The sequence below is a fragment of the Nonomuraea sp. PA05 genome, assembly GCF_008086045.1.
GTDB lineage: Bacteria > Actinomycetota > Actinomycetes > Streptosporangiales > Streptosporangiaceae > Nonomuraea > Nonomuraea monospora.
The window spans coordinates 1-56984 of record NZ_VSEY01000041.1 but is presented as its reverse complement, the minus strand read 5'-3'; the positions used below and the strand labels follow the sequence as shown (position 1 = coordinate 56984).

General features: G+C 70.8%; 52 protein-coding genes. 15 read left to right on the top strand and 37 right to left on the bottom strand.

Annotated elements, in window-relative coordinates:
- Positions 1–234: 234 nt before the first annotated feature.
- The 5 genes from FXF51_RS46200 to FXF51_RS46180 are packed head-to-tail and all read right to left on the bottom strand — an operon-like array spanning position 235 to position 6883.
- Complete coding sequence (locus FXF51_RS46200; protein WP_148441169.1) at positions 235–1458, bottom strand: acyl-CoA dehydrogenase family protein; 1224 nt, start codon at positions 1456–1458, stop codon at positions 235–237.
- Positions 1459–1467: 9 nt separating this feature from the next.
- Positions 1468–2445 (bottom strand): ABC transporter ATP-binding protein, encoded by a 978-nt coding sequence (locus FXF51_RS46195; protein ID WP_148441168.1) that lies wholly within the window; start codon positions 2443–2445, stop codon positions 1468–1470.
- Positions 2435–4330 carry a dipeptide/oligopeptide/nickel ABC transporter permease/ATP-binding protein gene (locus FXF51_RS46190; protein ID WP_148441167.1) on the bottom strand — a complete coding sequence of 632 codons (1896 nt, stop codon included), beginning with the start codon at positions 4328–4330 and terminating at the stop codon, positions 2435–2437. Before FXF51_RS46190 ends, FXF51_RS46195 begins: the two co-directional genes overlap by 11 nt.
- Positions 4323–5261 carry an ABC transporter permease gene (locus tag FXF51_RS46185; RefSeq protein ID WP_148441166.1) on the bottom strand — a complete coding sequence of 313 codons (939 nt, stop codon included), beginning with the start codon at positions 5259–5261 and terminating at the stop codon, positions 4323–4325. The genes FXF51_RS46190 and FXF51_RS46185 overlap by 8 nt, the downstream gene beginning before the upstream one ends.
- Complete coding sequence (locus FXF51_RS46180; RefSeq protein WP_148441165.1) at positions 5258–6883, bottom strand: ABC transporter substrate-binding protein; 1626 nt, start codon at positions 6881–6883, stop codon at positions 5258–5260. The genes FXF51_RS46185 and FXF51_RS46180 overlap by 4 nt, the downstream gene beginning before the upstream one ends.
- A 107-nt stretch (positions 6884–6990) precedes the next feature.
- On the opposite strand from FXF51_RS46180, the gene FXF51_RS46175 reads away from it, so the two are divergent.
- The gene (locus tag FXF51_RS46175) at positions 6991–7689 is read left to right on the top strand and encodes a TetR family transcriptional regulator (protein ID WP_148441164.1); all 699 of its coding nucleotides are present in this window, start codon (positions 6991–6993) and stop codon (positions 7687–7689) included.
- A 79-nt stretch (positions 7690–7768) separates the two neighbouring features.
- Here the strand turns inward: FXF51_RS46175 and FXF51_RS46170 are convergent, their stop codons facing one another.
- The 6 genes from FXF51_RS46170 to FXF51_RS46145 all read right to left on the bottom strand — a co-directional run bounded on the left by FXF51_RS46170 (position 7769) and on the right by FXF51_RS46145 (position 16374).
- Positions 7769–9637, bottom strand: a complete 1869-nt coding sequence (locus tag FXF51_RS46170) for an ATP-binding cassette domain-containing protein (RefSeq protein ID WP_148441163.1) — start codon at positions 9635–9637, stop codon at positions 7769–7771.
- Positions 9634–11496: an ABC transporter ATP-binding protein gene (locus tag FXF51_RS46165; RefSeq protein ID WP_148441162.1), complete on the bottom strand. Its 1863-nt coding sequence runs from the start codon at positions 11494–11496 to the stop codon at positions 9634–9636. Before FXF51_RS46165 ends, FXF51_RS46170 begins: the two co-directional genes overlap by 4 nt.
- A 117-nt stretch (positions 11497–11613) precedes the next feature.
- On the bottom strand, positions 11614–13563 hold the full coding sequence (locus tag FXF51_RS46160; RefSeq protein ID WP_148441161.1) for a DUF6807 family protein: 1950 nt from the start codon (positions 13561–13563) through the stop codon (positions 11614–11616).
- Positions 13563–14615 carry a mandelate racemase/muconate lactonizing enzyme family protein gene (locus FXF51_RS46155; RefSeq protein WP_148441160.1) on the bottom strand — a complete coding sequence of 351 codons (1053 nt, stop codon included), beginning with the start codon at positions 14613–14615 and terminating at the stop codon, positions 13563–13565. The genes FXF51_RS46160 and FXF51_RS46155 overlap by 1 nt, the downstream gene beginning before the upstream one ends.
- The gene (locus tag FXF51_RS46150; RefSeq protein WP_148441159.1) at positions 14612–15484 is read right to left on the bottom strand and encodes a 5-dehydro-4-deoxyglucarate dehydratase; all 873 of its coding nucleotides are present in this window, start codon (positions 15482–15484) and stop codon (positions 14612–14614) included. The genes FXF51_RS46155 and FXF51_RS46150 overlap by 4 nt, the downstream gene beginning before the upstream one ends.
- Positions 15481–16374 carry an NAD-dependent epimerase/dehydratase family protein gene (locus tag FXF51_RS46145; RefSeq protein ID WP_148441158.1) on the bottom strand — a complete coding sequence of 298 codons (894 nt, stop codon included), beginning with the start codon at positions 16372–16374 and terminating at the stop codon, positions 15481–15483. Before FXF51_RS46145 ends, FXF51_RS46150 begins: the two co-directional genes overlap by 4 nt.
- A 192-nt stretch (positions 16375–16566) precedes the next feature.
- On the opposite strand from FXF51_RS46145, the gene FXF51_RS46140 reads away from it, so the two are divergent.
- The 6 genes from FXF51_RS46140 (at position 16567) to FXF51_RS46115 (ending at position 23325) form a co-directional block, all read left to right on the top strand.
- Positions 16567–17520 (top strand): LacI family DNA-binding transcriptional regulator, encoded by a 954-nt coding sequence (locus tag FXF51_RS46140; protein WP_148441157.1) that lies wholly within the window; start codon positions 16567–16569, stop codon positions 17518–17520.
- Positions 17521–17725: 205 nt separating this feature from the next.
- Positions 17726–18688, top strand: coding sequence for a carbohydrate ABC transporter permease (locus tag FXF51_RS46135; protein ID WP_148441156.1), 963 nt, complete (start codon positions 17726–17728; stop codon positions 18686–18688).
- Positions 18672–19538 (top strand): carbohydrate ABC transporter permease, encoded by an 867-nt coding sequence (locus FXF51_RS46130; protein ID WP_148441155.1) that lies wholly within the window; start codon positions 18672–18674, stop codon positions 19536–19538. Before FXF51_RS46135 ends, FXF51_RS46130 begins: the two co-directional genes overlap by 17 nt.
- Before the next feature lie 43 nt (positions 19539–19581).
- On the top strand, positions 19582–20868 hold the full coding sequence (locus FXF51_RS46125) for an extracellular solute-binding protein (protein WP_148441154.1): 1287 nt from the start codon (positions 19582–19584) through the stop codon (positions 20866–20868).
- Between the two features lie 20 nt (positions 20869–20888).
- On the top strand, positions 20889–22169 hold the full coding sequence (locus FXF51_RS46120) for a Gfo/Idh/MocA family protein (protein ID WP_148441153.1): 1281 nt from the start codon (positions 20889–20891) through the stop codon (positions 22167–22169).
- On the top strand, positions 22159–23325 hold the full coding sequence (locus FXF51_RS46115) for an acetylesterase (RefSeq protein ID WP_148441152.1): 1167 nt from the start codon (positions 22159–22161) through the stop codon (positions 23323–23325). Before FXF51_RS46120 ends, FXF51_RS46115 begins: the two co-directional genes overlap by 11 nt.
- Here FXF51_RS46115 and FXF51_RS46110 read toward each other — a convergent pair.
- The 7 genes from FXF51_RS46110 to FXF51_RS46080 form a co-directional block, all read right to left on the bottom strand.
- Positions 23322–25106, bottom strand: a complete 1785-nt coding sequence (locus tag FXF51_RS46110; RefSeq protein ID WP_148441151.1) for an ABC transporter substrate-binding protein — start codon at positions 25104–25106, stop codon at positions 23322–23324. The two genes, FXF51_RS46115 and FXF51_RS46110, sit on opposite strands and share 4 nt — an antisense overlap.
- A gap of 18 nt (positions 25107–25124) precedes the next feature.
- Positions 25125–25400 (bottom strand): DUF2160 domain-containing protein, encoded by a 276-nt coding sequence (locus FXF51_RS46105; protein WP_148441150.1) that lies wholly within the window; start codon positions 25398–25400, stop codon positions 25125–25127.
- A 2-nt stretch (positions 25401–25402) separates the two neighbouring features.
- Positions 25403–26155, bottom strand: a complete 753-nt coding sequence (locus tag FXF51_RS46100; protein ID WP_411268430.1) for a carbohydrate ABC transporter permease — start codon at positions 26153–26155, stop codon at positions 25403–25405.
- 62 nt (positions 26156–26217) lie between these two features.
- Positions 26218–27159 carry a carbohydrate ABC transporter permease gene (locus tag FXF51_RS46095; RefSeq protein WP_222871775.1) on the bottom strand — a complete coding sequence of 314 codons (942 nt, stop codon included), beginning with the start codon at positions 27157–27159 and terminating at the stop codon, positions 26218–26220.
- Entirely contained in the window at positions 27156–28250 is a 1095-nt protein-coding gene (locus tag FXF51_RS46090) for an ABC transporter ATP-binding protein (protein WP_148441148.1), read from the bottom strand. The genes FXF51_RS46095 and FXF51_RS46090 overlap by 4 nt, the downstream gene beginning before the upstream one ends.
- Positions 28243–29328 carry an ABC transporter ATP-binding protein gene (locus FXF51_RS46085; RefSeq protein ID WP_262380285.1) on the bottom strand — a complete coding sequence of 362 codons (1086 nt, stop codon included), beginning with the start codon at positions 29326–29328 and terminating at the stop codon, positions 28243–28245. The genes FXF51_RS46090 and FXF51_RS46085 overlap by 8 nt, the downstream gene beginning before the upstream one ends.
- Before the next feature lie 128 nt (positions 29329–29456).
- Positions 29457–30311, bottom strand: coding sequence for an SDR family NAD(P)-dependent oxidoreductase (locus FXF51_RS46080; protein WP_148441146.1), 855 nt, complete (start codon positions 30309–30311; stop codon positions 29457–29459).
- Between the two features lie 68 nt (positions 30312–30379).
- Between FXF51_RS46080 and FXF51_RS46075 the strand changes: the two genes are divergently transcribed.
- The 3 genes from FXF51_RS46075 to FXF51_RS46065 all read left to right on the top strand — a co-directional run bounded on the left by FXF51_RS46075 (position 30380) and on the right by FXF51_RS46065 (position 33785).
- Positions 30380–31960 (top strand): DUF4434 domain-containing protein, encoded by a 1581-nt coding sequence (locus FXF51_RS46075; protein WP_148441145.1) that lies wholly within the window; start codon positions 30380–30382, stop codon positions 31958–31960.
- 170 nt (positions 31961–32130) lie between these two features.
- Complete coding sequence (locus tag FXF51_RS46070; protein ID WP_148441144.1) at positions 32131–32427, top strand: hypothetical protein; 297 nt, start codon at positions 32131–32133, stop codon at positions 32425–32427.
- Entirely contained in the window at positions 32427–33785 is a 1359-nt protein-coding gene (locus FXF51_RS46065; RefSeq protein WP_222871774.1) for a DUF6745 domain-containing protein, read from the top strand. Before FXF51_RS46070 ends, FXF51_RS46065 begins: the two co-directional genes overlap by 1 nt.
- Before the next feature lie 2 nt (positions 33786–33787).
- On the opposite strand, the gene FXF51_RS46060 is transcribed toward FXF51_RS46065, so the two are convergent.
- From FXF51_RS46060 to FXF51_RS45985, 16 genes are all read right to left on the bottom strand, one after another.
- Positions 33788–34978, bottom strand: a complete 1191-nt coding sequence (locus FXF51_RS46060; RefSeq protein ID WP_148441143.1) for a hypothetical protein — start codon at positions 34976–34978, stop codon at positions 33788–33790.
- Complete coding sequence (locus FXF51_RS46055; RefSeq protein ID WP_148441142.1) at positions 34975–35505, bottom strand: SigE family RNA polymerase sigma factor; 531 nt, start codon at positions 35503–35505, stop codon at positions 34975–34977. The genes FXF51_RS46060 and FXF51_RS46055 overlap by 4 nt, the downstream gene beginning before the upstream one ends.
- 57 nt (positions 35506–35562) lie before the next feature.
- On the bottom strand, positions 35563–36390 hold the full coding sequence (locus FXF51_RS46050) for an STM4011 family radical SAM protein (protein ID WP_148441141.1): 828 nt from the start codon (positions 36388–36390) through the stop codon (positions 35563–35565).
- A complete protein-coding gene (locus FXF51_RS46045) occupies positions 36384–37652 on the bottom strand; it encodes an STM4012 family radical SAM protein (protein WP_148441140.1) in 1269 nt (422 codons plus the stop codon). Before FXF51_RS46045 ends, FXF51_RS46050 begins: the two co-directional genes overlap by 7 nt.
- On the bottom strand, positions 37639–38430 hold the full coding sequence (locus FXF51_RS46040) for an STM4013/SEN3800 family hydrolase (protein ID WP_148441139.1): 792 nt from the start codon (positions 38428–38430) through the stop codon (positions 37639–37641). Before FXF51_RS46040 ends, FXF51_RS46045 begins: the two co-directional genes overlap by 14 nt.
- A complete protein-coding gene (locus FXF51_RS46035; protein ID WP_316247671.1) occupies positions 38427–39476 on the bottom strand; it encodes an STM4014 family protein in 1050 nt (349 codons plus the stop codon). The genes FXF51_RS46040 and FXF51_RS46035 overlap by 4 nt, the downstream gene beginning before the upstream one ends.
- Positions 39473–40486: an STM4015 family protein gene (locus FXF51_RS46030; RefSeq protein ID WP_148441138.1), complete on the bottom strand. Its 1014-nt coding sequence runs from the start codon at positions 40484–40486 to the stop codon at positions 39473–39475. The genes FXF51_RS46035 and FXF51_RS46030 overlap by 4 nt, the downstream gene beginning before the upstream one ends.
- A gap of 1 nt (position 40487) precedes the next feature.
- Entirely contained in the window at positions 40488–41429 is a 942-nt protein-coding gene (locus FXF51_RS46025; RefSeq protein WP_148441137.1) for an STM4015 family protein, read from the bottom strand.
- Positions 41426–42376: an STM4015 family protein gene (locus FXF51_RS46020; protein WP_262380280.1), complete on the bottom strand. Its 951-nt coding sequence runs from the start codon at positions 42374–42376 to the stop codon at positions 41426–41428. The genes FXF51_RS46025 and FXF51_RS46020 overlap by 4 nt, the downstream gene beginning before the upstream one ends.
- 67 nt (positions 42377–42443) lie before the next feature.
- A complete protein-coding gene (efeB, locus tag FXF51_RS46015; RefSeq protein WP_148441136.1) occupies positions 42444–43691 on the bottom strand; it encodes an iron uptake transporter deferrochelatase/peroxidase subunit in 1248 nt (415 codons plus the stop codon).
- Between the two features lie 11 nt (positions 43692–43702).
- Complete coding sequence (efeO, locus tag FXF51_RS46010; RefSeq protein WP_148441135.1) at positions 43703–44815, bottom strand: iron uptake system protein EfeO; 1113 nt, start codon at positions 44813–44815, stop codon at positions 43703–43705.
- Positions 44816–44827: 12 nt separating this feature from the next.
- On the bottom strand, positions 44828–45646 hold the full coding sequence (gene efeU / locus FXF51_RS46005; RefSeq protein ID WP_148441134.1) for an iron uptake transporter permease EfeU: 819 nt from the start codon (positions 45644–45646) through the stop codon (positions 44828–44830).
- A gap of 86 nt (positions 45647–45732) precedes the next feature.
- Positions 45733–47100 (bottom strand): glycoside hydrolase family 5 protein, encoded by a 1368-nt coding sequence (locus FXF51_RS46000; protein WP_148441133.1) that lies wholly within the window; start codon positions 47098–47100, stop codon positions 45733–45735.
- A 4-nt stretch (positions 47101–47104) separates the two neighbouring features.
- The gene (locus FXF51_RS45995; protein ID WP_148441132.1) at positions 47105–47947 is read right to left on the bottom strand and encodes a carbohydrate ABC transporter permease; all 843 of its coding nucleotides are present in this window, start codon (positions 47945–47947) and stop codon (positions 47105–47107) included.
- A complete protein-coding gene (locus FXF51_RS45990; protein ID WP_148441131.1) occupies positions 47944–48903 on the bottom strand; it encodes a carbohydrate ABC transporter permease in 960 nt (319 codons plus the stop codon). The genes FXF51_RS45995 and FXF51_RS45990 overlap by 4 nt, the downstream gene beginning before the upstream one ends.
- Entirely contained in the window at positions 48900–50189 is a 1290-nt protein-coding gene (locus tag FXF51_RS45985) for an extracellular solute-binding protein (RefSeq protein ID WP_148441130.1), read from the bottom strand. The genes FXF51_RS45990 and FXF51_RS45985 overlap by 4 nt, the downstream gene beginning before the upstream one ends.
- A 143-nt stretch (positions 50190–50332) precedes the next feature.
- Between FXF51_RS45985 and FXF51_RS45980 the strand changes: the two genes are divergently transcribed.
- From FXF51_RS45980 to FXF51_RS45965, 4 genes are all read left to right on the top strand, one after another.
- Complete coding sequence (locus FXF51_RS45980; protein ID WP_148441129.1) at positions 50333–51343, top strand: LacI family DNA-binding transcriptional regulator; 1011 nt, start codon at positions 50333–50335, stop codon at positions 51341–51343.
- 248 nt (positions 51344–51591) lie between these two features.
- Complete coding sequence (locus FXF51_RS45975; RefSeq protein WP_148441128.1) at positions 51592–51852, top strand: type II toxin-antitoxin system Phd/YefM family antitoxin; 261 nt, start codon at positions 51592–51594, stop codon at positions 51850–51852.
- The gene (locus FXF51_RS45970; protein WP_148441127.1) at positions 51837–52244 is read left to right on the top strand and encodes a PIN domain-containing protein; all 408 of its coding nucleotides are present in this window, start codon (positions 51837–51839) and stop codon (positions 52242–52244) included. The genes FXF51_RS45975 and FXF51_RS45970 overlap by 16 nt, the downstream gene beginning before the upstream one ends.
- A gap of 117 nt (positions 52245–52361) precedes the next feature.
- Entirely contained in the window at positions 52362–53933 is a 1572-nt protein-coding gene (locus FXF51_RS45965; protein WP_148441126.1) for a BCD family MFS transporter, read from the top strand.
- A gap of 17 nt (positions 53934–53950) precedes the next feature.
- On the opposite strand, the gene FXF51_RS45960 is transcribed toward FXF51_RS45965, so the two are convergent.
- Positions 53951–54814 carry an aldo/keto reductase family oxidoreductase gene (locus tag FXF51_RS45960; protein ID WP_148441125.1) on the bottom strand — a complete coding sequence of 288 codons (864 nt, stop codon included), beginning with the start codon at positions 54812–54814 and terminating at the stop codon, positions 53951–53953.
- 131 nt (positions 54815–54945) lie between these two features.
- Here FXF51_RS45960 and FXF51_RS45955 point away from each other — a divergent pair, with 131 nt between their 5' ends.
- A complete protein-coding gene (locus FXF51_RS45955; RefSeq protein WP_148441124.1) occupies positions 54946–55380 on the top strand; it encodes a winged helix-turn-helix transcriptional regulator in 435 nt (144 codons plus the stop codon).
- An 18-nt stretch (positions 55381–55398) separates the two neighbouring features.
- On the opposite strand, the gene FXF51_RS45950 is transcribed toward FXF51_RS45955, so the two are convergent.
- Positions 55399–56019, bottom strand: coding sequence for a DUF5753 domain-containing protein (locus FXF51_RS45950; protein WP_262380284.1), 621 nt, complete (start codon positions 56017–56019; stop codon positions 55399–55401).
- Positions 56020–56038: 19 nt separating this feature from the next.
- Positions 56039–56614 carry a hypothetical protein gene (locus tag FXF51_RS45945; protein ID WP_148441122.1) on the bottom strand — a complete coding sequence of 192 codons (576 nt, stop codon included), beginning with the start codon at positions 56612–56614 and terminating at the stop codon, positions 56039–56041.
- Between the last annotated feature and the right edge of the window lie 370 nt (positions 56615–56984).

Genomic DNA, 56984 nt, shown 5'->3' with positions numbered 1-56984 from the left:
TGAGTGCCAGGAGGGCGCCGGTGATGTCGCGTTCGAAGGCGGGGCGGCGGGGGCCGAGGAGGTTGTGCGGGCTTGGGCTGGGCTGCGGGCCGAGGTAGTGGTGCTGGACGTCTTCGATGGCGGGCCTGTGGTCACCAGCCGAAGCGTCCGAGATCGGGCCGGTTGCCTGGGTGACGTGCCGTGCGCGTAGGAGCCGATCTCCGCCGCTCCTACGCGCAGAACAAGCCCCTCACCTCACAGCGGAAGCCCTCCGGTGGCAGAGCTGGTGGAACCGGTCGCCTGGTAGGCGGCGATCGTCCGCTCAGCGATCCGCATCTGATGAATCTCATCGGCCCCATCAGCGAACCGAGCCCACCGAGCATGCTGGAACATGTTCGCCAGCGGCGTGTCCGTCGAGTAGCCAAGGGCCCCGTGCACCTGAATGGCCCGGTCCACGATCCGGTTGAGGCTGTTGGCCACGAAGTGCTTGGCCATCGACACCTCCGTACGGAAGTCCTCGCCCTTGTCGATCTTGGACGCGGCGTGCAGCACCATCAGCTTGCACTGGTACAACTCCATGGCCGAGTCGGCGATCAGCCACTGGATCCCCTGCTTCTCCGCCAGCACGGACCCATGGCTGTACCGGTTGAGCGCGCGATCGACCATCATGTCCAGCGCCGTCTCCGCCTGTGAGATCCACCGCATGCAGTGGGCGAGCCGGGCGGGCCCGAGGCGGTACTGGCCGAGGCGGTGGCCGTTGCCGCGGCCGCCGAGGATGGCGCTGGAGGGGACGCGCAGGTCCTTGATGACGATCTCGCTGTGGCCGGTGGAGCCGTGCATGGTCTCCACCTCGCGCACGTCGTTCCAGCCCGGGTTGGGCAGGTCGACGAGGAAGGCGGTGTTGGCGCCGCGTGAGCCCTCGGGGACGTCCGGTTCGGTGCGGGCGATGAGGATGGCGAAGTTGGCGCGGCGGGCGTTGGAGATGAACCATTTGTGGCCGTTGATGACCCACTCGTCGCCGTCCTGGACGGCTTCCGTGCGGATGAGGGTGGGGTCGGAACCGGCGACCTCGGGTTCGGTCATGGCGAAGCAGGACATCTTGGCGCCGTCGAGGAGCGGGCGGAGGTACTTCTCCTTCTGCTCGTCGGTGGCCCAGTGCAGGAGGGTGTGCATGTTGCCCTCGTCCGGGGCCTGGCAGTTGAGTACCCAGGGCCCGATGCGGGTCTTGGCGGCCTCCGACTGCACCATCGCCAGCTCCACGTGGCCCAGGCCCATGCCGCCCCACTCCTTCGGCATGTGGGGCAGCCACAATCCCTCCGCCTTGGCCTGGGAGCGCAGCTGGAAGATCGTGCGGAGGTACTGGTCGCGGTCGCCCTCCTGCACCTCCTCCATGGCGGGCATGACGGTGCCCTGGATGAAGGAACGGATCCGCTTGCGGATCTCCTCGTGCTCGGGGGCGAGGGTGAAATCGATTGCCATGTCGGGCTTCTACTCCTTAATGGGGAAATGACAGGCGAGCCAGTGGTCGTCGCCGATTTGCTGGATTTGCGGCTCCTCCTCCGCGCACTTCGCCGCCGCACGCGGGCACCGCGTGCGGAAGCGGCAGCCGGAGGGAGGATCTACCGGCGACGGGGGTTCGCCGCTGATCAGGGTGTCGGCGGGCGGCAGGTCGAGGCCGCCGCCCGGGATGGAGGCGATCAGGGCCCTGGTGTACGGGTGCGCGGGCCGGCTGATCAGGTCGGCGCTCGGCGCCAGCTCGCACACCTTGCCCAGGTACATGACCATGATGCGGTCGCTGACGTTCTTCACCACGGCCAGGTCGTGGGCGATGAAGACGAGCGTGAGCCGGTAGCGGGCCTTGAGGTCCTCCAGCAGGCCGAGGATCTGCGCCTGCACGGAGACGTCCAGCGCCGACACCGGCTCGTCGCAGATCACCACCTCGGGGTCGAGGATGAGCGCCCTGGCGATGGAGATGCGCTGGCACTGCCCGCCGGAGAACTCGTGCGGCCTGCGCTCGGCCGCCGTCGCCGGGTCGAGGCCGACCGCTTCGAGCACCTCGTCCACGCGGTCGCCCGGCTGGTGCCACACGCGGGGGCCCTCGCCGACGATGTCGCGGACGCGGCGGCGGGGGTTCAGGGACGAGATGGGGTCCTGGAAGATCATCTGGAGGCGCTGGCGGGTCATGCGCAGGGGCTCGCCGCGCAGGGCGGTGAGCTCCAGGCCGTCCAGCTTGACCGAGCCCGAGCGGGGCGGCGGGAGCTGGACGAGCGCGCGGGCCGCGCTGGACTTGCCGCAGCCCGACTCGCCGACGATGCCGAGCGTCTCGCCACGCGCCACGTCGAAGCTCACGCCGGCGACCGCGCTCACGGTGCGGCCGCGTCCCGCGGGGAACTCCACGACCAGATCCTCCACCCGCAGCAGCACCTCGTCACGGGGGCGAAGGTGTGCGTTTCCGCTACCTGCCACGGCTCTCAACTCCTGACTCGACATCGGCGGGGTCGCCGGCGCGCGCGTCCCGGGGGTACCAGCAGGCGTACTGGTGGGGGTGCGGGCCGTCCTCGAAGAGAGGCGGCGCCTCCAGCTCGCACCGCTCCTGCGCGTACGGGCACCGCGCCCGGAACGCGCATCCCGCCGGCAGGTGCGCCAGGTCCGGCGGCCTGCCGGGGATGACGCGGAGCCGGTGGTGCACCGGGTCGGTGAGCCGGGGCGCGGCCTGGAGCAGGGATTCGGTGTATGGCATCCGCGGACGCGCGAACACCTCCCTGGCGGGCCCACGCTCCACCACCTTGCCCGCGTACATGACGATCACCTCGTCCGCCCATTCGGCGACCACCGACAGGTCGTGGCTGACCAGCACCACCGCCATGTCGCGTTCCTCGCGCAGCCGGTGCAGCAGCCGCAGCACCTGGTCCTGGATGGTGACGTCGAGCGCGGTGGTGGGCTCGTCGGCGAACAGCACGTCGGGACGGCACGACAGCGCCATCGCGATCGTCACCCGCTGCCGCATCCCGCCGGAGAGCTGGTGCGGGTAGCGGCGCAGCATGCGTACCGGATCGGGGATGCCGACCGAGGCGAGCAACTGGACGGCCTCGGCGCGAGCCTGTCTGCGGGACATGCGCAGATGCACCCGCAGCGGCTCCATCACCTGCGTGCCGATGGTGCGGACGGGGTTGAGCGCGGTCATCGGGTCCTGGAAGACGGTCCCGAGCCGCCGGCCGAGCACGGAGCGCATCTCGGCCGGGCTGTAGGTGGTCAGGTCGTCGCCCGACAGGTACACGTGGCCGCCCCTGACCGAGGTGCCGGGCAGCAGCCCGAGGATGGAGCGGATCAGCATGGACTTGCCGGACCCCGACTCGCCGACGATGGCCAGGGTGCGGCCCCGGTCGAGGGTGAAGGAGACGCCGTCCACGGCCTTGACGACGCCGCGCGGCGTGACGAAGTGCGTGCGCAGCTCCTCGGCCTGCAGCAGCGTGTCGCGGATGGCGTGGGTGGCGGTGGGCATCGGGGCGGCGGCGGCCTGGCGTACCGGCTCCAGGCCGATCTCGCGCACGTCGGTCATGGCCCGCAGCCGGTCGCCGACCAGGTTGAAGGAGAGCACGGTCAGGAACATGACGATCGAGGGCGCCAGCACGACGTGCGGCGCCGTCTCCATGATCGTGCGGCCCTCGTTGATCAGGCCGCCCCAGGTGGGGGTGGGCGCCTGGACGGACAGGCCGAGGAAGGCCAGGCTGCCCTCGGCGACGACGACCACGGCCATCCCGATGAAGGCGTAGGAGGCCGCGGGGACGGCCACGTTCGGCATGATCTCGCGCCACAGGATGCGCCGGTCGCGGGTGCCGAGCACGCGCGCGGCCAGCACGAACTCGCGCTCGGCGAAGGTGAGGGTGGCGCCCCGGATGAGGCGCACCCAGGAGGGCACCCCGAGCACGCCGAGGACGATGAGCACGTTGCGCAGGTTCGCGCCGGCGAACGCCACCACGGCCAGCGCGAACACCAGCGCGGGGAACGCCTGCGCCACGTCGTTGACCGCCATGATGACCGCGTCGGCGGTCCGCCGCCGGTAACCGGCCAGGATGCCGAGCGGCGCGCCGATGCCCAGGCCGAGCAGCACCGCGCCGATGCCGACGCCGAGCGAGACGCGGGCCCCGTACACGACGCGGCTGAGCACGTCGCGGCCGAGCCCGTCGGTGCCGAACGGGTGCTCGGCGCTGGGCCCTGTCTGCGGCGGCCCGGCGAGCGTCTCGTCGTAGCGGGCGAACGGCAGGAAGTCGGCCAGCAGCGCGGCGAGCAGCACCAGCCCGATCCAGCCGGCGGCCAGCCAGATCCCGAAGCCCAGCCGCCGCCTACGCACGACGGATCCGCGGATCGACGGCGGCGTACACCAGGTCCACCGCGAAGTTGACGACCACGTAGCCGACCGAGATCAGCACGACGCCTCCCTGAACCGTCAGGTAGTCGCGGGAAAAGATGGAGTCGACGATGAGCCGCCCGATGCCGGGCAGGCCGAAGAGGGTCTCGATGATCACGGTGCCGCCGATGAGCGCGCCCAGGTTCAGGCCGATGGCGGTGATCAGGGTGATCGCGGAGGGGCGCAGCGCGTGCCGCCACAGGATGCGGCGCGGTGACAGGCCGCGGGCGCGCGCGAGCGTGATGTAGTCCTCCTGGAGGGTGGCGATCAGGTCGGTACGCAGCAGCCGCGCGTACACCGCGAACTGCCCGCAGCCCAGCGTGATCGCCGGCAGGATCACGGACGTGAGGTTCCATCCGATGTCGACGGAGATGGACGTCCAGCCGGTCGCGGGCAGCACTTGCAGGTTGACGGCGAAGACGAGGATCAGCAGCACCCCGAGCACGAACACGGGCGTGGACAGCAGCGCGAAGCTGAGCGTCGTGAGCACCTGGTCGAGGGCGCGCCCGGCGCGGCGGGCGGCGGCCACGCCGACAGGGATCGCCAGGCCGAGCGCCACGATCTGCGCGGCGACCAGCAGCTCCAGCGTCACGGGCAGCCGCTCGGCCAGCTCGGTGCCGACGGGCATCCTGCTGATGTAGGAGTTGCCGAAGTCGCCGACGCCCAGGCCGGCCAGCCAGTCCAGGTAGCGCACCAGCAGCGGCTCGTCGAGCCCGAGCTCCTGGCGGAGCTGCGCGCGGGACTCCTCCGTCGCCGACAGGCCCAGGATCTGCGTGACCGGGTCACCGGGCAGCAGGTTGAGCAGGGCGAACGACAGGAAGGTCACCACGATCAGCACCACCAGGAGCCGGACCAGCCGGTGGAGGACGATCACTGGCCGCTGACCCAGAGCTGGCCGAACGGGTGGTACGGGATGGGTGAGCCGGTCAGTGGCAGCCCCTTCTCGCCGTCGGGCAGCAGGTGCTCGCCGATGCCGCGCACCTTGGTCTTGGCGATGATCGCGCCGGTGTCGAGGTGGTCGACGAACACGTACGGCACCTGGTCGCGCAGCCGTTCCTGCACGGTCGCGTACGCCTGCTTGCGGGTGGCCTCGTCAGGGCTCATCCGGCCGGCGTCCAGGGCGGCGCTCAGCTTGTCGTCCTTGAGCCTGGTCATGTTGAGCGATATGGCGCCGACGGGCTTGGCGTAGGCCTGGTGCATCCAGACGTACTCGCCGTCGGGGTCCTGCGCGGAGAACTGGGTCCACACGGTGGCCGAGAAGTTGCCGGTGATGGCCCGGTTGATCAGGTCGGGCTGGTCGGCCTGCTTGATCGACACCTCGATGCCGGCCTTGCGCCACATGTCCTGGGCCAGCTCCACGCCCTGCATGGTGTTCGGGTCGGGGGTGGAGATCAGCTCGAAGCGGATCGGGCCCTTCTCCGCCTCGACCTCCTTGACCAGGGCGGTGGCCTTGGCCAGGTCGTAGGTGGGGTAGCCGCCGGGGGCGTACCAGGGGGAGTCCTTGGACCAGGGGCCGTCGGCGGGCTGGGTCATGCCGCCGCGCAGGGTCTTGATCACGGTCTCGCGGTCCATGGCGTGGGCCATCGCCCTGCGCACCCGTACGTCGTCGAGCGGGGCCACGGCGGTGTTGAGCAGGAACATGTACTCGGCCACGGCCATGCCCTGCGCCCGGTGCACGGAGTAGGCGTCCTTCATGGCGCCGAACTTGGTCAGGTCCTCGTCGCGGGAGGTGCCGATGGCGTCCACGCCGCCCGCTTCGAGCGTCTGGGCGCGGGTCTGGGTATCGGGCAGGATCCTGAACTCGACCTCGTCCAGGTAGGGCAGGCCCGCCCGCCAGTAGCGCGGGTTGCGGGTGACGACCATGCGGTTGTCCGGCACGTACTCCTTGAAGATGAACGGCCCGGTGCCGACCGGTTTGAGGCTGGCCGTCTTGGGGTCGTTGAGCGAGGCCGGCGGGATGATCATGCCGGTCTGCACGGTGAGCAGGTACGGGAAGGCCACCCACGGCTGGTGCAGGAGCACCTTGACCGTCATCGGGTCCGGCAGCTCGAACGACTTGATCGGCATCATCGCCGCGGCGGTCAGCGGGGAGCGCTTCTGCGCTTCGAGGTTGGCCTTGACGATGTCACCGGTCAGCGAGATGCCGTCGGAGAAGGAGATGCCCGACCTGACCTTGATCGTCCATTCGTCGTACTTCTTGTTGGGGGTGAGCGACTCGGCCAGATTCGGCTTCCACGCGCCTTCCGCGTCCACGCTCACCAGGGTCTCGATGATCGTGCCAGTCATGCTGTAGCTCTGCGCCGCGAACTGGTCTGTGACCGGGTTGAACCCGTTGGCGTCCGCGCTGAGCGCGTAGACCAGGCGCCCGCCCTGCGCGGGGCCTGTCGCGGCCGGCGCGCTGGACTGGGACTGTGGTTCGACCGGTCGCTGGCCGCTGCACGCCAGCAACACCATCGCGGCAAGCGCCAGCGTGGCCGGCGTCCTCCAGCGTTTCATCCACGCCTCCTCCCGGCAGTTCCCCCGAGAGCAATTTCACCGATAGTACTATCGGTGAAATTCCGCACAAGTGGCGCGAGACAATCGTTACGGGAGGGGAGGGACTCATGACGAGCACGCCGCTCACGAGGAGCGAGGCGAAGGATCTGACCAGGCGCAAGCTCATCCGCGCCGCGCTGGAGATCCTCGACGAGGAGGGTGAGGCGGGGCTCAGCACGGTCAAGGTGGCCAAGGCCGCCGGCATCGCGCAGTCCAGTTTCTACGTGCACTTCAAGGACATGCAGGAGCTGCTGCGGGAGCTCGCGGAGGAGGGCGGGCAGCGGCTGCGCGACTCGATGCGCGAGGCGCGGCGCAGGGCCCGCGAGCACCCCGGCGACCTCGACCTGCACCGCGAGACGTTCCGCATCCCCCTGGAGTCCATCTGCCGGCACCCCGAGCTGCTGCGGATCCAGCTCAGGGCGCGGCACGACCCCTCCTCGTCGCTGCGCGACTTCGCCGTGGAGACGGCTGCGGCCTATCGCGAGCATCACGCCGCCGACCTGGCCGCGCTCGGGTACACGGCCGACAACGAACGTGACCGGCGGCGGCTGGAGATGATCGCCGATGGGATCAACGCGGCCACCAACGCGCTGGCCATGGGGCATCTGGAGGGGCGCTATCCCGATCTGGATGAGGCCGCCGACATACTGACGGCCCTGTCGCGGGGGGCGTTGCGGCTGCTCAGGGCGACGTCGGGCGGCAAATCGGGCGCGGGCCGGCCGGCCGACGAGTCCGCCAAGCCGGACGCGGCCGAGGCGGGCGGCTGAGGCGGGCGGTTGAGGCGGGTGGCTGAGGCGGGTGGCTGAGGCGGGGCGGTTGAGGCGGGGCGCGGGGCGGTGAGGTGGGTCAGCGGTAGGCGAGGGCCTGCGTCCGGTAGAGGTCGGCGTAGTCGCCGCCCGCCGCCAGCAGCTCGTCGTGGCTGCCCTGCTCGGCCACCCGGCCGCGGGACAGCACGACGATGTGGTCGGCCATGTGCACGGTCGAGAACCGGTGCGAGACCAGCACGGTGATCGCCCCCCGCTCCGCCGAGTCGCGGGTCTGCCGCCCGAACAGCTCGAACAGGTCGTGCTCCGCCTGCGGGTCGAGCGCCGCCGTGGGCTCGTCCAGGAGCAGCAGCAGCGCGGCCTCGCGCATGAGGCCGCGGGCCAGGGCGATGCGCTGCCACTGGCCGTGCGAGAGCTCGGCGCCGCCGAACGTGCGCCCGAGCTGGGTCCGCAGCCCCGAGGGCAGGAGGTCCACGATGCCGTCCGCGCCCGCCCGCGACAGTGCCCGCTCGATGCGGGCGGTGTCGCCGATCCTGGGCAGGTCGCCGGCGCCGACCGACTCGGACACCGGGGTCTGGAGCTTCAGGAAGTCCTGCAAGGTGCCGGTGCACACGGCGGACCAGGCGGCCGGGTCGAGGTCGCGCAGGTCCACGCCGTCCACCAGGATCGCGCCGGACGTGGGCCGGTGCACGCCGGTGAGCAGCTTGATCAGGGTGGACTTGCCCGCGCCGTTGATGCCGACCAGGCCGAGCGAGGCGCCCGCCGGGATGGTGAGGTCGACGTGGTCGAGCACCGGTGTGTCCGTGCCGGGGTAGGCGAAGCAGACGTCCCGCAGCTCGATTCCGGCGGTCAGGCGAGTCGGGACGGGTGAGGTCGCCACGGGGAGGCGGGTCGGGGCGGGGGAGACCCGCGCAGGGGAGGCCGCCGCGGGGGAGGCCGCCACAGGGGAGGCCGTCGCGGGGAGGCGGGCACCGTTCTCCGCCGCGTAGCCGAGCAGCCAATGATGGTGCTCGGCCACCCGGCCGCCGTCCGCGACCAGCGCGATGGCGGAGATCGCGCTCTGCTGCTGCGCCCGTAGCTGGCCGGCCAGCGAGATGATCAGCACCACGTCGCCGAGCGTGGCCTGCCCGCGGGCCAGGAGCAGGCCTGTGAGCAGCAGCGCCCCGCCCAGCATGAGGTAGTAGAACGCCCAGGCGCCGATCTCGCCGCCGATCCCGCGCAGCCGCGCCCTGGCCTCGAGGTCGGCCGCCTCCTTCCACAACGCGCGCGCGTGCCGGTCCAGCTCGGCCCCGTTGCCGGAGATCCAGATCTCCTTGGCGGGGTCGGGGTTCAGGCACAGGTCGTGCAGCAGGCCCTCGCGGCGCAGCGGCTCGACCGTGGCGTCGAGCGCCTCGCGTTGCAGGCGCGTGGCCCGGTTGGCCAGGGGCAGGATCGGCAGCGCCGCCAGCGCCAGAAGCGCGAGCGCGGGATGCACGCCGATGAGCAGCCACAGGCTCAGCCCGATCCCGACGAGGGTGGAGGCCGCGTGCGCCGCCGCCCAGCCGGTCTTCGACAGCGCCAGCGTGCCGCGCCGCAACATGGTGATGCGGTTGAGGAAGTCGGCCCGCTCCAGGTGGGTGACGGTCGGGATGCTCGCCGCGGTCTCGGTGATCTCCTGCTCCAGCGCCATCTGGACGCGGTCGCGCAGGTCGTTGCGGAGGTTGTGGGAGAAGCGCCAGCCGATGATCTGCAGCGCGTGGGAGAGCATCCCCAGCGCGACCGCGGCCAGCAGACCGGCGAGGAGGTGGGTGCCGGCCGCGTCGACCACGTGCCGCTGGGCGTAGGCGGTGCCGGCCGCCAGCCCGGCCTGCAACATCACGAGGGCGCCCACCGCGAAGGTCACGCGGCGGTCCGCGCGCAGGCTCAGCGCCAGGGTGTGCCGGGCCATCCGGGTGCTGTTCCGCAGCGTCATCGCGCCTCCCTGGAGTGGAACCTGGACGACTGAAGGCGGAAGAGCCGGGCGTACTCGCCGCCGAGCCTCATCAGCTCGTCGTGCGAGCCCTCCTCGGCGATCCGGCCGTCCTGGAGCAGGACGATGCGGTCGGCGGGCCGTACGGTGGAGAGCCGGTGCGAGATCAGCACGACGGACGCGCCCCCGACCGACCCGATCACCTGCTCGTGGAAGCGGGCCTCGGCCTTGACGTCCAGGTGCGCGGTGGGCTCGTCCAGGACGACGAGGCGCCGCCCGTGCGCCACGGCGTACAGCGCCCGGATCGCGGCGAGCTTCTGCCACTGCCCGCCCGACAGGTCGCGGCCGTCGCCGCCGGTCCGCCACAGCTCGGTGTCGAGCCCGGACTCCAGCCGGTCGAGCACCGGCTGGGCGCCGCCCGCCCGGACGAGCCGCATGAGGCTGTCGTCCCCTGGCACGGGGGCCTCGGGCGCGGCCAGCGTGATGTTGTCGCGCGCGGTGAGCGGATAGTGCACGAAGTCCTGGAACAACGCCGTCATCGAGCGCCGCCACGCCCCGGCGTCCAGTGAGCGCAGGTCGGTCCCGTCGGCGGTGATGCGGCCCGTGGTGGGCCGGTACAGGCCGGACAGGAGCTTGACCAGCGTGGTCTTGCCCGCGCCGCTGCCTCCGACGATGGCCAGCCGCTCGCCGGGCCGGATGGTCAGGTTCAGCCGGTCCAGCACGGGCCTGGACGCGCCGGGGTAGGTGAACGACACGTCCTCGAACCGCACCAGCGGCGGAAGGCCGGGGGAAGCGCTTTCCGCGCCGGCGTGCGAAGGGCCGCCGACGGCCATGCCCTCCAGCCTCCGCAGCGCCGTCACGGCGGTCTTGCCGTAGTCGATGTCGTACGACTCCCCGCCCATCACGGAGATCTCGAAGATCCCCCAGGCCGCCACCAGGCACTGCGACAGCCCGGCGATGCTCAGCTCCCCGGCCCGCGCGGCCAGCCCCGGCACCAGCAGCCCGAGCCCGGCGCTCAGCATCGAGAGCAGGAAGGTGGCCTTCTGGCTGCGCAGCACCCGCCGGCGGGTGCTCCAATGGCGGGCCTCCCACGCGCGGTGGGCGTCCAGCCGCCGCTCGCTCACCCATCCGGCGAGCCCGAACAGCCGGACCTCCTTGCCCGCGTCGGGGCTGGCGGCCAGGTCGGCCCAGAAGTCGACCTTGCGCCGTTCTGGGGTGGCGGCGTCCTTGACCGCCTCCAGGTGCGTCCACTGCCGCCGGGTGATCGACCGGGTCAGCACCGACAGCGCCAGCAGCACCACCGCCAGCACGGGGAAGAACGCGGCCAGCACCACCGCCATGGCCGCCGCCGACGCCATCCGCGCGGTGATCTCCAACTGCCCGATACTGGCGGCGCCGGGCGAGCGCACCCGCCAGGTGATGCCCTGGTCGCCGGCGCGCACGGCCACGTCGTGGAACTCGGGGTCCTCCAGGTGGCCGATGTCGTCCGGACGCAGGGCGATCCGGCGTACGCGGGAGCGCACCACGCCGTCGATCCGCTTGCTCGCCGACGCCTTCAGCGCCCGGGCGAGGATGCCGGCGGCCTCCTTGGCCAGCATCGCGGCCGCGAACCCGGCCACCGGCCACACCAGGGCCGCAGGATCGAAGCCCGCGGAGGACATGGCGGCCACCGCGTCGTGGGCGAACAGGGCGGTCAGGGGCGCGGCGGCGACGGACACGACGACGGTCGTGCCCAGCGCGGCCAGCGTGCGGGGGCGGCCGAAGCGTAACAACGCAAGCAGGCGTGCGCGCTCGTCGAAGGTGTCGCGGACGGCGGTCCAGCTCAGATCACGCCAGGAGAACCTGGGGTACGTGTCGGTCACGGGTCTCGCTGCCTCCAAGATCGACAGCCAGATCGTCACACGGGGCACCCGGCCAGGTCAAGAAAATATTCACCTGCTGTTAGATATGCGAAGGGCCGCCGGGCAGCGGCCCTTCGCTCATCGCAGCAGCTCAGCGGCGACGGCTGACGCGGCGTCCGCGTCCAGCCGGCCGTCCAGCACGGCCGTGACCACCCGCCTCGTCAGCGTGGTCCCGAACGTGAGCGGCCGGTCCCACGCCAGCGCCTGCCCCACCCCGGGATACTCCTCCACGCGGACGAACCACGGGTCCCCGTCCGCCTGGGCGAACACGAGCGTCCAGTCCCGGCCCTCAGGCGTGGTGCCCTCCATGGCGAGCCACGGGGACACGCTGCCGTGCACGGCCTGCTCGTCCCCCGGAAGGGTGACACGGTCCACGGAGGTGCCGGGCGCGCGCCAGAAGAAGCCGCCGTAGCCCGCGCCCGCGCGGCCCTTGGTGGCCGAGCTGTTGACCTCCAGCGGCGCGCCGGTCAGGTTCGTCAGGGTGAACGCGAAGTCCAGCGCCCAGCCGTGGGCGAGGGGCCGCGCGGTGACGGTGCGCTCCTCGCGCGCCACCAGCCGGTCGCCAGGCCCGATCCACTCCAACTGCTCGGTGAAGCCGCCGTCGTCCAGACGGGTGAAGGACACGTGTCGTTGCGTGCCGTGGTCGTCCAGCCAGGTCGGCCCCTGGTCCTTGACGTAGGTGCGGCCGCCCCAGAAGTTCACCCCGCCGAGGTCGGAGATCGCGACCCCGACGCCCAGGTGGTGCACGTGGTCCTCGGGCCGGACCTGGGTGACCTGCACGCCGCCGAGGGTGCGCACCGCGTGCAGGTACGGGCGCGGCGAGTCGGTGGCGGGCAGGTCGGGACGCACCTCGTAGGCGGCCACCGGCTCGTCCGCCACCAGGAGCTCCACCCGCGTCCACGGCACGTCCAGCTCGGAGAAGAGCGCCAGCTCGGTCGCGCTGCGCCGGGTCAGCTCGGTGACGCCGGGCAGCAGCCGGCCGACCACCTCGCCCTCGGCGTCCCGCTGCACGACCTGGTGCCGCTCGGGGATGGGCGTCGGCTCGGGGGCGAGCCGGATCGCGTCCAGCACCTGCGTGAACCGCTCGGTGCTCGCCAGCGGCACCAGCAGCTCGGCGCCGGTGCGGACGTGGTCGATGAGGTTCTCCAGCAGCCCCGCCCTGTCGTGCACCGTCGTCGTGACCGAGCCGTCGGGCAGCTCCACCTTGAGCCGGTCGTGCGTGTACGTGAGCGTGGCCACGCCCGCGTCGCCCCGCACGACCAGGTGCGCCTCGCCGCGCACGCTCTTGCCGGGCGGCGGCTCCACGTAGGGCGCGCACAACGTCGCCGCCATGGTGATCGTGAACCCGTCCGCCAGCCGGACGCGCACGCAGGAGGTGTCGTCCGACTCGATGGGATGGGCGCGGTACAGCTCGGTCTCGATCTCCGCGATCGGGCTGTCGTGCAGGGCCAGCGCGGTGGCGATGGCATGCGCGAACGGGTTCGTCAGCGCGCCGTCCATCACGTCCACGCCGTTCATGCGGCGCCGGCCCGCCCAGGGGGCGCGGGTGAAGTAGGCGGACGGGCGGTGCCAGGCGCCCCAGCCGCCGATGCCGCGCACCTGGCCGAGCCGCCCGCTCGCGATCAGCCCGCGTAGCGCGGGGACGGCCGCGGAGCCGAGCGACTGGAACCCGACCTGGCAGGCCAGCCCGGTCTCCGCGACGACCTCGGCGATCCTGCGCTGCTCGGCGGGGCTGGGCGCGGGCGGCTTCTCCAGCAGCACGTGCGAGCCGGCGCGCAGCGCGGCGATGGCGAGGTCGGCGTGCGTGTTGATCGGCGTGCAGACGATCGTGAACTCCGCGCCGGTCTTGGCGATCAGCGCGCCCAGGTCGGACGACTGCGCGGGCGCGCAGAAGTCCACCTCGACGGGCCGCAGGTCGCAGACGCCGACCAGCTCGACCACGCCGCGGCCGGCCAGCTCGCGCAGGATGCCCAGATGGTGCCTGCCGTGGCCCGTGGCACCTGCCAGGACCACCTTCGCGGGCGCCATCACGACCACCTCAGCCCGAGCCCCGGGTGGCCGCCCGCGCGCAGCACCCCGCCGGACACCTCCACCGGGTACGGCTCCGCCAGCAGCCCCAGCGTGGCGAACGAGGCGTCCTCGACGTCCTCGGCCATGACCGGCAGCGGCAGGGACAGCGCGAGCTGTCCGGACACCTCGCTCAGCAGGTGCGGGTAGACCGGCACGTCGTAAGCCCTGGCCAGCTCCGCGATCCGCAGGAACGGCGTGATGCCGCCGACCCGCACCACGTTCGGCTGCACCACGTCGCACGCCCCGGCCGCCAGCAGGTCGCGGAAGCCGTAGGTGGTGTAGACGTTCTCGCCGACGGCGACCGGCACGTCGGTGGAGCGGCGCAGCTCCACGTGCGCGGCCACGTCGTCGGCGGGCAGCGGCTCCTCGATCCAGTGCAGGTCGAACTCGCGCAGCGCGGCGAGCGCCCGCCTGGCCCTGTGCAGGTCCCAGCGCTGGTTGGCGTCGATCATCAGCAGCCGGTCGGGGCCGATCACCTCGCGGACGGCGGCCACCCGCGCCACGTCCTCGGCCAGGTCGGGGCGGCCCACCTTGATCTTGACGCCGCGGTATCCGGCCGCGACCCAGCGCCCGGCCTGCGCCATCAGCTCGTCGAGCGGGTAGTGCAGGTTGACGCCGCTGCCGTAGACGGGCACTTCGTCGCGCCGCCTGCCGAGCACGTCGGGCAGCGACTCGCCGCCGCAGCGCAGGTCCCACAGCGCCAGGTCGATCCCGGCCAGCGCGACCGTGGTGATCCCGCCGGGGCCGGCCTCGCGCAGGTGCCGCCACAGCCGGTCCCAGACGACCTCGGGGTGCGCGGGCAGCCCGACGAGCGCTTCGCGCAGGTCGTGGTCGAGCAGCGCCTTGACGGCGTGCGCGCCGATCTGCGGCGTCCAGGAGAACCCGGTGCCGGTGCGGCCGTCCTTCAACGTGACGTGGGTGACGATCACGTGGTTGTACGGCACGTCCTCGCCCCACGGACGCGGCAGCGGCGCGGAGCGCAGCTCCGTCCTGAGATCGGCGATGGTCATGACGCGGCCAGGTCGAGACCGGTCTTGATCAGCTCGTCCAGCTCGGCGAGGTGCTCGTCGGTCACCTCGACCAGCGGCGGGCGGACGGCGCCGACGTCCAGGCCGCGCAGCCGCACACCGGCCTTGACCAGGGCGACGGGGTAGCCGGGCACCTTGCCGCGCAGGCGGACGAGCGGCGCGTAGAACTTGGTGAGCAGCCGCTCGTCGCCGTTCAGGTAGGCCAGCGCGATCTCGGGCGCGAACGCGAACACGGCGCTGGAGTACAGCTCCACGCCGATGCCCCGGTAGGCGGGCATGGTCAGCTCGGCCGTCGGCAGCCCGTTGAAGAACAGGAAGTCCGGGTACTTCTCGCGCACCGCCAGCACGGTCCGCTGCATGCGGTCGATGTCGCCGAGGCCGTCCTTGAGGCCGATCACGCCGGGGATGCCGGCCAGCGACACCACGGCGTCCGGCTCCAGCACGACCGAGCCGCGCTGGTAGACGATCACCGGCAGCACCTCGGCGACCGCCCGCACGTACGCCTCGAAGCCGTGCCCGGGCCCCTGTGCCAGGTACGGCGGCATGAGCAGCAGCCCGTCGGCGCCCGCCTCGCGGGCGGCGCGCGCCTGGTTCAGCGCCGTGCCGAGCGGCCCGCCGGCGCCGGCGAACAGCGGCACCCGGCCGTCCACGACCTGCGCCGCGATCCGCGTGGCCCGCGCGTGCTCGGACTCCGACAGGGCCGAGAACTCGCCGGTGCCGCACGCCACGAAGACGCCGCCGGGCCCGTGCTCCATGCCCTGCCTGACGTGCTCGGCCAGCACCTGCTCGGCCAGCGTGCCGTCGGCGTCGAACGGGGTCACGGGAAAGAACAGCACACCGCTGAGGTTCATTCGGTTTCTTCCTTGAGTTCGGTACGCCAGCTTCGCTTGGGCTGCCAGCCGAGCAGGCGGGCCGCCTTGGCGGTCGAGAAGGCGGGGGTGGTGCCGGTGAGGCCGGCGGCGAGCGCCTCGGTGCCGGGCAGGACCTGGGGGAGCAGATCGGCCAGCGGCTTCCTGGCCAGCGCGTCGGCGGCGCCGGCGAAGAAGACCTCGCCGTTGGGCAGATCGGGCAGCGCGTCGGAGAGCACCGCGATCATCTCGGCCGCGTCGCGGGAGTCGATGTAGTTGAACAGCGACACCCCGCCCAGCTCCGGCCGGTCGAGCCGCTCGCGCACCGTGTGGCCGGACTGCGTGGGCGCGCCCGCCCACTCCTCCGGCGGGATCACGAAGCACGGCCGGACGGCGACCAGCTTCGTGCCGCCCGCCCTGGCGTACGCCTTCATCGTCTCCTCGGCCGCCACCTTGGACAGGTTGTAGGCGTTCCACGGGCGCACCGGGTGCTCCTCGTCGATGGGCAGGTACGCGGGCGTCCAGCCGCCCGGCACGCCGTACCCCATGACGGTGGGGCTGCTGGCCACCACCACGCCCGGCACGCCCAGGGCCACCGACGCGGAGCACACGTTGTACGCGAGCTGCGTGTTGACCTTGAAGATGACCGATTCTGGAACGCTGAACGGGGTCGCGATCGCGGCCAGGTGGATCACCGACTCGGGCCGGAACCTGGCCAGGACCTCGAACGTCTCACCGGTGTCGGTGAGGTCGGCCGGCAAGGTGACGGCGGCCTCCGGTGGGGTGCCTGGGGCGCGGTCGACGCCGATGACCTCGTGCCCGGCCGCCGCGAGCGTGCTGACCACGCTGCGGCCGAGGCGTCCTGCGCTTCCGGTGACGAGGACTCTGCTCACCGTGTGGGACTCCTTCAAGACTGCAAACAGTTGCACTAAACCTTCATGTCCGGAAGGGTGAGGCGTCAAGAGGTGATTTCGTCACCGCCCGTCTAGCTGGGGGTTCCTAGGGACTTCCGAGTCATGGGCGTGCGGCAAGCGCTTTCATCGTACTCATGGGTTCTGCAAGCGGTTGCGTTAGGGTGTGCGACTGTGACAGTGACGATTCGTGATGTGGCCAGGGCCTCCGGAGTGCATGTCTCGACGGTGTCCCGGACGTTCTCCGCGCCGCACATGGTGAACGCCGCCACCCGCTCCAGGGTGCTCACCGTGGCCGAGGAGCTCGGTTACCGGCCCAACCGGGCGGCCAGGGCGCTCACGACCGGGCGTACCCACAATCTGGGCCTGATCGTGGCCGACATCGCCAACCCGTTCTTCCCGCCGCTGATCAAGGCGGCGCACTCGGCGGCCCGCCAGCGCGACTACCACCTGTTCGTGGCCGACACCGACGAGGAGCCGGCGGCCGAGGAGGAGCTGATCCAGGCCTTCTCCAAGCAGGTGGACGGCGTGGTGCTGTGCAGCCCGCGCTCGTCGAACAAGGCGCTGGAGCGGCTGGCGGAGCGGGTGCCGTTCGTGGTGATCAACCGGCGCCTGCGAGGCGCGGCGACGGTCCTGATGGACGTCGGGCACGGCGCCAGGCTGGCCGTCGAGCACCTGGCGGGGCTGGGGCACAAGAAGGTGGCGCTGGTGTCGGGGCCCGCGGGGTCGTGGACGAGCGCCGAGATCCGTACGGCCGCCGAGCAGGTGCCGGGTGTCGAGCTGGTCGTCATCGGCCCGAACGCGCCCACCGAGCGGGGCGGGTTCGCCGCGGCGGCCCGGGTGCGCGACTCGGGGGTGACGGGCGTGCTGGCCTACAACGACCTGGTGGCCATCGGGCTCATCGAGGGGCTCGGCGACCTCGGGCTGAGCGTGCCGGAGGACATGAGCGTGGTCGGGATAGACGACATCGTGCCGGGCCGGCTGAACCGGCCGAAGCTCACCACCGTGGCCATGCCGACGGCCGCGGCGGGGCGGCTGGCGGTCGATCTGCTCATCCAGGAGGTCAGTGCGACCACCTCGCTGGAGACCCGGCTGGTGATCAGGGACTCCACCGCAGCTCCACGGTAGTTTCGTGATAGCTCTGCGTCTGCAAACGGTTGTACTAAACCGGATCGTAATTCATCAGACTTATTGACGGCACACCCTCTCTACCTGGGAAAACGTCGTGACGATATATCGGTAACGGCTATGTAACGCCTGCAAAGGGTTGACGGAACTTTCCTGCCAGCTATAGGAAAGCGCTATCCATTCACTTCTCGCCGGAAGGTCCGTGATGACTGAAGTTTCGGTGGCGGTGAAACCCGAGCGCGCGGTGCCCCAGCCCGTCCGCGGCGGCCACCGCTCCACGAAACGGTCCCGCCGGGAGGCACGGGCCGCCTACCTCTTCCTGGCCCCATGGTTCGTCGGCCTGCTCGTCATCACGATCGGCCCGATCTTCGCCTCCCTGTACCTGTCGTTCACCGACTACAGCCTCCTGGAGGAGGCCAAGTGGGTCGGGTTCGACAACTACGTCAAGATGTTCACCGAGGACGAGCGGTTCATGAACTCGCTGTGGGTGACCACGGTGTACGTGATCGTCTCCGTCCCCCTGCAGCTCGCCTTCGCCCTGGGGCTGGCCCTGGTGCTCGACCGCGGACTGCGCGGCCTGTCGTTCTACCGCTCGGTCTTCTACCTGCCCTCGCTGCTCGGCGGCAGCGTCGCGATCGCGATCCTGTGGCGGAAGGTGTTCGGCGCGGACGGCCTGGTCAACGCGGTGCTCGCGATGTTCGGCATCGAGGGGCCCGGCTGGGTGGGGCACCCCGACTACGCGCTGGGCACGCTGATCCTCCTGCACGTGTGGACGTTCGGCGCCCCGATGATCATCTTCCTGGCCGGCCTCCGGCAGATTCCCAGCAGCTACTACGAGGCCGCCTCCGTGGACGGCGCGAGCAAGTGGCGGCAGTTCAAGTCGATCACGATCCCGCTGCTCACCCCGATCATCTTCTTCAACCTCGTGCTGGAGCTCATCAAGTCGTTCCAGTCGTTCACGCAGGCGTTCATCGTCAGTGGCGGCAGGGGCGGCCCCGCCGACTCCACGCTGTTCTACACGCTCTACCTCTACCTTGAGGGGTTCAAGAACTACGACATGGGCTACGCCGCCGCGATGGCGTGGGTCCTGCTGATCATCATCGCCGGGCTCACCGGGGTGAACTTCCTCGCTTCCAAGTATTGGGTCTTCTATGGCGACACCAAGTAGGCCGGTCCCGGTCCTGTTCCGCCCGTTCAGGGGCGGACGGGTGGCCAAGCACATCCTGCTGATCGGCTTCGGCCTGGTCATGCTCTATCCGCTGCTGTGGATGATCTCCAGCTCCCTCAAGCCGGAGGAGCTGATCTTCCGCGAGCCCGGCCTGCTGCCCAGCCAGGTCACCTTCGAGAACTACACCGAGGGCTGGTACGCGCTCAAGCACCCCTTCGGTTACTACCTGTGGAACTCCGCGGTCGTCACCGCCATCTCGGTGGTGGCGAACCTGGTGGCCTGCTCGCTGGCCGCCTACGCGTTCGCCCGGCTGAACTTCCCGCTGAAGAAGTTCTGGTTCGCGATCATGCTCGGCACCATCATGCTGCCGCACCACGTGACGATCGTGCCGCAGTACATCATGTTCTCCGAGCTCGGCCTGATCAACACGATCTGGCCGCTGGTGACGCCGAAGATCCTGGCCACCGACGCGTTCTTCATCTTCCTCATGGTGCAGTTCATCCGCACCCTGCCGCGCGAGCTGGACGAGGCGGCGGAGATCGACGGCGCGGGCTACTGGCGCATCTACATCAGGGTCGTCATGCCGCTGTGCATGCCGGCGCTGGCCACCACCGCGATCTTCACGTTCATCTGGACATGGAACGACTTCCTCAGTCAGCTCCTGTATCTCAACAACCCCGACAACTTCACCGTACCGGTAGCGTTGCGCACGTTCCTGGACGCCAGCAGCGATTCGTCGTGGGGCCCGATGTTCGCCATGTCGATCATCGCGCTCGGCCCCATCTTCGGGTTCTTCCTGGCCGGCCAGAAATACCTGATCCGTGGTGTCGCCACCACGGGCCTGAAGTAGATCCTCCACCCCCCAACAGTGAACACCCATAGGAGGTAGAGCCGTGAGCTCTGGCAAGAAGATGTGGTCGGCGGCACTGCTCGCCACCGCTGTGCTGGCGGTCACCGCGGCCTGCGGCAGCGGCAGCGGCGGCGGAGAGACCGCCGACGGCAAGATCAAGCTGCGCTTCTCCTACTGGGGCAGTGACGCGCGGCAGAAGATGACCGAAGAGGCCATCAAGAAGTTCGAGGCCAAGAACCCGACGATCGACGTCGAGGGCGAGTTCTCGGACTGGGCCAGCTACTACGAGACGCTGTCCACCAAGGTCGCGGGCAGCGACGCGCCCGACGTCATGAGCCTGGAGATCCGCGGCCTGCGCGAGTACGCCGACCGCGGCACGCTGGCCGACGTGACCGGCAAGGTCAACACCGGTGACATCGACGCCAAGGTGCTGGCCACCGGCGCCATCGACGGCAAGCAGTACGCCATCCCCACCGGCGTCAACGCCTTCTCCCTGATCGTCAACAAGGCGCTGGTCGAGCAGTCCAAGGCCGAGCTGCCCGACGACAAGGCCTGGTCGTGGGAGGACTACGTCACCCTGGCCAACAAGGTCACCGCCGGCAGCGGCGGCAAGGTCATCGGCACGCAGCTCAGCTGGAACCCCGCCTACCTGCAGATCTACGCCACCCAGAAGGGCGAGCAGTTCTACAGCGGCAACAAGCTGGGCGTGACGCCGGAGACCATCAAGGAATGGTGGGCGATCATGCAGAGCCTGATCAAGGGCAAGGGCGCGCCGGACGCGGCCAAGAGCGCCGAGATCGGCGCCACCAGCATCGACCAGTCGCTGCTCGGCACCAACACCGGCTCCATGGGCATGTGGTGGAGCAACCAGCTCGGCGCGGCCACCAAGGCGTCGGGCCAGCAGCTCGACCTGCTGCGGATGCCGAAGATCAAGGGCGCCACGGTGGGCGGCATGTTCACGCAGCCGGCCATGTTCTACAGCGCCTCCTCCAAGACCGAGCATGCCGCCGAGGCCGCGAAGTTCATCGACTACATGATCAACGACCCCGAGGCGGGCGCGATCATCCTCAGCGACCGCGGCCTGCCGGCCAGCTCCAAGGTGCTGGCCGCCGTCCGTGACAAGCTCCCCGAGGCCGACCAGAAGACGCTCACCTTCCTTGAGGAGAACAAGAGCGAGCTGTCCGACCCGCCGGCCGCCCCGCCGAAGGGCTCCAGCGCCACGGAGGACATCATCACCCGCTACTCCGAGGAGGTCATGTTCGGCCGCATGACGCCCGACGAGGCGGCGCAGAAGCTGATCACCGAGGTCAACGCCTCCATCGCGGGCTGACCCAGGTTCTGAGGAGAGGCATGAGGTACGCGTTCGCCGGGCTCGGGCACCGCGCGCAGATGTACGTCGACGCGCTGCTCGGGGAGTGGCGCGACGCCGGCACCATCGTCGCCCTGTGCGACACCAACCGGACCCGCATGGACTACTACGTCGAGCGGATCGGCCGGCAGGTGCCGTGCTTCGCCCCCGATGAGTTCGGCAAGGTGCTCGAGCTCGCCGACGCGGTCATCGTCACCACCATCGACGCCGCCCACGCGCCGTACGTGTGCGCGGCGCTCGACGCGGGCCGCGACGTCATCGTGGAGAAGCCGCTCACGATCGACGCCGACGGCTGCGCGGCCATCGCCGCCGCCGCGGAGCGCAGCACCGGCAAGCTGATCGTCACGTTCAACTACCGGTACTCGCCCCGCAACTCCGCCGTGCGCCGCGTCCTCCAGGACGGCGCCATCGGCGAGGTCACCTCGGTGCACTTCGAGTGGATGCTCGACACCATCCACGGCGCCGACTACTTCCGCCGCTGGCACCGCGACAGGGCCGGCTCGGGCGGGCTGCTCGTGCACAAGTCCACCCACCACTTCGACCTGGTCAACTGGTGGCTGGACGCGGCGCCCGAGCTCGTCTTCGCCCAGACCGATCTGCGCTTCTACGGCGCGCAGAACGCCGCGAAGCGGGGCCTGACCGGCCGCCCCGGGCGCGCGCACGGCGCGCCCGGGCTCGGCACGGACCCGTTCCTGCTCGACATCGCCAGGGACGAGCGGCTCAAGCGGCTCTACCTGGACGCCGAGCACGAGGACGGCTACATCCGCGACCAGGACGTGTTCGGCGAGGGCATCACCATCGACGACAACATGTCGGTCATGGTGCGCTACGCCAACCGGGCCGTCATGACGTACTCGCTGCACGCCCACGCCCCCTGGGAGGGTTACCGGGTGGCGTTCAACGGCACGGCGGGGCGGCTGGAGCTGGACGTGGTGGAGCGGGAGTGGACGCCCCCGCACGCCGCCGTCGACCCCAGCGCGGCCTCCAAGGAGCACGCGTCCGGCTCGTCGGAGCGGCTTCTGCTGCGCCGGCACTGGAGCGAGCCGGAGGAGGTGCCGATCGAGTCGGGGGCGGGCGGGCACGGCGGCGGCGACCGCCTGCTGCTGAACGACGTCTTCCGCGGCCCCGGCGACGACCCGCTGGCCCGGCAGGCCGGTTACCGCGACGGCATCCGCAGCGTGCTGACCGGCCACGCGGCCAACGTCTCCGCCCGTACCGGGGCTCCCGTGCGCCTGACCGACGACGGCACGCGTGTTCTCTGAGCTGGCCGGGATCGCCGCGGCGCAGCTCGGGCTCTACCCGGTCCTGCCCGGGCCCGAGCTGCGCGCGGCGGCCAGGCAGGCCATCGGGGTGCTCGACCTCGCCGCAGCCGGCGTCCGCGTCGAGCGCACCTGGACCGACGGCGACCTGTACGGCGAAGAGCTGTCGTGGTCGGTGGGGTTCGGGCCGCGCACGCGGGCGTACCTGCTCAAACCGCGCGACGCGGACGGGCCGCTGCCCGGCGTGGTGGCGCTGCACTGCCACGCCGGGATGAAGTACGCCGGCAAGGAGAAGATCGCCGACGGCCCCGAGGGGCCGTCGCCCGAGGTGCGGCGGCTGCGCGACGACATCTACGGCGGCCGGGCCTTCGCCAACGCGCTGGCCAGGCGCGGCTTCGTGGTGCTCGCGCACGACGTGTTCGTCTGGGGCAGCCGCCGCTTCCCCCTGGAGACCGCTGAGGGGCCGCCCGGCGAGGCGCTGCGTGGGGACGCCCCGGACGCGCCCCTCAGCCAGGCGGACGCGCCCCTCAGCCGGACGGGCGCGTCCCTCAGCCAGGCGGACGCGCCCCTCAGCCGGACGGGCGCGTCCCTCAGCCAGGCGGACCGTTATGACCTGGCGGCCAGAGCGCACGAGCACGTCGTGGCCAAGCACTGCGCCGTCCTCGGCACCTCGTTCGCGGGCGTCGTCGCGGGTGAGGACCTGGCGGCGGCGGCCTACCTGCGCTCACGCCCCGACGTCGGCGCCGTCGGCTGCGCCGGCCTGTCGGGCGGCGGCCTGCGGGCGGCGCTGCTCGGCGCGTTCGACCCCGACGTGCGCGCGGTCGTCGTCGCCGCGATGGCCTCCTCCTACCGCGACATGCTCGGCGGGCACGTCGAGCGGCACACCTGGATGCTCTGGCCGCCCGGCCTGCCGAGGCTGGGCGACTACCCGGACCTGATGGCCGCCCGCGCCCCCGAGCCGCTCATGGTGCAGTACGCGATGCGCGACGAGCTGTTCCCCGAGGCCGGGATGCGCCGCGCCCACGCCCTCATAGCAGAGCGGTACCGCGACGCCCCCGGCGCCTACGAGGCCGTCTTCGCCGACGTGCCGCACAGCTTCGACGTGCCCATGCAGGAACGGGCCTTCGACTGGCTCGCCGCGCACCTCGCTCGTCCCTAGCCGCCCTGCTTCCAGGTGGCGATCAGCTTGTCGTAGTCGAGCGTCTCCGGCTTGCCCCGCTCGTCGGCCAGCTTCGGCGCCGGGGCGCCCGGCTGGTCGAGCCAGTACTGGGCGGGGCGTTCCTGGTTCAGCTTGGGCGCGCACTGCCCGCCGTAGCCCTGCTTCTCGCGGGAGAGCCGCTCCAGCCGGGAGAGGATCTCGTCCTGCTGCCTGGCCAGGTTGTCCATCGACTGCTGCGGCGTGGTCTCGCCGGTCACGGCGGTGGCCACGTTCTGCCACCAGAGCTGGGCCAGCTTCGGGTAGTCGGGCACGTTCGTGCCGGTCGGCGTCCACTGCTTGCGGGCGGGGGAGTTGTAGAACTCGATCAGGCCGCCGTACTTCTTGGCGTTCTCCGAGAAGTACTGGCTCTTGATGTCGGAGTCGCGGATGAACGTCAGGCCGACGATCGACTTCTTCAGCGACACCGTCTTCGACGTCACGAACTGCGCGTACAGCCACGCCGCCGCCCTGCGGTCCTGCGGCGTGCTCTTCAGCAGCGTCCACGAGCCGGCGTCCTGGTAGCCCAGCTTGTTGCCGGTCTTCCAGTACGAGCCGTGCGGGCTCGGCGCGATCCGCCACTTGGGCGTGCCGTCGCTGTTGACGACCGGCAGGCCCTCCTTGGTCATGTCGGCCGTGAACGAGGTGTACCAGAAGATCTGCTGGGCGATGTTGCCCTGCGCGGGCACCGGGCCCGCCTCGCTGAAGTTCATGCCCGCCGCCTCGCGGGGCGCGTACTTCTTCATCCAGTCCACGTACTTCGTCAGCGCGTAGACGGAGGCGGGGCCGTTGGTGTCGCCGCCGCGGGTGACCGACGAGCCGACCGGGCGGCAGTTCTCCACCCTGATGCCCCAGTCGTCCACCGGCAGGCCGTTGGGGATGCCGGGGTCGCCGTTGCCGGCCATCGACAGCCAGGCGTCGGTGAAGCGCCAGCCCAGCGACGGGTCCTTGCGGCCGTAGTCCATGTGGCCGTAGACCTTCTTGCCGTCGATGGTGCCGTTGCCGTTGACCTTGCTGGTGAAGAAGTCGGCGATGTCCTCGTAGGCCGCCCAGTTGACCGGGACGCCGAGGTCGTAGCCGTACGCGGCCTTGAACTGCTTCTTGATCTCCGGGTCGGTGAACCAGTCGTAGCGGAACCAGTAGAGGTTGGCGAATTGCTGGTCGGGGAGCTGGTAGATCTTCTTGTCCGGGCCGGTGGTGAAGCTGATGCCGATGAAGTCGTCCAGGTCGAGGGTGGGCGAGGTGACGTTCCTGCCCTCGCCTGCCATGTAGTCCGACAGCGGCACCACGTAGTCGCCGCGCGAGTGGGTGCCGATCAGGTCGGAGTCGTTGACGTAGGCGTCGTAGATGTTCTGGTTGCCCTGGATCTGCGTCTGGAGCTTCTCGACGACGTCGCCCTCCTGGATCAGGTCGTGCTTGATCCTGATCCCGGTGATCTCGGCGAACGCCTTGGCGAGCTGCTGCGACTCGTACTCGTGCGTGGTGATCGTCTCGGAGACCACGTTGATCTGCATGCCCCGGTACGGCGCCGCGGCCTTGATGAACCAGTCCATCTCGGCGAGCTGCTGATCCTTGCTCAGCGTGCTCGGCGTGAACTGCTCCGACACCCACCTCTGGGCCGCGGCCTTGCCGTCGGCCTCCTTGAAGTCGCTCGCCGGTTTCTGCGCGCTCTGTGTGCAGCCGGCCGCAATGAGGGCGACGGCGGCCATGCCCACGGCCGCGGACCTGCGTGTCCGATGCCTCATGGTCAGCTCCTTCTTCTGTTAGCCCCAAATGCCGATCACGACCGCCACCAGCACCGCGCAGCCGAGCGCGAGCCACATGGACAGGTCGGTGATCGCGATCCAGCCGGCCAGCACGACGGCGGCGCTGATCAGGCCGATGTAGAGCCGGTCGCCGCGGTCGGTCTCGATGCGCAGGAAGCCCCGCCTGGCCACGGGAGGGGAGACGTGCGCCCAGACCGCCATGACGATCAGCAGGAGGGCAAGCCCGGCGAACACCAGGGCGGTGGGGACGGTCCAGACCATCCAGTCGAGCATCGCTAGACCCTCCCCAGGGCGAAGCCCTTGGCGATGTAGTTGCGGACGAACCAGATGACGATGGCGCCGGGCACGATGGTGAGCACGCCCGCCGTGGCCAGCAGGCCCCAGTCGACGCCCGCCGCGCTCACCGTCCGCGTCATGGTGGCCGCGATCGGCTTGGCGTCCACCGAGGTGATCGTCCTGGCGATGAGCAGCTCGACCCAGCTGAACATGAAGCAGAAGAACAGCGTCACGCCGATCGCCGAGCGGATCATCGGCAGGAAGATCCGGATGAAGAAGCGCGGCAGCGAATAACCGTCGATGGCGGCGGTCTCGTCTATTTCCCGGGGAATCCCGGACATGAATCCTTCGAGGATCCACACCGCGAGCGGAACGTTGAACAGCATGTGCGCGATCGCCACGCCGAGATGCGTGTCGAACAGGCCGACGCTCTGGTAAATCTGGAAGAACGGCAGCAGGAATACCGCGGCCGGCGCCATGCGATTGGTCAGCAGCCAGAAGAACAGATGCTTGTCGCCGGCGAAACGGAACCGCGAGAACGCGTACGCGGCGGGCAGCGCCACGGTGAGCGACATCACCGCGTTCATCGAGGTGTAGATGATGGAGTTCAGGTAGCTCGAATACCAGGCGGAGTCGGTGAAGAAAGTGACGTAGTTGTCGAACGTCACGCGTTGCGGAATGAGCGAGAAACTGCCGAGGATGTCCTCGTTCGGCCGGATCGACATGCCGAACATCCACAGCAGCGGCAGCATGAGCGTGGCCACGTACAGCCAGAAGACCGTGCGTCCCCAGGGCAGCTTCCTGGTCATGCCGCTCACCTCCCCGACCTGGTGAGCACGGTGAAGAAGACGTAGCAGATGACCTGCACGATCAGGAAGTAGAGCAGCGAGAACGCCGCCGCGGGCCCCACGTCGAACTGGCCGACCGCGATCTTCGACAGCAGGATGCTGAGGAACGAGGTGGCGTTGCCCGGCCCGCCGCCCGTCACCACGAACGGCTCGGTGTAGATCATGAGGCTGTCCATGAACCTGAGCAGGATCGCGATCGTCAGCACGCCCCGCAGCCGGGGGAGCTGGATGTGCCGGAAGGTGGCCCACGCCGAGGCGCCGTCGATCTGCGCGGCCTGGAAGTACGGCTCGGGGATCGAGCGCAGCCCCGCGTACGCCAGCAGCGCCACCAGCGGCGTCCAGTGCCACACGTCCATGAGCAGGACCGTGATCCAGGCGTCCGTGGAGTCCAGCGTGTAGTTGAAGTTGACGCCCAGCACGTTGTTGATCGTCCAGCCGCCCAGCCCGATGTCGCCGCGGGCGAAGATCTGCCAGATGGTGCCCACCACGTTCCACGGGATGAGCAGCGGCAGCGCGACCAGCACCAGCGCCACCGACACCCCCACGCCCCTGCGCGGCATCACCACGGCCAGCGCCACGCCCAGCGGGATCTCCAGCAGCAGCACCTGCAGCGAGAACAGCAGCGTGCGCACCAGCGCCGCGCGCACCTCGGGGTCGCGGGAGATCGCCTGGAACCACTCCAGGCCGACGAAGACCCGGTCGGTGGGGCTGAAGACGTCCTGCACCGAGTAGTTCACCACGGTCATCAGCGGGATCACGGCGGTGAACGCCACCGACACCACGACCGGCACGACCAGTAACCAGGCCCGGTTGTTCCTGCGCTTGGGCGGCGCCTGTGGCTGCTCCTCCTCCACGGGCGTCTCGGGGGCGACGACCTCGCCGCTCACCTGGCTGCCTACGACGGTCACGCCTGGCCCCTTCCGTTCAGCGGCGCGAGGGAGCCGCACCTGACCTCGTCGCGGAACAGGAACGTGCGGTCGGCGGGGAAGTGCAGGAACTCGACCGCGTCCGGCCGGTAGGCGGAGCCCGCCTCGGCCTTGGCGATCACCTGGTGCTCGCCGACCAGGGTGTGGACCAGGTCGTAGGCGCCCATCCGGTCGATCGCGGTCACCCGCGCGGGCACGCCGGGCGAGGTGCCCGCCCGGGTGATCCGGACGAACTCGGGCCGCACCCCGATGCGCACGGGGCCGGGCGGCAGGGGCTCCCCGACCCTGCCCACGTCCTCCTGGCCGACGCGCACGACGTCCCCGGCGATCTCGGCGGGCAGCATGTTCATGCCGGGCGAGCCGATGAAGTGGCCGACGAACTCGTGCGACGGCGACAGGAACAGCTCCGACGGCTCGCCCGCCTGCACGATCGCGCCGTCGTTGAGCACCACCACCTCGTCGGCGAACGTCAGGGCCTCCGTCTGGTCGTGGGTCACGTAGATCAGCGTGTGGCCGGTGTCGCGGTGGATCTCCTTGAGCTTGCTGCGCAGCGTCCACTTCAGCGCCGGATCCACCACGGTCAGCGGCTCGTCGAGCAGGACGGCGGCCACCTGGGAGCGGACCAGGCCGCGGCCCAGGCTGACGATCTGCTGGCGCCCCGCGTCCAGCCTGCGGGACCTGCGGCTCAGCACCTGGTCGAGGCCGAGGAGCCGGGACACCTGCCTGACCCGCCGGTCCACCTCCGGCTTGGGGACCTTCCTGTTCCTGAGCGGGAAGGCGAGGTTGTCGTAGACCGACATCTCCTCGTACAGGACGGGGAACTGGAAGACCTGCGCGATGTCGCGGCCCCTGGTGGAGACCTCGGTGACGTCGCGGTCGTCGAAGAAGATCCGGCCCTCGGTGGGCGTGATCAGGCCGGAGATGATGTTCAGCAGCGTCGTCTTGCCGCAGCCGCTCGGGCCCAGCAGCGCGTACGCGCGCGAGCTGCGCCAGGTCCACGTCATCGGCTTGACCGCCCACGTCCTGCCGCCGTCGTAGCTGTGGCCGACGCCTTCCAGCCGGATGTCAGCCATGCAGGTCCACCTCCGCGGCGCTGGTGGCCAGCAGGCGTCCGCCGGCCTCGTCGAAGACGAAGACGTGCGCGGGGTCCACGTACGCGACCGTGGGCTCGCCCGGGGTGAAGAGCTGCGTGCCCGGCAGGTGGGCGACCAGGTGACGGCCGCCCTGGAGGAGCAGGTGCAGGAACGTCGCGCTGCCCGTCACCTCCGCAAGCCTGATCTCGGCCGGCAGCTCCAGCGCGCCGGGGCCGTCCCGCTCGATCGTCACCTGGTGCGGGCGCACGCCCAGCATCACCGTGTGACCGGAGGCGTGGGCGCGCGGCGCGGGGAAGGACGTGCCGAGCAGCTCGATCCGGCCGTCGCGGACGACGCCGGGCAGCAGGTTGAGCGGGGGATCGCTGAGCGTGGCCGCCACCGCGAGGGTGGGCGGGTGCGCGTACATGTCGGCGACCTCGCCGACATGCTGCACCCGGCCCTCGCCCAGGACCACGGTCGGCGCGGCGAACGTGAGCGCCTCGCCGGGGTCGGCGGTCGAGTAGAGCACCACGCCGGAGGAGCCGGCGAACATGGTCTTCAGGTCGGCGCGCAACTGCTCGCGCAGCTTGAAGTCGAGGTTGGCGAGCGGCTCGTCGAGCAGCAACACGTCCACGGGACGGGCCAGCGCGCGGGCGATGGCGGTGCGCTGCTGCTGCCCGCCCGACAGCTCCGACGGGCGGCGATCCAGCAGGCCCGCGATGTCCATCAGCTCGGCCACCTCGCGCACCCGGCGGTCCAAGCCGGCGCGGCGGAAGCGGGGGTCGAGGCGGAGCGGGGAGGCGATGTTCTCGTAGACGGTCAGCGAGGGATAATTGATGAATTGCTGATAGACGAAAGCGACCGAACGTTTTCGCACGGAGATTTTCGTGACATCTTCTCCGTTGACCAGCACCCGGCCGGAATCGGGGCTCAGCAAACCGGCGACGACGCGCATCAACGTCGTCTTTCCCGCCGTCATCGGGCCGATGAGGGTGGTCATTCCGTCGGATAATTCGAGGTTTATGTCGTCGAGCCAGGTCTCTCCGCGCTGCCGAACGGAGATGCCGTCGAGAATCACCGTCACTGTGCCCGGTCCTCTCTGCTTCCCTCCCTTCTAACATGATCTGTATGGACCTGAAAAGAGTACTTGTGAGGCTTCTGTGAACGCTGTTGCCTTTGTGGTTGACCCCTATCTGTAGCCCCTGGTCAGGGCAGAATCGCGTCCACGTAGCCGCCGTCCACCCGCACCGCCGCGCCCGTCGTCGCGGAAGCGAACGGAGAGCTCAGGTAGACCACCAGATTCGCGATCTCCGCCGGCTCGATCAGGCGCTGCAGCAGCGACTGCGGCCGGTGCAGCCGCATGAACTCGCGCTGCGCCTCCTCCCACGGCAGCTCCCTGTCCACGAGCTGGTAGACGAAGTCCTCCACGCCCCCGGTGTGCGTCGGGCCCGCGATCACCGAGTTGACCGTGACCCCGCTGCCCGCGGCCTCCTTGGCGAACCCCCTGGAGACCGCCAGCAGCGCCGTCTTCGTCATGCCGTAGTGGATCATCTCCTTCGGCACGACCACCGCCGAGTCGCTCGCGATGTACTGGATCCGGCCCCAGCCGCGCTCCCGCATCCCCGGCAGGTACGCGCGCGTCAGCCGCACCGCCGCCAGCACGTTGACCTCGAAGTAGCGCCGCCACTCGGCGTCCTCGATCTCCAGCGCCGGCCTGGCGCCGAAGATGCCCAGGTTGTTCACCAGGATGTCCACGTGCGGGAGCGCGCCCAGGACCCGCTCGCAGCCCTCCTCCGTCGAGACGTCGCCGGGCGCCGCCACCAGGTCGCCGCCGTCCCGCTCGCCGCCGTCCCGCTCGCCGCCGTCCCGCTCGACGTCGATCCGCTCGTCGTCGATCCGCTCGATGGCCATCCGCTCGATGGCCGCCGCCACCGACTCCTCGCTGCGGCCGTTGACGCCCACGCGAGCCCCCGCCCGCGCCAGCCCGGTGGCGATCGCCGCGCCGATTCCCTGAGTCGAGCCCGTGACCAGCGCGGTCTTACCGCTGAGATCGATCCGCATGATGTCATTCTCCGCGATCAGATCGTGACTGCCTGCGGCGGGGTCGCCGCGTAGGCTGGAGGCCAGGCGTGGAAGGGGCGTGGGTGCACCGGATCCTGTGGCTGGTCGTGGCGGTCGCCTTCGTGGTGGGCATGGTCATCCCCGACGATCCCGAGCCCGTGCCCGAGGAGTGCCCGGCACGTGACACCAGGGTCGCGGCGCCCTACGCCGTCACCGGCTACTGGGTGATCCCGCGCGCCGACCGGTGCGTCACCCAGCGCATGGTCGAGGCCGTCCACGCCATCGGCGGCGACACGCTCATCACCTTCGGGCCCCGCTTCAACGCCCGCCAGGACCCCGACTTCCCCGACTGCCAGGTGGACGGCAGGCCCTGCGCAGAGGTGCCGGGGCAGCGCGTCCGGCAGGTGTACACGTACATGACCGGCGAGGAGTTCGGGCCCGGCATGCTGCGCTGCCCCGGCATCGACCGGCGCATCGAGAGCGGCGGGCGCACCTTCTTCCGGCTCACCCTCGCCGAGTCCTGCGCCGCCGCCGAGCACGACCTCGTGCTCGCCTCCACCGACGGCGACGGGCTGGGCAACCTGATGCGGGAGGCCAGTGCGTACGGGATGACCGTCTACCCCGGCCTGCCCGCCGCCTCGCAGCGGGAGGACAAGCCGTGGGAGCCCGACGCCGCCCACACCGCCGCGCTCAACGCGTTCACCGCCCGGGTGCTGGCCGACTACCGCACCCGGTTCGCGGGGCTGTCCGCGTTCGGCGGGGTGTACCAGTCCTTCGAGCTGGCCATGCGGGCGCGGGCGGACCGCGACCCGATCATCTCCCTGTACACCGCCCAGCACGCCGTGGTCGCCGCCGTGCTGCCGGGCAAGAGGATCGTGGTCAGCCCGTACATCGACGCCCGCCGAGGCCGCGGCTTCCCGCCGTCGCAGGTCGCGGAGGGGCTCGCCGACATCGCCGGCACCCGGGCAGGCCTGCCCATGGCGGTCGCCGTCCAGGACGGGCGCGGCACGGGCAAGGTGCCGGTGCACGGGCCGGGGGAGGACGATGCCAAGGTGGCGCCGCGGCTGGTGCCCGTCGTGGGTGACGTCACCAACGCGCAGGCGTACTACGGGCCCACCAGCGCGTACGTCGAGGCCGCCGCCGGGCGGGTGCCCGAAGGGGTCGAGCTGTGGGTGAACGTCGAAGGCTTCGAACCCTCGCCCGCCGCGGGCGAGTGCGGCCGGGCCGACCCGCTGCCGCCGCGCGGGCGCGCCAGCAAGGCGCGGCTCGACCAGCAGGTCATGGCGTCGGGGCCGCACCCCGTCAAGATCATCTCGTACGGGTGGGATCCCTTCTTCACCTGCCAGGCCCGCTACGACACCCCGTCGCTGGCCGACGACATCGCGGCCGGGTGGCAGCAGCCGATCATCGTGAACGCCGTTCCGCAGGCCCGGGACGGGCGGCCCGGTGTGCTCGTCGAGGGATACCACCTCCAGGGCGGGTCGTTGCGGTTCGAGCCGGGTGGGGCGGTGGTGGCTCTCGAACGGCACTCGGCGGGGCGGCTCGAAAGCGCGTGGGTGCCGTACGCGTGGCCGTGGACCTCCGTCACGGCCACCAACGCGGCCGGATACTCCAGTACGAGCGGCTACGCGAACCGTGAGGAGCGCTGAGGGGCGCCGGGGCGGCGTCCGGCTCGGGGGGTGCTGAGGGGCGGCGTCCGGCTCGGGGGGTGCTGAAGGGGCGGCGTCCGGCCCCTGGGGGCGCTGAGGGGCGCTCGGCGTGTTTCTGTCGGTGGCCGTCGCTAGCTTTCGATCATCCCCCGATCGATGGAGGTTGGTCGATGTACCGACAGGGCGACATCCTGATCGTGCCCGTCCCCGAGGAGTCCGTCCCCGGCGGGCTGCGGCCCGAGCCGCGCGACGCCCGCGGGCGGCTGGTGCTCGCGCACGGCGAGGCCACCGGGCACGTCCACGCGATCCCCGGGCCTGGCACGCTGGCGCGCGGCTTCCTGCACCTGCCCGAGGGCGGCAGGCTCGTGCACGAGGAGCACGACGCGATCTCGCTGCCGAAGGGCTGGTATCGCGTGGTGCGGCAGCGCGAGTACGTGCCCGGCTCGTACCGGGTGGTGGCCGACTGATGGACACCATGACGTGGGAGCGGGTCGCCCTCGCCACGGGGCCGGGTGCGGGGGCCGAGGAGGCGGTGCGGCAGGCGTACCGTGAGGCGGGGCTGGCCGAGCCCGAGCAGGTGCTCGTGCTGCCGTCGCCGCTGGCCGGGGCGATCGTGGCGGCTTGGCTGACGGGTGACGACGCGATCCGGGCGAGCTTGAGGCGACCCCGGCTTGAGCGGGCGTCGGGGCAGGCCCTGGGCCAAGCTTCGGGGCAGGCTTCAGAGCAGGCTTCAGAGCAGGCGTCGGGGCAGGCGTCGGGGCAGGGCGATCGTGTGGTGCGGACCCGGCTGGATTGGGCGGGTCCGGCGGCGCGGGCCGTGCTGGATGGTGGCGACCCCGGGCGGTCGGTGCGGGACACGATCCGTACCGCGCCGTGGGAGCGGGCCAGGGCGGCCACGTACGCCGAACTGGGGCCCGCCGGTTGGGCGCAGCTCTGGGGCGAGACGGGCGGCCGGTTGTGGCCCCAGGTCGAGCGGCTCGTCAGCGACATCCGCCGCGCCATCGCCGACTGGGGTGCGGGGCGCGTCGCAGGCTCCGCCAGGGACGGCGCGGGCTCCCGCTGGGACCTGCCGGGCTCGGGCCAGGGCGCGACGGGGCGCGACCGGGGAGCCGACCAGGAAGGCGAGAGCCTGCGGCGGGTGACGATCGACGCCGTGCTCGGCCAGCACGACGCGCCCTGGCTGTCAGCGTTCGACGGGCTCGGCGGGGTCGACGGGCTCGGCGGGGTCGAGGGGCTCGGCGGCGTCGAGGGGCTCGGCGGGGTCGACGGACTGGGCGGGGTCGGTGGGCTCGGCGGGCTCAAGCGGGTCGCCGAGCAGGCGGGCTGGTGGTGGCCGTACGAACGGCTCGCCATCATCACCGAACGCCCCGTCGAGCTGCACCTCGACGACCTGGGCCGCCTGCACCGCGCCGACGGCCCCGCCCTGTCCTACGCCGACGGCTTCGCCCTGCACGCCTGGCACGGCATGCCCGTCCCGCCCGACTTCGGCGCCACGATGACCGGCCTCACCCCGGAGCGCATCCGTGAGGAGGCCAACGCCGAGCTGCGCCGCGCCATGCTGGAGCACTTCGGCATGGAGCGCTACCTGGCCGAGTCGGGCGCCAAGCCGATGCAGTCCGACGAGACCGGGGTGCTGTGGCGGATCGAGCTGCCCGGCGACGAGCCGCTGGCCATGGTGGAGGTGGTCAACTCCACCCCCGAGCCCGACGGCACCAGCCGCACCTACTTCCTGCGGGTGCCGCCGTGGGTGCGGCGGGCGCGGGAGGGGGTGGCGTGGACGTTCGGGCTCGCCGAGGAGGAGTACCGGCCGCAGCGCGAGACCTGACGTCACAGCTTTCCCGGCGCGCCGGGCAGGACGAGCTGGCGGAAGTCCTGGGCGGTGTACGTGGCGAGCTTCCTGGCCCGGCCGGTCTCGACGTTCACCGCGTAGGCGGTCATCGTCCGGTAGGGCGGGTCGAACTCCTCGTCGGGCTCCTGGTCCTCGGCCTCCGTGTTGCACCGGACGGACTCGGTCAGGACCGTCACCTCCTCCGGCCCGAGCCACGCGCGCAGGGAGACACTGGTGACGCCCGCGTCCATGCCTCGCACGGTGACGGACCTGAGTTTCTCGCCGGTACGGCTGTCCAGCAGGGCCAGGCCGCCCGGCCGGGGGCAGGTGTGGTCGCCGGCGAAGATGTTCTCGATGACCGCGATGCTCCGCCCGTCGGGCGCCAGGGGGCTGAAGTGGTAGTCCTGCGGCAGCTTGACCGAGGTGCCGTCGCCCGGGGTCGTCCACAGCCCGGGGATCGTGCGCAGCATCGACCTGGGCGCGTACTGGGAGAGCGTGAGGGTGCCGCCGTCCGGTGACAGGCCGGCGGGGACCCAGCCGTTGGGCAGCTCGCGGACGGCCCGCTCACGCAGGTCGAAGATCAGCCCCGGGTCCTTGAAGATCGGGTTCTTCATGAAGACGAGGAAGCGGCCGTCGTCGGACAACATCAGCCGCGTCATGCTGTACAACCAGTCCTTGGGCACCTTGGCCGGAGCGGTCGTCCGCCTGCCCGAGGCCAGGTCGCGCACCACGAACGTGTCCTCCTCCTCCCCGTAGTAGGCGATCTTGCCGCCGTCCCGGCTGATCGCCAGCGGGCTGTCGCGCAGCCCCATCCGGCGGGGCACGAGGCTGGGCAGCGCGTCCGGCACGCGGTACGTCCTCCCGTCCCGCGTGACCAGCCGCCACTCCCCGTCCTGGCAGTCCTCGGGCGCCGGCCCGCTCTTGGGCGTGCAGTACGTCTTGACCGCGTGACTCAGCGGCCCCACCCCCTTCGCCGGCAGGTCGGTCACCGAGGCGGCGTCGTCGGGCCCGGGCGGCAGCAGCCGCGCGGCCAGCGTCGCGCCCAGCGCCGTGACCACCACCATCGCCGCCGCGACCAGCGAGATCGCCGTACGCCGCCGGCGGTCCCTGATCATGATCGTCCGTTCGGCCAGGTCCACCCGGGGAGAATCCTCGGCCAGGTCGACCAGCACGTCCCGCAACCAGGTCATCGCTGTCCCTCCCGGACGTCGGATTCCAGCTCGGCGAGCTTCGGCGCCAGGTCCGGCGCCAGCTCGCGCAACTTGGCCAGCGCGTAGTGGGCCTGGCTCTTGACCGTCCCGACCGAGCAGCTCAGCAGCTCGGCGGTCTCCCGTTCCGTGCGGTCCTCGTAGTAACGCAGCACGATCACCGCCCGCTGGCGGGGCGGCAGCCGCAGCAGCGCCTGACGCATCACGACCCGGACGAGTGTGGAGTCCTCACTGGAGTACGGCCGCTCGGGCGGCGCGGCGGAGGACAGCTCGGCCGTCGTCCTGCGCATCCGCCGCCACGAGATGTACTGGTTCACCAGTGCCTTGCGCGCGTACGCCTCGGGGTGTTCCACGCGCGACAGCCCGGACCAGCGCCGCAGCACCTTGAGCAGCACGCTCTGCAGCAGGTCCTCGGCCAGGTGCGGGTCGCCGGTGAGCAGGTACGCGGTACGCATCAGCGCCTGCTGATGACCCGCGACGAACTCGCGGAAGCTGTCGTTGCGATCCAATACGACTCCTCTCGCCCGTTACCGACGCCGATGACAGGTCGAAAGGTTCGGTGAGACTTACGGCATGCGGGGGATGCGTTCCAGGATGCCGCCGGCGAAGACGTCGTAGAGGGCGAGGGGCTCCAGGTGCACGTAGCCGATGTGGCAGTCGCAGGCCGTGGCCGGGCAGGGCCGGGGTCGCAGGGCGGGCAGGTAGGAGCCGTCGTACAGGTTGCCCAGCACCTCGGGGACGAAGTGGCAGCGGCGGACGGTGCCGTCGCCGTTCACCGAGATCACGCTGTCGCCGGTGCGGCAGGGCAGGCCCGCGCTGGCGTGCGGGAAGCGGCTGTGGGCGAACAGGGGGTCGATGGCCGCCCACTCGGCGGCCTCGGCGTCGGTGTAGAGGCGGCCCTCCTCGGCGTTGACCCACACGTACGTCTCCGGTGGCAGGTCGGCGCGCAGCCGCCGGGCGTGCGGCAGGTGCGCGGGGTCGCCGACGATGCCGACGCTGTGCCGGACGGGCAGCGAGCGCACCTTGGCCAGGAACCGTTCGTAGGGCACCTGCGTCGGGTGGTAGGTCACCCACAGCGCGGCCCGGTCCGTGGCCTGCGCGAGCCAGTCCGTACGGCAGCTCAGGTTCGTCTGGATGACGACTTTCGCGACGTGCGGCAGCCCGGACAGCTCCACGATGGCCCGCCGGTACCACGATCTGACCAGCCCCTCGCCCCACGGCGTGAACAGGATCGACACCTCGAAGTCCCGCCCGGCCACCCAGCCGGTGAACCGTTCCAGCGCGGCCCGGTCGGCGCGGAGCTGCTCGGGCGTGTCGCGGCGCTTGGCGAACGGGCAGTAGGCGCAGTCGTAGTCGCAGCTCGCGAGGGGGCCGCGGTAGAGGATGGTCAGCATGCCTGGTACCCGTCCATGAGCGCCCGCACCCGCGGCGAGAACAGGGCCGGGCCGATCGCGTCGGAGTGGGCAAGGCCCTCGGGGGTGAGGGCGATGGTGGTGTCCGTGACCGTGAGCCAGTCGCCGAAGGAGTCCAGGAGGGGGAAGTCGGCCAGGACGTCGGAGCCGAAGCGAGCGGCGTACAGGGGCCGTGACAGGCCCTCGGCCTGCAGCAGCGACTGGATGAGGTGGCGGCGCCCGCGCTCGGCGGGGGAGAGCGCGAAGCCGACGTTCGCGGTGGTGAAGTCGGTCTGGGCGACGTAGTCGTCGATGATCGAGCGGACGTGGCGGGCGCCGACGGCGTAGTCGAAGGAGTAGTGCAGGCCGCTGGTGTACGACCGGGCGCCGCAGCCCAGGCCCACCATGCCGTCGGTCTGGCAGCAGTAGCCGGTGGAGCCGGAGGAACCGGGCAGGCGGAACATGCGCATCGACACCTGCTCGTACCCGGCGGCCAGCAGGTGGTCGCGCCCCGTCCTGTACAGCTCCAGGCGCTGGTCGTCCCATGCCCTGCCCTGCTTGCCGAGCCCGGTCAGCGGCCGGACGTACAGCGGGTAGAGGTAGAGCTCCTCGGGCCGCCAGCCGAGCGCCGTGTCCAGCGAGTACAGCCACGACCTGGGCGTCTGGCCGTCGATGCCGTAGATCAGGTCGATGTTCAGCACGGGCACGCCGGAGGCCCTGATGGCGTCGAGCGCCGCGTCCACCTCGGCGCGCTTCTGCGGGCGTACGGCCGAGCGGGCCTCCTCGGGCACGAAGCTCTGCACGCCGATGGAGATCCGCGACGTGCCACGCTCGGCCAGCACGGACAGGCGGTCGGGGGTGGCGGTGGCGGGCGAGGTCTCCACGGACAGCGGGACGCGCGCCAGGTCCACGCCCATCGTGCGCTCGGTCAGGTCGAACAGGCGAGTCAGCTCGCGGGCGCTGAGGTACGTGGGCGTCCCGCCGCCGAACGCGGCCGTGGCGAAGCCGGTCTCCTGCAACGCCTCGCGGGCCTGCTCGGCCTGCCGTTCGAGGGCGTCGAGGTAGGCCGTGACGAGCTCCTCGGGCGCGCCGGTGCGGGTGAACAGGTTGCAGAAGCCGCAGCGCATCTCGCAGAACGGGATGTGCACGTACAGGGCGCCGGGCCGTTCGCCCGCCCAGACCTCCTTCAGCCGCGGGCGGGGGTCGAGCGGCCGGTACGCCGTCTTGTGCGGATAGGCGTAGACATAACTCTCATACGGCCGCATGGCTCTCCAGGACGAAGTGGGTGTAGGGGACCGTCCAGACCACCTCGTGGCCGATCCGGTGGCCGACGTGCCCGTCCTCGCCGTACGCCGTGCCGTGGTCGGAGCAGACGATGGTCAGGCAGGGCCGTCGGCGGCGCATCAGCGCGTAGAGCCGGCCGATGTGACTGTCCACGTAGCGCAGGGCGGCGGCGTGGCTGTCCAGCGAGTCGCCGGTGGATCCCGGCAGGTAGAAGTGGTTCGGCTGGTGCAGGGCCGAGACGTTGACGAAGAGCAGGACCGGCCCCGGCACGCGCGCCAGCACCTCGGCGGCGCGGTCGATCTGGTGCTCCAGCGAGGCGGGGTTCGTGACGCCGAACTCCGGCTCCCAGTGGCTCTCGGCGAACAGGCCGGGCAGCGCCGACCCGAGCGGGGTCAGCTTGTTGAAGAAGCCGACGCCGCCGATGCACACCGTGTGGTAGCCCGCCCGCGCGAGCCCCGTGGGCAGGTCGGGCGCGTCGAACACCCACGTGCCCGCCGCCGTGGTCTCGCTGCCGGGGAACGTCGCCGCGAACAGCCGGGGGTGTGGCCCCGGGGCGACGGGGGTGGGCAGGAAACCGGCGAAGAGGGCGGCGTGGGAGGCGTAGGTGAAGCTGCCGGGGCTGTGCCGCCGCTCCCAGCGGACGCCGGGTGGCAGGAGGTTCGGCAGCAGCCCGGCCTCGGCCTGCGCGGCCGCCACGTCGTAGCGCAGGGTGTCGAGCGTGATGAGAAGGATGTCGTGGCTGCCCACGACGGTGTTCATGTCCATGCGCGGGTCAGCACCGCCTCGACCTGTTCGGCGTACGTGTCACGCCCATGTCCCGAAAAATCCCCCAACCCAGGCAGCAGGTCCCCGAACGCGTTGACCTCGGCCACGGCCACCGACCGCCAGTCAGCGCCCACCATCACATCCACCCCCGTGCTCAGACTCCTCGGAAAGCACCCGGCCGCCCGCGAGGCCGCCTCCAGCACCCGCTCCCACAGCCCGGCCCGCCCCCGCACCGTCTCCAGATCGCCGCGCGCCCCGCCGAGGTGCAGGTTCGTCATCGGGCTGCGGCTGGTCCGCACGACGGCGTGCGTGGGCCGGCCCGCCACGGTCACCACCCGCAGGTCGAACGTCCGCCCGCCGGTGGCCGCCTTCGGGAACCACCGCTCGACGTGCAGCCCGTCGGGAGCCAGGTGGTCCACCAGCCGCCGCACCTCCGCCTCGTCCGTCACGGCCCTGACGCGCAGCGCGTTGCACCACGCCCCGCCGGCCCAGGTGGCCGACGTGGCGGCGTGGACCCGTCCGGCATGGGCCTGAAAGGCGATCACGCCGGACGCGGACGAACCGTGCGCGGGCTTGACGAACACGCGGGCCCACCGGCGTGCGGTCATCCCGTCCCGCAGCTCCTCGTACGAACCGGCGGAGAACCCCTCGGGCACCGGCACCCCGGCCCGCGACAGCACCGCGTGGCAGCGCCGCTTGTCGAACATCACCCCGATCTCGCCCACGTCGCCCAGCAGCCGCACTCCCGGGATGGCCGCGACCCGCGCCAGCCCGGCGGTGAACGCCCGGTACCAGGCGGCGCCGCCGCCGACCCGCGACGGCTCACCCGGGCCGCGCAGCAGCGCGTCGGCCTGCGCGTCCTCGCCGGGCGAGTCGACGCGCAGCAGCACACCCTGGGGTGTGGCGAGTTCACGTCCGGCCAGCACGTCGCGCCAGGCGATGACGTGCGGTTCCGCGAGGCCGCGGGCGAGCACGGCGTCGCGGAACAGCGTGACCCGCCGATCCCCAGGCGTCCCCACCACGGCGAAACGCACCGTCACTCGCTCACCGCCACGTACATCCAGCCGTCGTCCTCGGGGCGCCACTGCTCGTCCAGATCGACGGCCACCCCGGGCAGCGCGTCCCGCACGCGCCGCATCATGTCGTCGCCGAGGAAGTGGTGGCGCAGGTCGAGCACCCGCAGGTGGGTCAGCGGCTGCCCGCTGAGCAGCGCCTCCGCGCCCCGGTCCGTGAGCGTCCCCATGCCGAGGCTGAGCTCCTCCAGCCGCCCGGCCACGGGAGCGACGGCCACGGCCGCGGCCACCTCGTCCATGCGCTCGCCGTCGCGCAGCCCGAGCCGCTTCAGCGCGGGCAGCCCGGCGCCCGACAGGATGCCGTCCAGGTCGGCGGCCGTCGAGTCGCCGCCGTACTGCTCGACGCCGAGCCACAGCTCCAGGTGCTCCAGCGCGGGGAACGCGCAGGCGCCGACCGCCCTGACGACGGAGCCGGGCAGCCCGCCCGACTCGAAGCGCAGCACCCTGAGATGCTCGTGGGTGACCGGCTCCAGCCGCAGCCCCTGCGAGCCGCGCACCTCCAGCCGCTCCAGCTTCGGATACGCCTCCAGCAGCGGCGTGAGGTCGCCGTGCCGGATCCAGGAGATCTCCCAGTGCTCGGGCTCGATGAACCCGAGGAACACCGAGCGCAGCCGGGTCAGCCGCGGGGCGTGCCGCGCCAGCAGCCGCGGCGCGTTGGCGGCGCCGTGGCCGGTGACGGCGAGGGCGGTCACCTGGGCGGGGTTCACCCGGCGCAGCAGGAAGTCCAGTTCGTCGGCCAGGGCCGTGTCGTCCTTGTCGTCGTCGAAGCCGAAGCCGGTCTCGTCGGTCACGAGCCAGGCGACCTGGTCGGGCCGGACCATCATGGTGCTGTCGGCGTCCACGACGGGCAGGCCGGCGAAGCGTTCCCGGTGGTCGCCGCCCAGGTCGGAGTGGTAGACGGCCCTCTCGTGGAGGAACGTGTCGCCGGGGTCGCGGGGATCGGCCGGAGTGTCCTCGTACTCCTCGAAGTCGTCCATGTCACTCCGAGATCGCGAGGTAGGGCCCGCCGCTGAAGCGCGGCCGGGTCAGGTCGAGGGTGACGCCGGGCAGCGCCGCCCGCAGGCGGGTCTCCATGGCCTCGCTCACGTAGTGGTGGTGCAGGTCGAACACGCGCAGGTGGGTCAGCGGCTGGCCGCTGAGCAGCGCCTCGGCGCCTTCGTCCATGAGCACGCCCAGCCCCAGGCTGAGCTCTTCGAGCCCGGCCACCACGGGCGCGGCGGCCACGGCGGCGGCCACCTCGTTCTGCTGTTCGCTGTTGCGCAGGCCGAGCCGCTTCAGCGCGGGCAGGCGGATGCCGGACAGGATGCCGTGGAGGTCCCCGATCGTGTTGTCGCCGTAGTAGGCCTCGGTGCCGAGCCACAGCTCCAGGTGCTCCAATGCGGGGAACGTGCTCGCGCTCACCGCCCGCACCACGACGCCGGGCAGGCCGCCGCTCTCGAAGCGCAGCACCTTGAGGTGGTCGTGGGTGACGGGCCGCATGGTCAGCCCGTCGGACCCGCGCACCTCCAGGCGCTCCAGCTTCGGATACGCCTCCAGCAGCGGCGTGAGGTCGCCGTGCCGGATCCAGGAGATCTCCCACTGCTCGGGGGAGACGTGGCCGAGGAAGACCGAGCGCAGCGCGGGCAGCCGGTCGGCGTACTCGGCGAGCACCCGCGGCGCGTCGGCCGCGCCGTAGCCGGTGACGGCAAGGGCCTGGATGCGGGCCGGGTCCAGGTGGTCCAGCAGCTCGTCGAGGTAGCCGGGCAGCAACGTCCCGCTTTCGTCGCCGGTCTCGGCCGCGTCTTGCACCAGCCAGGCGGCTTGGTCGGTCAGCGACTCGACGGACGGCTGGAACGGCATGACCGTGCGGCCGGCCCATTGATCGTCGTTGTAGAGGTCGGGCTCGGCCAGGAAGGTGAGCCCGGGGTCGGTGGCGGTCATTCGCTCACCGTGACGTAGCGCCAGTCCTCCTCGCGGCTGCGCCGGTCGTCGAGCCGCACGTCCACGCCGGGCAGCGCGGCGCGCAGGCGCTCGGCCATCGCCTCGCTCAGGTAGTGGTGGTGCAGGTCGAGCCGGCGCAGGTGGGTCAGCGGCTGGCCGCTGAGCAGCGCCTCGGCGCCCTCGTCGCCGATCGAGCCCATCGACAGGCTGAGCGCCTCCAGCCGGGCGACGACGGGCGCGGCGGCCACGGCGGCGGCGAGTTCGTCGGCGAACGGGCAGTTCTGCAGCCCCAGGTAGCGCAGGGCGGGCAGCCGGTCGCCGCTCAGGAGGTCGGCGCAGTCGTTGACGGCCGAGTCGCCGCCGTAGTCCTCGACGCCGAACCACAGCTCCAGGTGCTCCAGCGCGGGCAGGTCGCTGCGGCCGACGCCGCGGGCGACCTCGCCGGGCAGACCGCCGGTCTCGAACCTGAGCACGCGCAGCGCGTCGTGCCGCACCGGCGGGAACGCCAGGCCCGACCCGCCGCGCACCTCCAGCCGTTCCAGCTTCGGGTAGGCCTGCAGCAGCGGCGTGACGTCGCACTGCTGGATCCAGGAGATCTCCGACTGCTCCCAGGTCATCGCGCCGAGGAACAGCGAGCGCAGCTCGGGCAGCCGGTCGGCGTGCTCGGCCAGGCGGGCGAGGATGGGGGCGCTGTCGGTGTCGTAACAGTCCTCCCACTCGCCGACGACGATGGCCTTGACCTTCTCCGTGTCGACATTGTCGAAGAACCAGTCGAAACTTTCGGAGATCTCCTCGAAGTCGTCCCCTTCGTTGGCGCTCAGGCGCCATGCGACCGCTCCGGCGTCGGGCGGGGGCTCCTCCTCGTCGAGGGGCGTGGACGCCACGGGCAGCCCGGCGTAGGTCTGGAGGTAGTCCTCGCTGTTCGTGGGCTGTATGTCGAAGATCACGGGTGGTCCTAGGGGTTCGGGGGGCCGGAGGCTCCTGTCCTACCAGATCCACCCGACATTTCTGGATCTATGCCGCGAAAAGTCGGCGCCCCCAGTGGTCGCTCGCGTCCCGCACCCCCGGCGGGCAGGCGAACAGGCCGCTGGAGACGTGCCTGATGTACTCGTTCAGCACGTCGGCGCGCGCCAGGCTGAGCTGGATCGGCACGAACTGCCTGCGTGGATCGCGCTGGTAGGCGATGAAGAACAGCCCCGCGTCCAGGCGGCCGAGCCCGTCGGAGCCGTCCACGAAGTTGTAGCCGCGCCGCAGCAGCCGTGCCTGGCCGTGGAAGCTCGGATGCGCCAGCCGCACGTGCGCGACCTCGCCGATGCGCGGCTGCCCGTCCGGCCCCCTGGCCGCGAAGTCCAGCTCGTCGAACTCGGCCGCGCGGCCCAGCGGCGCGCCCTCGCCCTTGTTCCTGCCGATGATCTGCTCCTGCTCGGCGAGCGACGTGCGGTCCCAGGTCTCGATCATCATGCGGATCTTCCTGGTGACCAGATACGCGCCGCCGGCCATCCACGGACTGCCGTCCCCCTCCGCCGCCCAGAGCTGCTCGCGCAGCAGCGCCGAGTCCTCCAGCTTGAGGTTGTTGGTGCCATCCTTGAAGCCCATGAGGTTGCGCGGGGTGACCTGCTCACGCGAGGTGGAGGAGGTGCGGCCGAAGCCGAGCTGCGACCACCGTACGGCGACCCGCCCGAAGCCGATCCTGGCCAGGTTGCGGACGGCGTGCACGGCGACCTGGGGATCGTGGGCGCACGCCTGCACGCACAGGTCGCCGCCGGAGATGGCCGGGTCGAGCCGCTCGCCGGGGAACCTGGGCAGCGCGGCGAGCTGGGCGGGAAGCCTGCCCGCCAGCCCGAAGCGCTCGTCGAAGAGCGACGCCCCGAACCCGATCGTCAGCGTCAGCCCGGAGGCGGGCAGGCCGAGCGCCTCGCCGGTGTCGTCGGGCGCGGCCTCGGGGGCGCCGCCCACCGCGCCGTACGAGCCGGCCTCCTTGCCCTGTGTCAGCCGCGCCGCCGCGGCCGTCCACTCCTGCAGCAGCTCCACCAGCTCGGCCCGCTTGTCCGTGATGACGTCGAAGGCCGTGAAGTGCAGCCGGTCCTGGGCGGGCGTGACGATGCCCGCCTGGTGCTCGCCGTAGAAGGGGACCGGGTCGGACGCGGAGGCGGCCCGCGCCCGTGGCGGCTCGTCCAGCATCGATCGCGCGACCACCGCGCCGGCGCCCAGCGCGGCGGCCCCTGCCGCGCCGAAACCGAGCAGCTTCCTCCTGCTGACCATGACAGATCCCCTTACTTCGCCACGATCGGGGCGATCTGGCTGATCGGCTCGCCCAGTGCGTTGATCGCGTCGGAGAGCGTCCTCAGCTCGGCCTCGGACAGCTCGTCGTGCAGCCGCCAGCCGTCGCCCTCCTGGTGCACGGCCAGCGCCTGCTCTGCCGCCGCGAACTTCTCGTCCAGCGTCCTGACCAGGTCGGGCGCCCGCTCCTCCAGCACCGGCCGGAGCGCCTGCACGGCCGCCTTGGAGCCTTCGAGGTTGGCGTCGAAGTCCCACAGGTCGGTGTGCGACCAGATGTCCTCCTCACCGGTGATCTTGCCGGTGGCGACCTCGTCCAGCAGCTCCTTGGCGCCGTTGGCCAGGTTCAGCGGGGTCAGCTCGGTGGCGTTGGCCTTGGCCACGATGGTCTTGACGTCCGTGATCAGCTTGTCGGCCACGGGGCCGCTGTCGCTGACGTCCTTGTGGATCCACAGGTCCTTCTCGATGCGGTGGAAGCCGGTCCACTCCTCGCCCTCCGCCAGGTCGGCCTCGCGGCCGTCGATGGCCGGGTCGAGGTCGCCGAAGATCTCGGCGACCGGCTCGATGCGCTCCCAGTACGTCCGCGAGATCGGGTACAGCTCCTTGCCCTTGGCGATGTCGCCCGCCTTGACCGCGTCCACGAACTCCTGCGTCTTGACCAGCAGCGTGTCGGTCTGCGACTTCACGTAGCGCTGATAGCTCTTCGTGGCCTGGGCGAGCTTGGCGTCGGCGTTGAGCGGCCGGTGCTCGCCGGTGACCTTGAGCGCGTTGCGGATGCCCTTGCCGACCATGCCGGGCTTGCAGGCGGTCTCGTACGTGCCGGCGGGCAGCTCGGCGATGAGCTCCCTGGTCAGCCCCGGCACGATGTTCTCGACCTCGGCCATCACCCGGTCGCCCGGCGCGTACACGTAAAACTCGGTGACCTTGGTGCCGCCGTTGGTGATCGCGAACGTGGTGGTGCCCGCCGCCACCTCGGACGCCGCCACCTTGCACTCGGTGTCGCTCGCGGCCACGGCCACCTTGCCGGGGCCAGAGGCGGGGGCGGGGGCGTTCGAGCCGCAGGCGGTCAGCACCGCGAGGGCCGGCAGGAGGACGGTGATGGGACGCATGGCGGCTCCCGTTCAGGCCGCGGCGGGCGCGGAGACCCGCTGGGGGCGCAGGAAGAGGACGAGCGCGGGGACGAGGTACGCGGCCCACACCACGACCTCGGCCACGCTGGGCTGCGGGGTGAGGTTGAACATCCCGGACAGCACGGTGCCGTACCAGGAGTCGGCGGGCAGGGCCGCGCTGAGGTCGAAGGCGCGCGCGTTCAGGCCGGGCAGCACGCCGGCCTCCTGGAAGTCGTGCACGGCGTACTTGAGGATGCCCGCCGCCACCAGGATCAGCAGCACCCCCGTCCAGGTGAAGAACTTCGTCAGGTTGATCCGCACGGCGCTGCGGTACAGGCCCCACCCGATGAGCACGGCGGTGAGCAGGCCGAGGCAGATGCCGATCAGCGGCTGCGCGGTGGCGGTGGCGCCCTGCACGGAGGCGAAGAACAGCAGCGCCGTCTCCAGCCCCTCGCGCGCGACGGCCAGGAACGCCATCACGGCCACCGCGATCGAGCCGACCTCCAGGGCGCCGGCGAGCCTGCCGCGCAGCTCCTTGGAGAGCGCGCGGGCCGCCCGCCGCATCCAGAAGATCATCCACGTGACGAAGCCGACCGCGAGCAGCGAGGTGATCGCCTCGAACAGCTCCTGCCGCGTGTAGTCCAGCCGGGCGGCGGTGAAGGTCAGCAGCGCCCCGAACGCCACCGACAGCGCGACGGCCGCGCCGATCCCGGCCCAGACGTGGGGGAGCCTGTCCGTACGCTCGCTCTTGACGAGGAAGGCGACGAGGACGGAGACGACGAGCGTCGCCTCCAGCCCTTCGCGTAGCCCGATGAGGTAACTGGCGAACATCGGCTGTCCACCGCCCTAACCTAGGGGAGGCTCACCTAAATTAGGGCAGGCAAAACAACCCCGGGCAAGCTCCCGGGACGGGACTGTCACTCCTTGAGGTTGCCGGCCAGCAGGTCGAGCAGCGGCTCCCGGCGTACGCACCGCTCCAGCAGGAACGAGTCGGCCAGCGCGAGCAGCTCGTCGTCGCCGAGGCCCCTGAACAACCCGGCGTACTCGGGCAGCATCGCCTGCGCCAGCAGGATGTGCCTGATCAGGTCGTCGGCCTGGTAACGCGCGCCCCACGGGTACGGCTCCCAGCCGGGGAACTCCGTCTCCACCAGCGCGTGCAGCGGGGCCAGCACGTCCGCCGACTCCTCCATCGTCGAGCCCCAGCGGTCCACGCCGAGCCGCCGCTTCCTGGCGATGAAGCCGCCGAACCGGTCCAGGTACGGCCCGGCCGCGTGCACCAGGCCCTGCAACCCCACGTCCTTGTACGTCCACAGCGACCAGCCCGCGTCCTGCTCGTCGTAGATCGCGAGCTGGTCGCTCAGGATCTGGAGGCGCTGCCGGTCCACGGCCGGGTCGCCGGTGTAGACGGGGCCGAACTCGCCCACCCACAGCGGCGTGCCCGTCTCGCGCTGGAAGCGGGAGCGCCTGGCGAACGTGCGCTCCAGCTCGGCCCGGTCGCACCACTCACCGCGGGTGTAGCCCGGGTAGGGGCCGCCGTGGGCGAACCCGGCCAGCGCGTAGTCGTGCATGACAAAGACGGTGTTCTCATACACTTCCCGAAATATCGAGAAATCGGTGGAGTAGGTGTTGCCGTCCAGGAACAGGACGTGCCGCGGGTCGGCGGCCCTGACCGCCTTCACCAGCCGGTCGTAGAACGGGCCGATCACCTTGCCCGTCACGTCGCCGGGCTCGTTGACCGGGTTGTAGCCCGCCACCCAGGGATGGTCGCGGTAGTGGTCGGCGATCACCTCCCACAGGCGGATCGCCCGGTCCTGGAAGTGCCGGTGCTGCCAGAACGCCGCCACGTGCGTGGGGTTGTCGGAGTGCCAGTGCTGGTTCTGCGCGCCCGGCAGCGCGTGCAGGTCGATCACGCTGTAGACGCCGTGCTCGCCCAGCAGGTCGATCACGCGGTTCAGGTGGCGGAAGCCGCGCTGGTCGATCTCCAAGGGCCGGTCGTCGGACTCCCAGTGGTGGTAGTTCACCGGGATGCGCACGCAGTTCATGCCCAGCCCGGCCAGCAGGGCGGCGTCCCGCTCGGTGAAGAACGAGGTCAGCAGCCGGTCGAAGAACAGCTCGGCCCGGTCGTCGCCGAGCACGGAACGCACCGCGTACCGCATGGAGCTCTCGTTGGCCGGGTAGCCGGTGATGAAGTTCTCCATGTTCATCCAGCCCCCGAGACCCACCCCCCGAAGCCGTACCGGCGTGTCGTCGTCCGTCACGAGATGGGTTCCGGACACGTGCAGCATGGAGTCACCCCTTCGTCGCACCCGCGGTGAGCCCACCGACCAGGTGACGTTCCGCTATGGCGTAGAACCCGAGCGCCGGGACCATGGCCAGGATGAGGTAGGCCAGGATGCGGGCGGTGTCGGAGGCGTACTGGCCCTGGAACTGCTGGATGCCGAGCGGCAGCGTCCAGCTCGTCTCCTCGCTGAACACCACCAGGGGCAGCATGAAGTTGTTCCAGCTTCCCACGATGGCCAGCACCGAGACGGTGGCGATGGCGGGCCTGGCCATCGGCAGCAGGATCCGCCAGAAGAACCCGAACGGCGAGCACCCGTCGATCGTGGCCGCCTCCTCGATCTCGCCCGGGATGCTGCGGAAGAAGCCGCGCAGGATGATGATCGTCAGCGGCAGGCCGAAGGCGGCCTGCGTGAGGATCACGCCGAGCGGGTTGTCCAGCAGGCCCAGCGTGCGCAGCATCACGAAGATGGGCAGGATCGCCACCGCGAACGGGAACATCAGCCCCGCGGTGAACAGCGTGAAGTACAGCTCCCTGCCCCGGAAGGCGAACCGCGCGAACACGAACGCCGCCAGCGCCGACAGCGCGATCGTCACCACGGTGGTCACGACGGCGATGAACGTGCTGTTCCACACCTGCAGCCAGAACGAGCCGGAGCCCAGCACGTCGGTGTAGTTCGCGGTGATCCACTCGTTCGGCAGCCCGAACGGGTTCTCCGACAGCTCGCTGTTGTCCTTGAACCCGCCGAGCAGCGCGTAGAAGACCGGGACGACCATGAACACGCCCACGATGACCGCGATCACGTGCAGGGGCAGCGTGTTGCGGCGCCGCTTGAGCGGCTTCTTGTGGTTCATGGCCGGGCCCCCTGGGAGGTCATCGCGCCCTCCAGGTCGCGGCGCATCACGAACCGCTGGTAGACGAGGGCGAACACGAGGCTGAGCGCGAACATCACGACGCTGATCGCGCTGGCGTAGCCGACCTGGGAACGCTTGAAGCCCCAGTCCATCATGGTGACGGCCATCGTCTCCGAGGAGTGCGAGGGCCCGCCGCCCGTCAGGATCCAGACCAGGTCGAAGAGCTGGATGGTGTAGATGACGGACAGGAAGATGCTGATCCGGATCGTCGGGCCGAGCAGCGGCAGCGTGACGTGCCTGAACGTCTTCCAGGCCGTGGCGCCGTCGATCTGGGCCGCCTCGATGAGCTCGTTCGGGATGTTCTGCCGTCCCGCGAGATAGATCATCATGTGGAAGCCGAAGTACTTCCAGGTCATGACCAGGAAGAGCGACATCATCACGGTGTCGGGGTCCGCCAGCCACTCCGACTCCCAGCCGAACACCGACAGGACCTGGTTCGCCATGCCCGAGCCGGGCGAGAGGATCAGCGAGAACAGCACGCCCGTGATGACCTCGGACAGCACGTACGGCGCGAAGAACAGCACCCGGTACAGCGCCCGCCCGCGCATGCGCTGGTTCAGCAGCATCGCGATGGCCAGCGAGAACGGTAGCTGCACGCAGATCGACAGCAGCACCAGCACCGCCAGGTGCCACATGTCCTGGGCGAAGATCTCGCTGCGGAACAGCCGGGTGAAGTTGTCCACCCCGATGAAGTCGGTGGGCAGGCCGCCGAACCCGTTCCACCGGAACACGCTCGCGTACAGGGCCACCAGCATCGGGGCCACGACCAGCATGACGAAGAGCACCAGCGCGGGCAGCAGGAACAGGGCGATCGTCACCCAGCGGCCACGGCGTGCGGCGGCAGGCGCGGGGGCCGGAAGCTGAAGCGCCTCCGGCCCTTTCGTGAGCGTCGTCATCCGGCTTCGCTCTTGGCCACTTCGCTGATGTCCGCCCCGACCTCTTCAGGCGTCTTCGTCCCGGCGATCAGCTCGGCCACGCTGTCGTTGACCTGCTGGCCGACGGCCGGCGGGTAGGCCTGGTCCAGGTAGAGCTGGTAGCCGCTGGCGCCGGCCAGCAGCGTCGCCACCTGCTTGAGGTTCGGGTCCTTGACCGCGCTCTCCTCGCCCTTGAGCACCGGCAGCACGCCGCCGGACTCCACGGCCTTGGAGTGGTTGCCCATCTCCGTCATGAACTTGACGAAGTCGACGGCCTCCTTCGGCGCGTCCGAGCCGACGGTCAGCCCGCCGCCACCGCCGAACGCGTCACCGGCCGAGCCCTTGCCGCCCTCGACCGCGGGGAACGGGAAGAAGCCCAGGTCCTCGCCGAGGCCCTTGCCCGCGTCCGCCTGCACGCTCGGCGCCCACTGGCCCATCAGCTCCATCGCCGCCTTGCCGTTGCTGACCGTGGCGGACTGGCCGTCGGGCGTGGAGTAGGCCGCGCCCAGGAAGCCCTTCTGGAACGGCTGCAGGTCGGCCAGCGCCTTCACCTGCTGGCCGGCGGCCACGAAGTCGGGCTTGGTGAAGTCGTGGTCGACGGCCGCCTGCTTGAGCGCGTCCAGACCGGCGATGCGCATCGCGAGGTAGGCCCAGTAGTAGTGGCCGGGCCACTTCTCCTTACCGGCCAGCGCGATCGGGGTGACGCCCGCGGTCTTCAGCTTCTTGACGTTCTCCAGGAACGCCGACCAGGTGGCGGGCGGCTCCGTGATGCCCGCCTTCTCGAAAAGTTTCTTGTTGTACCAGAAACCCACCAGCCCGATGTCGGTCGGCAGGCCGTACGTCTTGCCGTCCAGTTGGTACGCGCTGAGCGCCGCCGGCGTGAAGTTCGGCAGCACGTCGGCGACGTCGCCGGAGATGTCCTTGACCAGGCCGGCGTCGATCTGCTGCTTGAGCACGCCGCCGCCCCACGAGGCGAAGACGTCGGGCGCGTTGCCCGACTGCGTGATCGTGGTCAGCTTGGCCTTGTAGGCCTCGTTCTCCAGGACCGTGGCCTTGATCGTGACGTGCGGGTTCTTGGCCTCGAACTCCTTGGCGCGCTGCGCCCAGAGGGACTTCAGCGGCTCGGCGGTCGAGAGGTGCCACCACTCCAGCGTGACCTTCGCGGGCGCGCCGCCCGAGCTCTGCTGAGGCGCCGCGTCCCCGCCGCCACCACCACCGCAGCCGGCCAGGAGCACCGCGGCCGCGACTAACACCAGACTGCGTTTCATGGGGTTCCTTCCTCAGCTTGGCGAAAGTTTCGTGAACCCCCCGATAATTTCTTTGGCGCGATCGTAGGTAAACGTCATGTAAAGCGTCAACACCTCGACCGGGAGCGATCCCAAACCGAAACTTTCGGATACACTCCCGATTTGTGTCAGCGAAGAGGCGGGTGACGATCGCACTGATCGCGGAGGAGGCCGGGGTCTCCATACCGACGGTCTCGAAGGTCATCAACGGGCGTCCGGAGGTCGCTCCGGCGACCCGCCACAGGGTCGAACGGCTACTGCAGGAGCACGGCTACCAGCGGCGCATCAGCCAGGACGACACCCCGGCCGGCCTGGTGGACCTGGTCTTCGCGGAGATCGAGTCACCCTGGGCCATGGAAATCGTCCGAGGGGCGGAAAGCGCGGCCCACGAAGCCGGCGCCAGCGTCGTCATCTCGGTCCTCCACACGCACGCGGGCCCGGGCCGTGACTGGCTCGAACGCCTCGCGGCCCGGCGCACGGACGGCGTGGTGATAGTCGCCTCGCGACTTTCGACCGGCATCCAGGCCCAGCTCAGCGCGCGCTCCCTGCCGTTCGCCGTGGTCGACCCCGAAGGCGAGCCCGCACCCGGCGTCATCTCGGTCGGCGCCACCAACTGGAACGGCGGCCTCGCCGCCACCCGCCACCTCCTCGAACTCGGCCACCGGCGGATCGGCATGATCAGCGGCCCCGCCGACATGCTGTGCAGTCAGGCGCGTATAGACGGTTACCGGGCGGCTCTCGAGACCGCCGGCCTTCCCGTCGTGCCTGACTTGATCAGGCGCGGCACGTTCCTGGTCGAGTCCGGGCACGACCAGGGGCACGCCCTGCTCTCCCTGCCTGAGCCGCCTACGGCGATCTTCGCTGGGAGCGACCTGATGGCGTTCGGGGTCTTCGAGGCTGCCCGGCAGCGTGGGTTGCGGGTGCCTGAGGACCTGAGCGTCGTCGGGTTCGACGACCTGCCGCTGGCCAAGTCGGCTTGGCCGCCGTTGACCACCGTGCGGCAGCCGTTGCAGGAGATGGCGGCGTTGGCTACGCGGACTGTGCTGGCGATGGGGCATGGGGAGGTTCCGGAGACCAAGCGGGTGGAACTGGCCACGGAGCTCATCGTTCGGGACAGCACGGCGCGGTACGAGTAACCCCGGCTTCGCCCACCCGTTGCCCGGTTACCGGGTGGGCCGTTGGGAGCCCGCCCCGAAAGGGCTTCGCGTGGAGGCGCTTCGCGCCGTGGAGCTCAGGCGTTTTTGATTTGGCGCCTTGCGGCGCACCCCCGGCGCCTGCGGCGCTCTCGCCCGCTCTGTTGCCCATTTGCCGGATGGGCCGTTGGCTACTTGTCTCGCGCGGATTTCCCTGCACTCACGAGGATGGGATCAGATAATCTGATTCCATGAAGGTGTTGACTGCTACAGAAGCATCACGAAGCTTCGCTGCGGTTCTCGACGAGGCCGAGCGAGGCGAGACCATCGTGGTCACGCGTGGCGGGAAACAAATTGCGGTGATCACCCCCGCTTCCGCCGCACCAGGCCGTATGGTCAAGGCGTTCCTGGCCAGAAGCGCACGCGACCTGGACAGTGACTTCGAAGCCGATGTCGCTGCGGCCAGGGAAGTTGTCGACGACGAGATGAGGGGCACATGGCCCGACGCCTGATCCTTGACACCGGGGTACTCATCGCCGCGGAGCGGGGGAAGGCCGCTGCGGGTGATGTCATTGGAGACGCGGATGATGTCGCCATCGCCGCCATTACGGTGGCGGAGCTGCTCGTTGGCGTGGAGTTGGCGGATGGCGCGCGTCGCACGGGTCGGCAGACATTCGTCGACGAGGTTCTCGCGTTGATCCCAGTCGAGGAGTACACAACGGATGTGGCGAGGGTCCATGCACGGCTCCTCGCGCATACCCGCTTGGAAGGCAAGAAGAGGGGCGCGTACGACTTGTTGATCGCTGCGACTGCGGCCGCCACGGCAAGAACCGTCATAACGATGGACTCGTCCGCCTCTTTCGGTGACTTGCCTGGCGTGAAGGCCGTGGTTATCCCTCGCTAACCAGCGCGTTCGAGATCACCTCTTGGATCGGTGCGTTCCCGGGAAGAGCCATCGTCGGCCAGCACCCGGTGCGGGCGCGCCCAAGCCCCCGCACGATCTGCGCCCCCCTTGGATCCTGTGTGCGCCGTGGCGGCTCACTACCATTCCGCCATGTTTTCCGATCTTGTCTTCTCCGCCATCATGGCACTGCTCATAGCCGGTTTCGTGGGTCTCCCCCTGAGCATCGCGGCGGCGACCATCCCCGCCGCGCGGCTCTCCGCCCCGTCCGATCGCCACGAGCCCATGAGCAGGAAAGCCGTCGTCCTGGGGCTGTTCGCCTCGTTCGCGGGCGTCTGGCTGATGGGGCTCGGCGCGTGGCTGGCAAGTGGGGATTCGCGTTACGGCGCCTTGGAATCCCTCGGGGTGCTACTGATCACCCTCGTCGGCGCGGGCGTGCTCGCCGCCGGTCTTGGCCCGCTGCCTTCGTGGCTGCTGGAGACCCTCGGCCCGGTCGCCGAACGGCTGCCGTCGCCCTTCCGCCTTGCCGTCCGCGATCTGACCCAGCGTCGTGCCCGTGCGGTGGTCGCGATCACTCTGGTGATGCTGACGTCGGGCTTCGGCCTCGCGCTGACGATCATCGCGGTGGGCGAGACGACGCAGAGCAGGGCCGAGTACCTTCCCCAAGGAAGGCCGGGCAGCTTACTAGTCCAGTCGCGCTACGTGTACCTGGAGCCCTTCTCAGCCGTGGACGCGGCCACCATACGAGCGGCGATCGAGCGGGAACTGCCGGGCGTGCCGATCGTCCAGAATGAGACCGTTCCGGACTCCTCTCGGTTTTTCAACGCCGCAGCGGAGAACATCGAGATGCCGGAGGAGGCCGTCTACGGACATCACGTCATCGGTGACGAGAAGCTGCTGCGGTACCTCACAGGCGACCAATCGACGCCGTACGACGAGAGCACGGCAGTAGTGGTCACGTCCGCCGGCGTGCAGGTCGACTCGGTGAACCTCTTTTACGAGCTGCACAAGGACGACGAGACCACGCAGACCAAGACCGTCCGCGCGGCCGTCGCCAAGCCAGCCGACCCCTACATGCAGACGATCTTCGTCCCCGCCGAACTCGTCCGGGACCTCGGTTTCCAGCTCCAGCCCGCCGAGCTGATCGTCGACCCCACCCTCCACCGGGTCACGGCCGAGGAGCAGCAGCGTCTCGACGACCTGCTGGACGACGCGCTCGCGGACATTTACGTCGAACGAGGCTTCCAGGCCTCGACCGGGTGGCTGCTCTTCGCCGCGGCGGCGTTCCTCGCCGCCGTCGGGTGCTCGCTGTCGTCCGGCTTCGGCGTCGCCGCGAACGCGCGCCAGGCCCGCGTCATGCGACGCGCGGGCAACGGGTCGGCCGCGGCCTTCCGCTGGTTCTGCGCCTCCCGCGCGGGTCTGAGCGCCCTGTGCGGGACGGTGCTCGGCGCGGTCGCCGGAGGTCCGGCCGGGATGTTGCTGCTGTGGCCGCTGACGGTGCGTAGCGCGTGGGAGGACCCGGCACGGGTGCCGTTCGAGACCCCGTGGCCGGCGGTCGTGGTGATCGTCACCGGTCTTCCCGTCCTCGCCGCGGCCCTCGGTGCGATCTTCGCCCGCGAGCACCCGCACGTCTCCGCGCCCGCGGCGTCTCGGCCTGACACCGGCATCGCGCCGAGCTCAACCCTTGGGTGAGAGGTCGTCCAAGACCCCTACCGGGCTATCTTGTCCAGCTCGGCGAGCTCCTCATCGGAAAGCGACAACCCGGCCCCGCCGACGTTCTCCCGCAGATGCGCCACCGAGGACGTCCCGGGAATGAGCAGGATGTTCGGCGACCGGCGCAGCAACCAAGCCAGAGCCACGGACATCGGCGTCGCATCCAATCGCTCGGCAACCGCGGACAACCCCGCCGACTGCAGCGGGCTGAAGCCGCCGAGCGGGAAGAAGGGCACGTAAGCGACGCCCTGCTCGGCAAGCTCGTCGATCAACTCGTCGTCCTGCCGGTAGGCGAGGTTGTACATGTTCTGCACGCACACGATCGGCGCGATGGCCCGCGCCTCCGCGACCTGTTCCGCCGTCGCGTTGCTCACCCCGAGATGCCGGACGAGCCCCTGCCGCTGAAGCTCGGCGAGCGTCTCGAACGGTTCGGCGAGTGAGCCGGGCTGGGGCCCCTGGGCGTCACCGAGCCGGAGATTGACCACGTCGAGCACGTCGAGCCCCAGGGATTCGAGGTTCTCGTGCACGGCCCGGCGGATGTCGTCGGGCTTGCGGGCCGGCGGCCAGCCGCCCTGGTCGTCGCGGGTCGCGCCGACCTTGGTCACGATGTGCAGCGACTCGGGGTACGGGTGCAGCGCTTCGCGGATCAACTGGTTGGTGACGCGCGGGCCGTAGGCGTCACTGGTGTCGAGGTGGGTGATGCCGAGGTCGGCGATCTCGCGCAGGACGGCGAGCGCGCTGTCGCGGTCAGCCGGGGGACCCATCACCCCCGGGCCGGCGAGCTGCATGGCGCCGTAGCCGAACCGGGTGACGGTCAGGTCGCCGAGGGTCCAGGTGCCGCCGGGAAGAGACGTGCTCATGTTCTGCCTTCTCGTGTCGAGCTTTAGGGTGGTGCCTGATGGCTCCTTGCTCCAGTATGGATAGGTAACTTCCTATCAGGAAGTACGCACTTCAGAGTGCGTAAGACACCGGCGGGTCAGAGGAGCGGTCGATGGCGACGACGACGGCGGCGCAGAAGAGGGCGCAGGAGAAGATGGCTTATGACGCTTTCGTGGCGGCATGCCCGAGCCGCAAGCTGCTCGATCGGATCTCCAACAAGTGGGTCACGCTGATCCTGGCCGCGCTCGGCTCGCTGGAGGTGGACGAAGGCTGCGCGGGCGGGCCACGGTCGATGCGGTATTCGGAGCTGTCCCGGCTGCTGGCAGGGGTCAGTCAGAAGATGCTCACGCAGACGTTGCGCTCCCTGGAGCGCGACGGCCTCGTCACGCGCACCGTGACGCCGACCGTGCCCGTCACGGTCACGTACGAGCTGACCGACCTCGGGCTCTCTCTGCACGAGATGATGCGCGGCATCAAGGCCTGGGCGGAGACGCACATGGATGACGTGCTCGCCAATCGCGACACGTACGACGGCCGGGTCGCCTGATTCGGACCGGCGAGGCGGTCATGAGCCGACGGCGGTGTGCCGGAGAGGGTGCGGGTGTTCGGTTGTCCATGCCTGGAAGGCACGGAAGCCGCCTCCCGAGGGGCCGCGATGTCGCTTGATGTTTCTCGCAGAGCCTTCGCGCGACCAGGCCTGCCGCGCGGACGCGAAGAGCGCACGCGCTTCGTCGCCGTGGACGGCTGACCCGGACAGGGTCTGGAACGCCTTCTCGCACAGCGCGATGTCGCCGGGAGCCTTGATGCGAACCTGTCCCGGGACGGTGTCCACGCGCACCTGTGCGGTGTCGTAGATCCAGAAGTTCTCCGGCGGCCAGATGCCGGTCTCGGCCCGCCGGATGACGACCCCGAGGCTGACGTTCGGGCGCCGTGTCAGCTCCGTGAGCTTGTCCGACTGCTCCGCCATGACCTCCGGACCGCCGTACAGGGTGTGCGGGGCCTGCTCACCGATGAGGATGGCGAAGCGGCGTGTGCCGTTCGTCATGACCTCCTGCTGCTTCATGCGCGCCTCGACGGCGGCGTCCACGTCGTCCGGGATGCCGCGGAAGCCGATGATCTTCGAGAGGTGCCCGCGCGCGTACGCCATGGTCTGCATGAGACCGGGCACGGCGCCGTGCTGGAAGATCTGGAAGTGGCTCGTGCGGTCAGTGGAAGTAGGATTTGCGTGAGTCCACGCCGGTCCGGCTGGCGATGCAGCGGTAGAACCGCACCCCGTCCTCGAACTGGGACTGCGACGGCGGCATCACGTCCGCCTCCCAGCCCGCGGCGGCGAGGTTGCGTGCCGTGCCGGCCCTGCTGGCCAGCAGGACCGTGCGGCTGCAGACCTTCTTCACGGTCGGGTGCCTGGCGAGGTCCTGCTGGACGTACGTCTCGGCGTCCTTCGGGATGGGCGCCACCGCGAACGTCTCCCACGAGTGGGACTCCTCGCAGCCCAGCCGCCTGGCCTTGGTGTCGCCGACGATGATGACCAGGCCGCCCCAGCACTCCGCCTCCCGCACGCACGCCGCCCCGCCGCCTCTGATCCTCGCGGCGGGGCAGTTCTCGGTGTACGTGTCCAGGCCCTTGAAGACGCTGGGCTTCTTCTTCTGGGTCGTGGCCTTGGAACTCGGCGCGGCGATGGTCTCCTGCTCGGTCTCGGGGGCCTGCTGGATGACCTGGGTGTAGACGAACACGCCCGCACCGGCCACGATCACCAGCGACAGGGCGGCGATGATCGCCACCAGGACCTTGTTGATGCCGTGGGGTGCGGCCGGGGGTCTGGTGGGCTGTTCGTGCGGGGGGTTGGTGGGCTGCTGGGGCGGGCCTGCGGGGGGTGGGGTGAAGGGTGCCGAGTGGCGTCCAGAAGAGGCGGGCGGGATGGGGGCGTGGGGGCCGGAAGAGGCGGGGGCCCGGGGGGGGGGGGGGGGGGGGGGTGGGGGGGGGGGGGGGGGGGGGGGGGGGGGGCCCCCGGGGGCCCGGGGGGGGGGCCCGCGCGGGGGGGGGGGGCGGGGGGGGGGGGGGCGGGCGCGGGGGGGGGGGGCGCGCGGCGCCCGCGGGGGGCCCCCGGGGGGGGGGGGGGGGGGGGGGGGGGGGGGGGGGGGGGGGGGGGGG

Coding starts and splice junctions, on each gene's coding strand:
- FXF51_RS46200 (WP_148441169.1), bottom strand. CDS start 1,458: ATGGCAATCGATTTCACCCTCGCCCCCGAGCACGAGGAGATCCGCAAG.
- FXF51_RS46180 (WP_148441165.1), bottom strand. CDS start 6,883: ATGAAACGCTGGAGGACGCCGGCCACGCTGGCGCTTGCCGCGATGGTG.
- FXF51_RS46175 (WP_148441164.1), top strand. CDS start 6,991: ATGACGAGCACGCCGCTCACGAGGAGCGAGGCGAAGGATCTGACCAGG.
- FXF51_RS46170 (WP_148441163.1), bottom strand. CDS start 9,637: ATGACGCTGCGGAACAGCACCCGGATGGCCCGGCACACCCTGGCGCTG.
- FXF51_RS46160 (WP_148441161.1), bottom strand. CDS start 13,563: ATGGCGCCCGCGAAGGTGGTCCTGGCAGGTGCCACGGGCCACGGCAGG.
- FXF51_RS46155 (WP_148441160.1), bottom strand. CDS start 14,615: ATGACCATCGCCGATCTCAGGACGGAGCTGCGCTCCGCGCCGCTGCCG.
- FXF51_RS46150 (WP_148441159.1), bottom strand. CDS start 15,484: ATGAACCTCAGCGGTGTGCTGTTCTTTCCCGTGACCCCGTTCGACGCC.
- FXF51_RS46135 (WP_148441156.1), top strand. CDS start 17,726: ATGACTGAAGTTTCGGTGGCGGTGAAACCCGAGCGCGCGGTGCCCCAG.
- FXF51_RS46130 (WP_148441155.1), top strand. CDS start 18,672: ATGGCGACACCAAGTAGGCCGGTCCCGGTCCTGTTCCGCCCGTTCAGG.
- FXF51_RS46120 (WP_148441153.1), top strand. CDS start 20,889: ATGAGGTACGCGTTCGCCGGGCTCGGGCACCGCGCGCAGATGTACGTC.
- FXF51_RS46110 (WP_148441151.1), bottom strand. CDS start 25,106: ATGAGGCATCGGACACGCAGGTCCGCGGCCGTGGGCATGGCCGCCGTC.
- FXF51_RS46105 (WP_148441150.1), bottom strand. CDS start 25,400: ATGCTCGACTGGATGGTCTGGACCGTCCCCACCGCCCTGGTGTTCGCC.
- FXF51_RS46100 (WP_411268430.1), bottom strand. CDS start 26,155: ATGCTGCCGCTGCTGTGGATGTTCGGCATGTCGATCCGGCCGAACGAG.
- FXF51_RS46090 (WP_148441148.1), bottom strand. CDS start 28,250: ATGGCTGACATCCGGCTGGAAGGCGTCGGCCACAGCTACGACGGCGGC.
- FXF51_RS46080 (WP_148441146.1), bottom strand. CDS start 30,311: ATGCGGATCGATCTCAGCGGTAAGACCGCGCTGGTCACGGGCTCGACT.
- FXF51_RS46070 (WP_148441144.1), top strand. CDS start 32,131: ATGTACCGACAGGGCGACATCCTGATCGTGCCCGTCCCCGAGGAGTCC.
- FXF51_RS46065 (WP_222871774.1), top strand. CDS start 32,427: ATGGACACCATGACGTGGGAGCGGGTCGCCCTCGCCACGGGGCCGGGT.
- FXF51_RS46060 (WP_148441143.1), bottom strand. CDS start 34,978: ATGACCTGGTTGCGGGACGTGCTGGTCGACCTGGCCGAGGATTCTCCC.
- FXF51_RS46050 (WP_148441141.1), bottom strand. CDS start 36,390: ATGCTGACCATCCTCTACCGCGGCCCCCTCGCGAGCTGCGACTACGAC.
- FXF51_RS46045 (WP_148441140.1), bottom strand. CDS start 37,652: ATGCGGCCGTATGAGAGTTATGTCTACGCCTATCCGCACAAGACGGCG.
- FXF51_RS46040 (WP_148441139.1), bottom strand. CDS start 38,430: ATGAACACCGTCGTGGGCAGCCACGACATCCTTCTCATCACGCTCGAC.
- FXF51_RS46030 (WP_148441138.1), bottom strand. CDS start 40,486: ATGGACGACTTCGAGGAGTACGAGGACACTCCGGCCGATCCCCGCGAC.
- FXF51_RS46025 (WP_148441137.1), bottom strand. CDS start 41,429: ATGACCGCCACCGACCCCGGGCTCACCTTCCTGGCCGAGCCCGACCTC.
- efeB (WP_148441136.1), bottom strand. CDS start 43,691: ATGGTCAGCAGGAGGAAGCTGCTCGGTTTCGGCGCGGCAGGGGCCGCC.
- efeO (WP_148441135.1), bottom strand. CDS start 44,815: ATGCGTCCCATCACCGTCCTCCTGCCGGCCCTCGCGGTGCTGACCGCC.
- efeU (WP_148441134.1), bottom strand. CDS start 45,646: ATGTTCGCCAGTTACCTCATCGGGCTACGCGAAGGGCTGGAGGCGACG.
- FXF51_RS46000 (WP_148441133.1), bottom strand. CDS start 47,100: ATGCTGCACGTGTCCGGAACCCATCTCGTGACGGACGACGACACGCCG.
- FXF51_RS45995 (WP_148441132.1), bottom strand. CDS start 47,947: ATGAACCACAAGAAGCCGCTCAAGCGGCGCCGCAACACGCTGCCCCTG.
- FXF51_RS45990 (WP_148441131.1), bottom strand. CDS start 48,903: ATGACGACGCTCACGAAAGGGCCGGAGGCGCTTCAGCTTCCGGCCCCC.
- FXF51_RS45985 (WP_148441130.1), bottom strand. CDS start 50,189: ATGAAACGCAGTCTGGTGTTAGTCGCGGCCGCGGTGCTCCTGGCCGGC.
- FXF51_RS45975 (WP_148441128.1), top strand. CDS start 51,592: ATGAAGGTGTTGACTGCTACAGAAGCATCACGAAGCTTCGCTGCGGTT.
- FXF51_RS45970 (WP_148441127.1), top strand. CDS start 51,837: ATGGCCCGACGCCTGATCCTTGACACCGGGGTACTCATCGCCGCGGAG.
- FXF51_RS45960 (WP_148441125.1), bottom strand. CDS start 54,814: ATGAGCACGTCTCTTCCCGGCGGCACCTGGACCCTCGGCGACCTGACC.
- FXF51_RS45955 (WP_148441124.1), top strand. CDS start 54,946: ATGGCGACGACGACGGCGGCGCAGAAGAGGGCGCAGGAGAAGATGGCT.